The following is a 46,941-nucleotide window of genomic DNA, read 5'->3' as shown; positions in this document are numbered from 1 at the left end:
GCTACAGGCCGTGGGACCAGCGGCTCTGCCTGGTGCCAGACGCGGATTTCTTCCGCGCCATCCGCGCCGGCAAGGTCTCGATTGTCACCGATCATATCGAGACCTTCACCGAGACCGGCCTGAAGCTGAGATCCGGCGCAGAGCTCGCGGCCGACCTGATCGTGACGGCGACCGGGTTGGTGCTGATCCCGCTGGGTGGCGTCAGGCTCACAATCGACGATCACGCCGTCGATCCGGCGCGGACCTTTCTCTACAAGGGCATGATGTACAGCGACGTGCCCAATCTCGCCTCGGTGTTCGGCTACACCAACGCCTCATGGACGCTGAAGGCCGACCTGGTGTGCGAATATGTCTGCCGGCTGCTGAACCACATGGATCGCCACGGCTTTCGCCAGTGTACGCCGCGCAATGCCGATCCGACGCTCGAGGCCGAGCCGTGGGTCGACTTCTCCTCCGGCTACATCCAGCGCGCGCTGGCGCAGGCGCCCAAACAGGGCTCGCGCCGGCCGTGGAAGCTCCACCAGAACTACGTGCTCGATCTCCTGAGCCTGCGCTTCGGCTCGCTGCACGACGAGGCGATGGTGTTCTCCAATCCGGGAAGATGAGGCAGCACAGGAAGTCGGTGCATCGACCGAAGCCGGCGTTCGCGCCTACGACAAGGGTGATACTGCAACGGCATACCGCCTATTGAAGGCGGCCTCGGATGCCGGTGATTCAGATGCGCAGGTCAATCTCGGCTACCTGTACGCGTGTGGGCACGGCGTACCGATCAATCAGGAGGAAGCCCTGCGGCTCTATCTGCTGTCGGCACGGTAGGGCAACGCCGAAGGCATGAACGCAGTCGGCTACAAATACCGGTTCGGCACGGGCGTGAAGGCGAATGTCGGCGAGGCGGTACATTAGTTCTGTCGGGCTGCCATGTCGGGTGATCCGCGCGGCCTCAACAACCTCGGCATCCTGCATTTCGAAGGCAAAGGCGTGCCGCGCGACGTCGAGTAATTCCGCAGCCTGTGGCGGCAGGCGGCCGAACGCGGCAATCCCAACGCGATGTTCAATCCTGGCCCCTCATTGCTCGTCGGACCCGACGAGCCGCTCCGATCGGCAGGACCGGCTTGCCTGGCCATTGGGCCATGGCCTGTCGCGATGTCAGTCACTGGATCGCGACGCGCCGGGAGGCGAGGACGGCGGCACGCCCCTGATCGGGGGATACTTCCGCGATCTCGCAACCCGGCATCCACAAGCCGACTTTAACCGAGACCTCGACATAGCGCGTCTGACCGTCGGTGATCTGGACCTGGCCGCCACTCGTCTTGTCACCATATCGACAATCGATCCCGATTGCACCGGGCGGCCCCTCGAGACGCAGGTAGGTATTAGTCGCGAGCTCGGCCGTGGCGCCGCCGACGATAGCCACATCGATCGCGCGGGCGGATCCCATCCAGCCGGACCGGTATATATAGAGGGCACCTTTGTCCGGCGCCGGCCGATCGAAGCGCTTCGCCTCCTGATCCTCTTGCGTGCTTGCCATCGGCACCGTTGCACAGGCGCCCAACGTGACGAGCAGCAACAGCGCCAAACCCGCACTCCGAAGCAATTTCGCATGCCTATCAGGTTCGGCCATCGGCAACTCCCAGGGGCGGAGACAGGCGATCTTTGCACGCCAGGACCTTTCAGCTTGCCTAACCAGCCAAGTGGACGGAATTGCGGCATTCCGCGTGTCCCACAGGAGGAGCGCCGGAACTCGGGAAGGTGTTCAGGAAGGCGGGCGGATCGAGGGCTTGAAGGCGGCGCTTCGGGCGCGTTCCACGAGGTCCGACGCTCAGCAAGGAGCCTGGGGAGGCCGGGAGACTGCAGCCCTGTGCTCCCATACCTCGGCGCTATCCGGACCGGTAGGAAAGACTTGAAAGAGCGGGAATCGGATCGGCGCCGATCTGGCGCAGGAGCGACGCCAGGTCGTAGTGGAAGCGCTCGGCCGACATCAGCCCGTCCTTGAACGCGAGAATCACCAGAAAGGGCTGCACGATCGGCCGACCGGTCGGCTCGAGGCCGAGGAAGGGGCCGACGTGGCGGCCGTGCCAGGTCGCCGTGGCGACGTAGAGACCGTCGGTCGTCCAGTGCGCGCCTTGCCCTGGCCCCCGCTTTACCTCGACATCGAAGGTGGTCCACCATTGCCGGTAGTGGGCGGTTGCGCCCTCGTGGCCGTGCCAGGTCTGCCCGGTGGCGAAATCGTCGAAGCGGCAGTCCGGGTGCAGCGTGGCGAGCGTGGCCGGCAGGTCCTGGGCATTCTCGGCCTGCAGATGGCGGCGGATCAGGTTGGCGAGGGTTTCGTCCATGGCAAGACCTTTGATATTCGAATTCTGATATCATATAAGAAGGCTGATATGAGTCGCAAGACGGGAGCCGCCATTCCGCAACCGGGCGAGGGCAGGCGCGGGCCGGAAGGGCATCTCGCCTACCTGGTGCGCCAAGCCAACGTCGCGGTGCGTGCGGCGATGGAGAAGGCGCTGGCCGACCTCGACGTGACGGTGCCGCAGTTCGCCGTGCTCACGATGATCGCGGCCTATCCCGGCGTCTCGGGTGCGGACCTGGCGCGGCTCACCTTCCTAACGCCGCAGACCATCAACGTCATCGTGCGCAACCTCGAGAAGGCGGGCGCCATCGAGAAGTCGGCGCACGCCGTGCACGGCCGCATTCTCCAGCTCGCGGTGACGGCCAGCGGCCGGGCCCTGCTCAAACGCTGCCGCGCTCGCGTGCACGCGATCGAGGACCGCATCGCCGACCTGGTCGGTCGCGACGACGAGCGCGTGATCCGCCGCTGGCTCAGCGCCGTTGCCGAGACGCTGGGCAAGGAGCGCTCCTCCTAGCGCCGGATGGCTCATCCCAACGGACGCAGCCACTAAATCCAGGATTCAGAACGGTGCTCCTGACGAACGGCGCGCATGACGGCAGGCTGCTCGAGGACGCGCCGCGCATGTGCTCCGAAATGCGGCCAGCTCGCTTCCGGACGCGGCATCCCGTCCGTCCAGCGACAAAGCGTCAGAGCGTACGCGTCGATGGCCGAATGGGATTCTCCGAGGAGCCAGGGACCGCAATTGGCTTCCAGCGTGCCGTCGAGGATGTCAAGCATGTCGGCCACCTTCGCCTCGGCGGACGATCTCGGCTCGGCGAGCGTTTCCGGGCTGCTTCCCCATTTGCCGGGGTGAAGGTACATCGAGACAGCCGGATGCAACGTCGTCGCGAGCCACATCAGCCACTTGTAGAAGTGCGGCCGCTGCACGTTTCCCTGTGTTGGCGCCAGGTCTTTTTCCGGATGACTGTCCACCAGATGGAGACAGATCGCGGCGCTCTCGTAGCTCAGGCGGACCGCGGACGTCCCGCCCGCTCATGTCGAAGAGCGGGCGAGACGCCCGCGGTCCGGAAGATTCATGACCTCCGTCGCTGTAGGAACGGCAACACCTTCCCAACGAAGCACCAGCGAAGCTGGGGAGGAAGGCCTACACAAGGATCTTCTTCCGTTCCGGATCGACCGCCGCGCCGGGGATGCGGCGGGCGGTGTGGCGGCGGGTGAAGGCTTCAACTTCGTAGTCGGCGTGACTGGACTCTTCGGCCGGGACGTAGCCGAAAGCGATGGCCTTGCCGATCGTGTGGCCCCAGCCGGCCGACGTGGTGACGCCCAGCACCTTGCCGTCGCGGCGGATGGCTTCGCCGCCGTAGAGCTGGATTTCGGCATCGACCAGCAGCGTGATCAGGCGGCGGCGCGGGCCGATGGCGCGCGCCTTCTCGAGCGCAGCGCGGCCGATGAAGTCGGTACGCTTCTTCAGCGCAACGGTGAAGCCGAGGCCGGCCTCGTAGGGCGTGTAGTCGGGAGTGATGTCGGCGCCCCAGTAGAGGTAGCGCTTTTCCAGACGTAGCGAATCGATGGCGCGGTAGCCGGCGTTGGCGATGCCGAAATCCTGGCCGCTAGCCCACAGAAGCTCGTAGACGTGGGCGGCGTACTCGGTGGGCAGGTGCAGCTCGTATCCCAGCTCCCCCAGGTAGGTGACGCGCAGCGCCAGAACCGGCGCGTAACCGATCCGCAAGCTCCGCGCGCTCATGTAGGGGAAGGCCGCGTTGTCGACGTCGCCGTCGGCGACCGTCGCCAGGATGTCTCGGGCGCGCGGGCCGGCGAGATTGATGGTGGCGCGGGCCGATGTCAGCTCCTGCACCGTCACCGAGCCGTCGGCCGGCAGGTGCTTCCTGATCCAGCCCATGTCGCGCACGCCGAAGGCGCTGCCGGTCACCATGTAGAAGCGCCTGTCGTCCACGCGGGCAAAGGTGAGGTCGGCCTCGATGCCGCCGCGCTCGTTGCAGAGCTGGGTGTAGACCAGGCTGCCCGGAGGCTTGTCGAGATCGTTGGCGGCCAGCCGCTGCAAGGCGGCGAGCGCGCCGGGGCCGGTGATCTCGTACTTCGAGAACGAGCTCTGGTCGATCAGCACGGCACGTTCGCGGGCGGCGCGGCATTCGCCGCCGACGGCGGCGAACCAGTTGGGCCGGCTCTCGAAGGAGGGACGGTCGACCGCCTCGCTGCCGACGGCAGCGAACCAGTTGGGGCGCTCCCAGCCGAAGCGCGAGCCGAACACGGCATTCCTGGCCGCAAGCAGCGGATAGAGCGGCGAGCGCCGGCCGCCGCGCGCCGTGTGCAGCTCCTCGATCGGATAGTGGATCTGGTAGTAGCGCCAGTAGCTGTCGACGCTGCGCTCGGCGAGATACTTGGCGCTCATGTGGTGGCAGCCGAAGCGGCGCACGTCGAAGGCCCACAGATCGAGGCCAGGCTCGCCCTCGACGATCCATTCGGCCATTGCCTTGCCGGCACCGCCCGACGCGGCGATGCCCGAGGTGAAGGCGCAGGCCACGTAGAAATTGTCGCGTTCCGGGGCGAGACCCATGATCGGCTCGCCGTCGGGCGAGATCGGGATTGGCCCATTGATCACCGTGCGGATGCCGAGCTCGTTCAGAATCGGCAGGCGCTCGGCCGCCGGTAGCATGAACTGCTCCAGCCGGTCCTGGTTGGGCTGCAGCAGCTCGCGGCCGAAGGCGAACGGCACGCCCTTGGCGCCGAAGGTCGGCGTGCCCTGTTCCCAGCCGCCGATCGCCAGGGCGCCTGGCTCGGGCTTGAGATAGAAGATGCGGTCGGGATCGCGCAGCGTGGGCAGGCCCTGCGGGATCGCATCGCTCTTCTCGGTGATCAGGTACTGGTGCTCTACGGCGCCGGCCGGCACCTGCACGCCCGCCATGCGCGCGACGTCGCGCGCCCAGATGCCCGCGGCGTTGACCACGATCTCGCAGGCGATCGCGCCCTGATCGGTCAGCACGCGGGTGATGCGTCGCCCGGCTGCCTCGAAGCCCGTCACCAGCACGTTCTCGACGATACGCACGCCGCCGGTGCGCGCGCCCTTGGCATAGGCCATGGTCAGGCTGGAGGGCTCGACCGAGCCGTCGGTCGGCACGAATACCGCGCCGACGATGCCGTCGGGCGCGATCAGCGGGAACTTTTCCTGTGCTTCCCTGGCGCCGAGCGTGTGCAGCTCGAAGTCGAAGCTCCTTGCCGTCGTCGCCATGCGCTTGAGCTCGCTCCAGCGCTCGGGCGAGGAGGCGAGCCGCAGGCTGCCGACCGGCTTCCACTCCGTCGCCTGGCCGGTCTCGGCCTCCAGTCTGCCGTAGAGCTGGGCGCTGTACTGCATCAGGCGCGTCAGGTTGCGCTTGCTGCGCAGCTGCCCGACCAGGCCGGCGGCGTGCCAGGTCGAGCCGTGCGTCAGGCCGCTCTTCTCCAGCACCAGGACATCGCGTTGGCCGAGCTTCGCCAGGTGATAGGCAATCGAACAGCCCACCGCACCGCCGCCGATCACGACGATGTGGGCTTGCGTCGGCAGGCTCATGCCCCTGGCTCACACACCTGCAGTTCGCCCAGATACCAGTCGAGGAAGTGTGCGACGTTGCGTTCGCGGACAAGGGAGAAGGGACCGGGCACGTACGCGTGCGAACCGACGCCCTGCTGCTGGTCCTCGCAGATCGTCCAGTCCTGCCGGTTCGTGATGTCCCAGATCGGTATCAGGCGGTCGATCGTGTAGTCGCGGCCCTCGACCGCCTTCTCGTCGACCAGCCAGTAGCCGCGCACATGCGTCTCGTTGGGCCCGATCGGCGTCAGGCGCGATGCGGCGGCGTAGTCGCAATTGGTGTGCTGCCAGAAGTTCGGGAACACCGTGGTCCGCAGGGTGCCGGAATCCCATTCCTTTATGTCGCCCATCAGGCAGGACAGCGGCTTGCCGTCCAGGCTCTGGGTGACGAAGCCTTCCATGACCGGTGTGCGATGGCAGCGCCACGACGCCCCGGTCATGGTCGACATGGCATCGCCCTCGTCGAGCCCGAGGGAGCGGAAGCGGGCATTGGCGCGCGCCACGATCGCATCCATCGCCGGCTGCTGGCTGGGGTCGAGCATGGCGAGGTCGCGCTGCACGTCGTAGGCGGCCGTATTGTACTCCTTGTGGTTGGGCGGGCAGTGATAACACTCGCGATTGTTTTCGAAGACGATCTTCCAGTTCGCTTTCACGATGTAGTCGACCTGGTGGGCGATCCTGGCGCGTTCGATCGCGTGCGGCTTCATCTTGTGGCGGATGGTGGCGAGCGCGGCGGAGAAGTCGGGCGGCGAGTCGGCCAGCGAGACGAACAGCAGGCCGGCGGCGTTCTCGATTGCCACCGGGCGCAGCGACAGCGAGGCCCGATCGACGCCGAACTCGCGTTGGCTGTCGAGGACGAGGCTTCCGTCGAGCTCGTAGGTCCAGCGGTGATAGGGGCAGACAAAGCGATTGGTGTTGCCGTGCCCAGTCTTGCAGATGATCGAGCCGCGGTGCCGGCAGACATTGTGGAAGGCGCGGATCTCGCCGCCGCGATCGCGCACGACAACGATCGGCTCGCTGCCGATCCGCCAGGTGAAGAAGTCGCCCGGCCTGGCAACCTGGAAGGCGTACCCGGCAAAGACCCAATGGCGATGAAAAATCCGTGCCAGGTCGGCGTCGAAAACATCGGGCGCCACGTAGAATTCGCGCGCCAGCGGGCCGCCGGACCGGTGCTCGGCGACCAGGCGGGCCAGCTCGGGCGCCAGGGGCGACCGCGCCTTGAGCGGCGTGCCATCCATTTTCGTCTCCTTTTATCCTCAAACTATCATGCCGCGCTTGCCGGACCCCAGCCCCATGTTAAGGTTTTGTGAATCGCTGCAACGAAACCATCATAGTGTGCGTGTAGCGATGACGATCGAGGGTGATCGAAGCAGGGGGACAAGCATGAGGATTATTGCAACTACGCGGCGGGCCGTCCTGTTGGGCGGCGCGGCGCTGGCCGCCATGGCGTTCGGCACGGGGACCGCGCTCGCACAGAAGACCAAGCTCACCGTCTATACGGCGATCGAGAACGAGCAGCTCGAGCCGTTCAAGAAGGCCTTCGAGGCCGACAATCCCACCATCGAGATCGCCTGGGTGCGCGATTCGACCGGCATCATGACGGCCAAGCTTATTGCCGAGAAAGCCAATCCGCGAGCCGATGTCGTGTGGGGGCTGGCGGCCTCCAGCCTCGGCCTGATGGCGAGCATGGGAATGGTCGAGCCCTACACGCCGGCCGGAGCTGACAAGCTGAAGCCGATCTTCCGCAGCGGCAAGACCCCGGACACCTGGGTCGGCATGGACGCCTATCTTGCCGTGGTATGCTTCAACACCGCCGAGGGCGAGAAGAACAAGAAGCCGAAGCCGGCGAGTTGGGCCGACCTGATCAAGCCCGAGTACAAGAACTCGATCGTGATGCCCAACCCGGCGTCGTCCGGTACCGGCTATCTCACCGTCGCCGGCTGGCTCACCATCATGGGCGAAGAGGCGGGCTGGAAGTTCATGGACGCGCTGCACCAGAACGTGGCGCAGTATCTCCATTCCGGCTCGGCACCGTGCGTGCAGGCTGCCAAAGGCGAGCGCCTGATCGGCATCGGCTTCGACATGCGCGGTGCCTCGGAAAAGACCAAGGGCGCGCCGATCGATCTCGTCGTCCCGAAGGAGGGCCTGGGCTGGGAGATGGAGGCCACCTCCATCATGAAGGGCACCAAGAATCTGGATGCCGCCAAGAAGCTCGCCGACTGGGCGGTCACGCGCAAGGCCAACGAGCTCTACGGCAAGTACTATGCGATCGTCGCCGATCCCGCGGTCAAGTCGATGCCGAAGAATTACCCGGCGGATGGCGAGAAGCTGATGGCCAAGGTCGACGTCGACTGGATGGCGAAGAACCGTGATCGCATCCTGGCGGAGTGGTCCAAGCGCTACGACGGCAAGTCGGCGCCCAAGGCGAAGTGACGGGCAGGTTGCGAACCTCCCCCGTAGTCGGGGGAGGTGCCCCCGCAGGGGGCGGAGGGGGAATGCCTCAGTCGAGGTCTCTGACATTCCGACGTCGGGCTCGGAGGAGGCTCGACTGCGGCCCTTCCCCTCCGGCCCTTCGGGCCACCTCCCCCGATGACGGGGGAAGCGACGTACAGGGCTCTCCGTGGCCTTCGGCCTCGGGACGAAGACGATGGCCTATCTAGAAGTCCGCAATCTCTTCAAGCGCTACGGCGACTTCACGGCGCTGAACGACATCTCGCTCGACGTCACCGAGGGCGAGTTCGTGTGCTTCCTGGGACCGTCGGGCTGTGGCAAGACCACCTTGCTGCGGGCCATCGCCGGGCTCGATCCGCAGAGCTCGGGCACGATCCACCAGAAGGGGCGGGACATTTCCGCCCTGCCGCCGGCGCAGCGCGACTTCGGCATTGTCTTCCAGTCCTATGCGCTGTTCCCCAACCTCTCGGTCGTCGACAATGTCGGCTACGGGCTGGTGAGCCGGCGGCTGGGGCGCGCGGAGATCGCCAAGCGGGTCGACGAGCTCCTGACGCTGGTCGGGTTGCCCGACGCCGGCCCCAGGTATCCGGCGCAGCTTTCGGGCGGCCAACAGCAGCGCATCGCGCTCGCCCGGGCGCTCGCGACCTCGCCCGGCCTGCTTCTGCTCGACGAGCCCTTGTCGGCGCTCGACGCGCGCGTCCGCCTGCGCCTGCGCCACGAGATCAAGGCGCTGCAGCGCACCCTCGGCGTCACCACCGTCATGGTCACGCATGACCAGGAGGAGGCGCTCACCATGGCCGACCGTATCGTAGTGATGAACGCCGGCTGCATCGAGCAGGTCGGCACGCCGCAGGAAATCTACCGCCGACCGGCGACCGCGTTCGTCGCCGACTTTGTTGGCTCGATGAACTTCCTTTCGGGCACCCTGTCGGCGCCCGGCAAGGTCAGGGTGGACGGTCACGAGTTCACCTGCGCGGCCGAGGATGGATTGGCACCGGGAACGGCGGTGCAGCTCTGCATCCGGCCGGAGGATGTCCGCGTCCGCGACCTGCCGGCCGATGTGGTCAACCGTGTCGCCGTCGAGGTTGGCGAGCTCGATTTCGTCGGCTCGTTCTGCCGCGCAACTCTTTCCGTTCGCGCCGCCGAGAAGGTGAACCTGATGGCCGATTTCTCGAGCAACCTGATCCGCGACCTCGGCGTCGAGCGCGGCACCCGGCTCGATGTCGCCTTGCCGCCCGACCGGTTACGGGTGTTCGCGGCGTGACAAAGCGCGAAGGCTGCTTCGCGCCTGTTGCCGCTTCTGCCAAGGTGCCGGCCGCGCGCCTGCGGTCGCGCGTTGCCCTGTCGCGCGACGACGTGGTGATGCGCGCCGGCGTCGTTGCGCTGGCGGGCGTGCTGCTGCTGATCGTCGGCCTGCCGTTGTGGTCGCTGCTCGCCAAGGGGTTCGAGGACAAGACCGGCGCCTATGTCGGCCTGGCCAACTACGTGACCTATTTCTCGACGCCGGCCCTGTTCGATTCGGCGCTCAACTCGCTACATGTCGCGGCGGCAGCGACCCTGATCGTGGTGCCGCTCGCCTTCCTGTACGCCTATGCCCTGACCCGCGCTGTGCTGCCGCTTCGCTGGTTGTTCCAGGGCATCTCGCTGATCCCGATCTTCGCGCCATCGCTGCTGCCGGGCCTGGCGCTGATCTACCTGTTCGGCAACCAGGGCTTCTTCAAGGGCGTGCTGGGCGGGCCGATCTACGGCTTCGACGGCATCCTGATCGCCCAGGTCTTCTACTGCTTCCCGCACGCCACCCTGATCCTGGTGACGGCGCTCGCCACCGCCGATGCCCGGCTCTACGAGGCGGCCGACGTGCTGGGCGCGTCCAGAGTCAGGGTGTTCTTCACCGTCACCTTGCCGGGCGCCAAATACGGCCTGATCAGCGCTGCGCTGGTCGTGTTCACGCTGGTGATCACCGACTTCGGCATCGCCAAGGTGATCGGCGGCAACTTCAATGTGCTGGCGACCGACGTCTACAAGCAGGTGATCGGCCAGCAGAACTTCTCCATGGGCGCGGTGGTGGGCATGGTGCTGCTGGCCCCGGCCGCATTGGCCTTCGTCGTCGACCGCGTCGTCCAGCGCAAGCAGGTAGCGTTGCTGACCGCGCGCGCCGTGCCGCTAGTGCCGAGGCCCAAGACCGGCCGCGACATGCTCTTCACCGCCTACTGCACCGTCGTCTCGATCGGCATCCTGGCGATTCTCGGCATGGCGGCGTGGGGCTCCCTGATCAAGTACTGGCCGTACAATCTCAGCCTGACCTTGGACAATTACGAGTTCTCCAACTTCGACGCCAACGGCTGGATGTCGTACTTCAACTCGCTGGAGATGGCCGTCCTGGCGGCGGTCGGCGGGACGACGCTGATGTTCGTCGGCGCCTGGCTGAACGAGCGAACGCGCGACTTCTTCATCATGCGCGGCATCGTCCAGTTTCTCGCTTTCCTGCCGATGGCGGTGCCCGGCCTGGTGCTGGGGCTGGGCTACATCTTTTTCTTCAACGCCCCCGGCAATCCGCTCAACTTCCTCTATGCCACGATGGGCATCCTGGCGATCAATTGCGTGGCGCACTTCTACACGGTGGGCCATCTCACGGCGACGACGGCGCTTAAGCAGATCGACCCCGAGTTCGAATCGGTCTCGGCCTCGCTCAAGGTGCCGGTGTGGCGCACTTTCAGCCGCGTGACCGCGCCGATCTGCCTGCCCGCCATCCTCGACATCGCGATCTACCTGTTCGTCAACGCCATGACGACGGTGTCGTCGGTGATCTTCCTCTACGCCCCCGACACCAAGCTCGCCTCGGTGGCGGCAGTCAACATCGAGGAGACCGGAGCGACGGCGGCGGCCGCGGCGCTGTGCATCGTGATCGTCGTCACCTCGGCCGCCGTGAAGGCCCTGCACCTGCTCGCCGACCGCTACCTGCTCGGCCGGCTGCAGGCCTGGCGCAGGCGCTGACGCGTCGCGCCGCTGGAACAATCAGGGGAACGACGTGACACTGGTCCTTGCGCTGATCGTCGTGCTGGCGCTGGCTCTCGCGCTCTGGCTCGTGTCGCTGCCCCGAAACATGCCGGCCTACACGCGGGTAACCTTCTACATAGCACTGGTCGTGGTGGCCGCGCTCGTCATCCTTTTGAACCTGCCCGCTTCGGGCTATTCGCCGTAACCAATGTGCCACAGTGGGCTTCACCCACCGGCGGTGGAATTCAAAGCACCGGCCGTTTGTCGCGCCACGGCGTCGCCCGCTCGTAAGCGGCGCCGACGCGCAGTACCGTTGCCTCGTCGAACGCCCGACCGGCAAGCTGGAAGGCGAGCGGCGCGCCGCCGGCCGAGAAGCCGCAGCAGACCGTGAGGGCGGGCTGGCCCGTGACGTTGAACGGATTGGGCAGGGACGGCTTGCCGAAGAACAGGAACATGGGCGGATTGTCGAACCCTTCCGGCGGCCCCCAATGATTGGCCGTCATGACGAGATCGTAGCCGCGCATCGCCGTCTCGGTGTCGAGCATCAGCTTGCGCCGGAAGCGCGTGGCGTTGACGTACTGCTCGGCGGTGATAAAGGCGCCGAGCTGTACCCGCCGTCGCGTCGTGTAGCCGAACTTCAGGGGTTCGCGGTCGACGTCGCGGCGATAGATCGAATGGGTCTCGGAGGAGATGATGAAGCGTGCGCAAGCCTGGTAATCGAGCAGCGCCGGCAGCGTGATCTCCTCGACCACGCAGCCCAGCCCGTGCAGCACCCGAGCCGCCTCGTCGATGCCCTGCACCATGTCGGCACTGGCGCCGTTCTCGTGCGCGTACCAGTGCTTGACCAGGCCGATGCGCGTGCCGGTGATCGGCCGCGCCAGGCTCTGGCTGTAGACCATCGGTTCGCTCCGCGCCGAAGCGGGATCGAGCGGATCGTGGCCCGCCAGCACGTCGAGCATCAGGGCGCAGTCCTCGGCCGTCCACGCCATTGGCCCCACCGTGTCGAAGCTCGGCGCCAGAGGAAACACGCCGCGCCGGCTCAGCAGCCCGTAGGTCGGCTTGAGCCCGGAGACGGCACACCAGCCGGCCGGATTGCGAATCGAGCCGCTGGTATCTGAGCCCATCGCCCCCGCGCAGAAGCCGGCGGCGATGGCTGCACCCGAGCCGCTCGACGAGCCGCCGGGCTGGCGATCCGGCATCCATGGATTGCGCGCCGGCGGAAACGGCTGGTCGGGTGTCGCCGCGCCGGTGGCGAACTCGTGCGTCGCGAGCTTGCCCATGATCACCGCGCCCGCCGCGCGCAGGCGCGCCACGGTCTCGGCATCGACCGAGGGTACGTGATCGATACGCAGATGCGATCCACCAACGGTGCGCACGCCCGCCGTCTCGTAGATGTCCTTGATGCCCACAGGAATGCCATGCAACGTCCCGCGTCGATGTCCGCGCCCGATCTCGCGATCGGCCTGCAGCGCGGCCGCCCGCGCCTGGTCGGCGGTCAACGTGACGAACGCGTTGAGCTTGCCGTCGTGCTTCGCGATTCGTGCGAGGCAGGCTTCGACCAGGTCGGCCGACTTCAGCGCCCCTCGCGCCAGCCGCGCACTCGCCTCAGCAATGGTGAGAAACGCCAGCTCGCTCATTGCCGGCCTCCGGGGAGGGGGGCGAACACATGCGCCGCTTCCGCCTCCCACGCCCGGTCCTGAGGGATGCGCGCTGCGAGCTGCATCATCCCGAGATAGCCCTTGTGCAGCTCGACGATGTCCTCCTCGGTGAGTGCGATGCCGACCAGGCGGGCCCACGCACGGAACTCGTCGAGGGTGATATCGGCTTTCGGTGAAGGCATTCGGTTTGTCCTTTCCTGTTCCTTCCGAGCGAAGCCGCTTCGGAGTGGATCCCTCATTTTATGTTCCTCCCCCGACTACCCCCCGACTACGGGGAGGAAATGAGATGTGTCGTCTCCGAAGCGGCGAAGCTGGGGAGGAGGATTCTACGCCGCCTTCTTCACCATGGTTTCGATTTCGCCCAACCGGGTATCGACGCGTTCGGGGCGCTGGCTGCCGAGGTTGACCAGCAGGCGGTCGACGCCGAGGTCGGCATAGGCGGGGACGGCGTCGGCGGCCATGGCGAGCGGCGGGGTAACGATGATCTGGAAGTCCTTGCCGCGCTTGCGGCCGGCCTTGGCGAAGGCGGCGTCGAGGCGGCCCAGCATTTCCTTGGTCCGCGCCGGGTCGAGATTGAATCCGTACCAGCCGGCGCCGAACTTGACGGCGCGCTGGAAGGCCGCCTCGGCATAGCCGCCGACGATGATCGGCACGTGCGGCTTCTGGATCGGCTTGGGGTCGAGCCGCATGGTCTCGAACTTGACCCACTTGCCGGTGAAGTCGACGACCGGCTCGGTCCACAGCCGGCGCATGACCTCGAGGAACTCGTCGCAGCGCTTGCCGCGGTCCTCCCAGCGATAGCCGCAGGACTCGACCTCCTCCTTGTTCCAGCCGACGCCGATGCCGAAATCGATGCGGCCGTCGCTCAGCCAGTCGAGCGTGCACATCTCCTTGGCGGTGTAGATCGGGTTGCGCTGCGGCACGAGCGCGACACCGGTGCCGAGCCGCACCTTGGTCGTCGCGGCGGCGAGGAAGCCGAAGGTCGCCGTGACGTCGAGCATGCCGCCGCCGTCGGGCACGGGAATGCGGCCATCCTTCGAGCCGGGATAGCCGTAGGTGTTCTTGTCGAACAGGGCGACGTGCTCGCCCATCCAGATGGACTCCAGCCCCATGCTCTCGGCGCGGCGGCCGAAATCACGGATCATGCCGGGTGTCGCCAGCGGCGACATGAAGGTAGAGAAGACGCCGATCTTCACTATGTGGGTTCCTTTCGTGGAGAGGACCGCATCCTGCGCGATGCAAGCAAGCCAGGGCAATACGGGGTGTCATGGCTCGCGGGCGTGCCAGTTGGCGTGCCACCCCAGTCGCGCTCATGCTTTTCTGGACCGCGGGCGTCTCGCCCGCTTATGAGCGCCACTTGCGGCGGAGTAAGTTCCATCGCTGGTGGCGCGGTCCCGTCTCTCGATCGATTGGGCGGCGGGCGGCGGCCCGCCCGAGCGCTACGCCGCGTCGGCCGAATCGGCCTTCATCAGGTATCCGGCGCCGCGGATCGTGTGGATCTGGACAGTGGCGCCGGCATCGGCCAGCAGGCGGCGCAGCCGATGGATATAAACCTCGATGGCGTTGGACGACACGCCCGACGCGGCGCCAAAGACCTGACCACGGAGCAGCCCGTGTGAAACCAGCCGGCCGTTGCGCTTCATCAGAACCTCCAGCAGGTCGGCTTCCCGCGCCGGCACCAGGACCGGCTTGCCGGCGATGCTGGCCTGCCTGCCAGCGGTTTCCAGCGCGACGTTGCCGAGCGTCAGGACATGGCCGTCGGACGCCGGCGCGCGGCGCAGCAGCGCCTGCAGGCGGGCGATCAGCTCCTCCGTGGCGAATGGCTTGACCAGGTAGTCGCTGGCACCCCTGTCGAGACCCCTGACGCGGTCCCCGATGCCGCTGCGTGCAGTCAGGATGAGGACAGGCGTCGTGTCGCGCCGCCGCCGCATGAGGTCGAGCAGGCTGAGGCCGTCGGCGTCGGGCAGGCCGAGATCGAGCACCACGGCGGCATAGCTCATGGTGCGGAGCGACGCTTCGGCGTCGGCGACCGTGCGCGCGTCGTCGACATCCAGCCCCGCGCGCTCCAGCGCCCGGGCGATCAAGGCGACCAGCTCGCCATTGTCCTCGACCACGAGCACCCGCATCCGTCGCATCCCCAATCATTGCGCGAGGATAGGGGTTATACTGCGCCGAAACTGACATCATCCTGTCGAGGCGCCTATGAAGCAGCTCCGGATTCCCGCCGTCTACATGCGCGGCGGCACCAGCAAGGGAGTCTTCTTTCTCGCCGAGGACCTGCCGGCGGACCCCTTCGAGCGCGACCGCCTGCTGATGCGGGTGATCGGCAGCCCCGACCGCTACGGCAAGCAGACCGACGGCATGGGCGGCGCCACCTCGAGCACCAGCAAGGTCGTCATCCTGGCGAGATCGACGCGACCGGATTGCGATGTCGATTACCTTTTCGGCCAGGTGGCGATCGACCGACCCCTGGTAGATTGGTCGGGCAACTGCGGCAACCTCAGCGCCGCCGTCGGCCCGTTCGCGCTGAGCATGGGCCTGCTCGACGGCCCGGCCGACGGCGAGGCCGTCGTGCGCATCTGGCAGGCCAATATCGCCAAGAGGATCATCGCCCACGTGCCGATGCAGGGGGGCGAGGTGCAGGAGCTGGGGGACTTCGAGCTCGATGGCGTGGCCTTTCCGGCGGCCGAGGTGAAGCTGGAATTCCTCGATCCGGCCGACGACGGCGAGGGTGGCGGGGGCGGTGGCAACGGCGCCACGTTCCCGACCGGCAACCACATCGACGTGCTCGACGTTCCCGGCGTCGGCAAGGTCGAAGCGACGCTGATCAATGCCGGCAACCCCACCGTGTTCGTCGACGCCGCAAGCCTCGGGCTCAAGGGCACCGAGCTGCAGGGTGACGTCAACGGCGACAAGATGCTGCTTGCCCGCGCCGAGGCGGTGCGTGCGCTCGCCACCGTGATGATGGGCGACGCGCAGACGCCGGAGGAGGCGACGGCCAGGCGCCCGCACACGCCCAAGCTCTCCTTTGTCGCCAAACCGGCCCGCTACACTGCCTCAGATGGCCGCGCGGTGAAGGCGGAGTCCATCGATCTGCTGGCCCGCATCTTCTCGATGGGCGTGCTGCACCACGCCATGACCGGGACGGGGGCGGTGGCCATTGCCGCCGCGGCGGCGATCCCGGGCACTGTCGTGCATCGCGTCGCACCGGCGGGAGCGGACGGCCGCGTGCGTTTCGGCCACCCTTCCGGCACGCTGAAGGTCGGCGCCGAGGTGCGCCGCCATGGCGAGCACTGGCAGGTCGGCAAGGTCATGATGAGCCGCTCGGCGCGGCGCCTGATGGAAGGCTGGGTGAGGGTGCCGGGGTGAGAAGGAGAAAGACATGAAGATCAGACTGCCAAACGTCCTCGTATTGGTGCTCGCGCTGCTCGCGGCACCACTTGCCGCGTCGGCGGCTGACTATCCAGCGCCGCGTACCGGCGAGTGGATCGCGCGGGACTTCAAGTTCCACACCGGCGAGGTCATGCCGGAGCTGCGGCTTTCCTACACGACGGTGGGCGAACGCACCGGCCAGCCCGTCCTCGTGCTGCACGGCACGACCGGCTCGGCCAGGAGCATGCTGACGCCGGCCTTTGCCGGCGAGCTGTTCGGGGCCGGCCAGCCGCTCGATGCGACGAAATACTTCATCATCCTCCCCGACGGCATCGGCCACGGGAAATCCTCCAAGCCGTCGGACGGGCTCAAGGCCAAGTTCCCGAAGTACAACTACGCCGACATGGTCGACGCGCAGCATCGCCTGCTCACCGAAGGCCTCGGAATCATGCATGTCCGCCTGGTGATCGGCAACTCGATGGGCGGCATGCACACCTGGCTATGGGGCGTGAAGTATCCCGACTTCATGGATGCGCTCGCCCCGATGGCGGCGCAGCCCACCGCCATGTCGAGCCGCAACTGGATGATGCGGCGGTTGATCATCGATTCGATCCGCAACGACCCGGAGTGGAAGGACGGCAACTACACCACGCAGCCGCGCTCGGCCAAGTTCGCGTCGGTGTTCTTCGCCATCGGCACCAACGGCGGCAACCTCGCCCTGCAAAAGGCGGCGCCGACGCGCGAGACCGCCGACAACCTTCTGAACCAGCGCCTCGCCGCGCCCTTCACCGCCGATGCCAACGACGTGCTTTACCAGTGGGAATCGTCGGGCGACTACGATCCCTCGCCCGGGCTCGCGCGCATCAGGGCGCGCTTGCTTGCCATCAACGCCGCGGACGACGAGCGTAATCCGCCCGAGACCGGCCTCATGGCGGCGGCGATGAAGCAGGTCGCCAACGGCCGCCTCCATCTCATCCCCGCCAGTGCCGACACCCGCGGTCATGGCACCACTGCCATGGCCAAGTTCTACAAGGAGCCTCTGGCCGAGCTGCTGCAAAGCGCACCGGCGATTCGGTAAGCGCGGCGGTACTCCTCAGTCGTCGTGCCCTCCCTCATGTCATCCTGAGCGCCGCGGAGGATCTCATCACCGTTGGCTAAGGAGCACTCTGCTGCCGCTGGCGATGAGATCCTTTCCTTCGGCTTCGCCCAGGACAGGCGCCGCGCCCAGGATGACGGCGAGGGCGCTTCGCTGCAGGATGACAGAGGTGTTCATCGTGACATAAGAGGAGCGCACGCAATCACGAGCCACGAGGACGGTCTGTTGAGTTCAGCATCTCCGGTAGTGATCATCGGCGGCGGCGTCATGGGCTCATCGACCGCCTGGCATCTGGCAACCGATCCCAATTTCGACGGCAAGGTGGTGGTGATCGAGCGGGATCCGACCTACGCGCGCGCCTCGTCGGCGCTGTCGGCGAGCTCGATACGTCAGCAATTCTCGACGCCGCTCAACATTCACCTGTCGCGCTACGGCCTCTCGGTGCTGCGGCGTGCCCCCGAGCTGCTGGGTGTCGATCTCGGGCTGAAGGAGCCGGGCTACCTGTTCCTCGGCACCACGGCGGGCGAGGCGGTGCTGCGCGCCAATCATGCGATCCAGAAGGGCGAGGGTTGCGCCGTCGAGCTTCTGGACGCGGATGCCCTCCGACGGCGCTTTCCCTGGATGTCGACGGACGGCGTGACGCTCGCGTCGCATGGCGTCGCCAATGAAGGCTGGTTCGACGGGCCGGCGCTGATGCAGGCGTTTCGCCGCAAGGCACGTGAGGCTGGGGTGACGTACGTGGCTGACGAGGTCGTGGGACTGGCCCAAGATTTCGTCGTGCTGCGTGACGGCGGCCGGCTTGCCGCGCGCACCATCGTGCTGGCGGCCGGGCCCTGGTCGGGCGCGGTGGCGGCGCTTGCCGGCATCGCCTTGCCGGTCGAGCCGCGGCGGCGATCCGTCTTCGTGTTCGACGTGCGCGAGCCGCCCGGTGTGACGCCGCTCACCATCGATCCGTCGGGCACCTGGTTCCGGCCCGAGGGCCGCTTCTATATCGGCGGCACGACGCCGGCCGACGGCAACGATCCCGGCGGCGCGCCGCTGGAAGTCCAGCACCAGGAATGGGACGAGATGGTGTGGCCGGTGCTGGCCGCGCGCGTTCCGGCCTTCGAGGCGGCCAAGGTGGTGAATTCGTGGGCGGGGTATTACGAGTACAATACCTTCGATCAAAACGGCATCGTCGGGCGCCATCCGGCGATGGAAAACCTGGTCTTCGCCACCGGCTTTTCCGGGCACGGCATCCAGCAGTCGCCGGCGATCGGCCGTGCGGTTGCCGAGCTGATTGTGCATGGCAGCTATCGCACGCTCGACCTCACGCCGTTCGGATATGAACGTCTTTCCGCAGGCCGGCCTATCCGGGAGCTGAACGTGGTGTGATACTGTCCTCACACAGAGGAGAGAGAACCGTGCCCGATCAAGCTCTGGTCAATTCGGACCTGCACTCCGCGCTCGCCGAGGCCCGCCAGGCCTACACCACCCGCAACCAGAAGAGCCTGGCACGCCACCACGACGCCTGCGAGGCGATGCCGGGTGGCAATACGCGCACGACGCTGCACAACGCGCCGTTCCCGCTCACCGTGGCGCGCGGCGAGGGCTGCCGGCTGTGGGACGTCGACGGGCACGAGTACATCGACGTGTTGGGCGAGTACACGGCCGGCATCTACGGCCATTCCCATCCGGTGATCCGCGCCGCCATCGATCGCGCGCTCGATCACGGCTGGAACTACGGCGGGCGCAACGCCAACGAGGCGCGGCTCGCCAAGCTGATCGCTGACCGCATGCCGTCGATCGACCTGGTGCGCTTCACCAACTCGGGCACCGAGGGCAACGTGATGGCGCTCGCCGGCGCCCGAGTGTTCGCCCAGCGCAACGGCCGCAAGGGTGCAACCAAGGTCATGGTGTTCCACGGCGGCTACCACGGCGGCGTGCTCTACTTCGTGAGCGGCGGCAGCCCGGTGAACATGCCCTACGAGTACGTCGTCGCTCCCTACAACGACGTCGAGGGCACGCGCGCGTTGCTGGCAAAGCACGGCGAAGAGCTGTTCGCCGTCCTGCTCGAGCCGATGCAGGGCAGCCACGGCTGCCTGCCGGGCGATCTCGCCTTCCTGCAGATGGTGCGCCAGGAAACCAGGGATCGCGGCATCACCATGATCTTCGACGAGGTGATGACCTCGCGCCTGTCGCCGGGCGGCCTGCAGGAGAAGACCGGCGTGATCCCCGACATGACGACGCTCGGCAAGTACATCGGGGGCGGCATGTCGTTCGGCGCCTTTGGCGGGCGGCGCGACATCATGGAGCTGTTCGATCCGGCCAGGCCGGACGCGTTGCCGCACGCCGGAACCTTCAACAACAACGCGCTCACCATGGCGGCCGGCGCGACCGGCTACGGCGAGGTCTACACGCCCGCCGCCGCCAGGGAGCTGAACGAGCGCGGCGAACGTATCCGGGAACGCCTGAACGCGATCTGCGCGCGCGAGAAGGTGGCCTTCCAGTTCTCCGGCATCGGCTCGATGATGACGGCGCACGCCACGACGCGACCGATTCGCACCGCCGCCGACATTGCGTCAGGCAACCAGGACGCCAAGGAGCTGTTCTTCTTTGACATGCTGGCGGCCGGCATCTGGATCGCGCGGCGCGGCTTCGTCGCTCTCAACATCATGATCGGCGAGCCCGAGGCCGATCGCTTTGTTGCCGCCGTCGAGGAGTTCGTCGTTGCCCGCAAGGCGCTCTTGAAGCCATGACCGATTTTCCCCAGCCGGTGGCCGGCACGGTGGTGCCACGCTTCGGCGACGTCGCCACCTTCATGCGCCTGCCGCTGTTCCGCGACCCGGCCGAGGTCGAGATCGGCATCGTCGGCGTGCCGTGGGACGGCGGCACCACCAACCGGCCGGGCGCCCGCCACGGCCCGCGCCAGATGCGCGACCTTTCGACCATGATGCGCCGCGTCCATCACGTGACACGCGTGGCGCCCTACGAGCTGGCGCGCTGCGGCGATCTCGGCGACGCCCCGGTCAACCCGGCAAGCGTTGACGATTCGCTCGAGCGCATCGACAAGTTCTTCGCCAAAATCCACGCCGCCGGCGCGGTGCCGCTCTCCGCCGGCGGCGATCACCTGATCACCCTGCCGATCATGCGCGGCATCGCCTCCGGTCAGGCGCCGCTCGGCATGGTGCATTTCGACGCCCACAGCGACACCTGGGACACCTATTTCGGCGGCTACAAGTACACCCATGGCACGCCCTTCCGCCGCGCCGTCGAGGAAGGGCTGCTCGACCCCAGGCGCACGGTGCAGATCGGCATCCGCGGCTCGCTCTACAAGCGCGACGACAACGACTGGGCGGTCGAGCAGGGCATGCGCGTCATCACCATCGAGGAATATTTCGACCTCGGCGTCGAGAAGGTGATCGCCGAGGCGCGCCGCGTGGTCGGCGGCGGCCCGACCTACGTGAGCTTCGACGTCGACGGCCTCGATCCGGCCTATGCGCCGGGCACTGGCACCCCCGAGATCGGCGGCTACACCCCGCACGAGGCGCAGCGCCTGCTGCGCGGCCTGCGCGGCCTCAACCTGGTCGGCGGCGACGTGGTCGAGGTCTCGCCGCCGTTCGACATGAGCGGCAACACGGCCTTGGTCGGCGTGACGATGATGTGGGAGATCCTCTGCCTGCTCGCCGAGGCGGTGGCGAAGCGGAAGGGGCGGGTGTAACGGCGGAGTTCAGGGAAGGTGCGCCGGCCCCAGCCTGCCGTTGCTTGGACCTGCGCGTCGATGAGCTTCGGCTTGGTCGGCAGTAGGCTCTCCGACGCCTACTGCAAGTGCAGGTGCTTCAGCTTGTCGGGGTTGCGCACCACGTAGATGGCCGCGATTTTTTCGTCCTCGATGTCGAGTGCGGTCGTCTGCAGTTCGCCATCGGCTTCCAGAGTGATGAATCCCGGCAATCCACTGACGAAACCGGTATGGACGAGCTTCGAGCCGTTCCTCCGGAAGAAGGTCGCCAGACCGTCGTGGAACTTCAGGACGGCATCGAAGCCGAGGATCGGCTGGGTGGCCGCCGGACGCTTGCCGCCGCCATCGGCGTGCAGGCCGACATCGGCCGACAGCATCGCAGCGAGCGCCTTCATGTCGCCATTGCGCGAGGCGGCGTAGAAGGCTTTGGCGAGCGCGAGGCCTCGTTGCTTTTCCACCTGAAACCGGGGTCTTGCCTCGCGGACGTGGGTGCGGGCACGGGCTGCGAGCTGGCGGCAGGTGGCGGGGCCGCGCTGGATGGTCGCCGCGACCTCCTCGAATTCCAGGCCGAACACGTCGTGCAGCAGAAAGGCTGCCCGCTCGAGTGGAGAAAGACGCTCCAGCGCGAGCATCAGCGGCAAGGTGACGTCTTCTTCGTCCTTCTCCTCAACGATGGGATCGGGAAGCCAGGGACCAATATAGGTCTCACGCCGGTGTCGCGCAGACTTGAGCTGGTCGAGACACAGGCGCGTGACCGTGCGGCGCAGGAATGCCTCGGGCTCGCGCACGTCGGCGCGGTCGGCCTTCATCCAGCGGATGAAGGCCTCCTGCACCATGTCCTCGGCGTCGGCCACGGAGCCGAGCATGCGGTAGGCGACGCGAAGAAGCTTCGGACGCAGCGGGTTGAAACTCGCCGCTGCGTCCCCGGTCATTGCGTTCGACATCAAGCGGCGGCCTTGGCCATGGCCTTTACGGCCGCCGGCTCGACCCAGTAGCCGAAGCCGACCGCGATGCGGTTCCATCCGTTGATGACGTTGATCATCAACGTGAGCTTGACCTGCTCCTCGCCCGTGAATTGACCCTTCAGGTCCTCGTAGGCGCTCTCGTGCACATGTCCTTCGGAGAGCCGCGTCATGGCCTCGGTCCAGGCGAGCGCGGCGCGCTCTCGGTCGGTATAGCAGGGGGCTTCGCGCCACGCCGGCAGCAAGTAGAGGCGCTGCTCCGTTTCGCCGTTTTCGCGCGCGAACGCCGTATGCATGTTGAGGCAGTTGGCGCAGCCGTTGATCTGGGAGGCCCGAATCTCGACGAGTGCCACGAGGCTCGGCTCGAGGCTGGCGGCAATCGCGAGCGAGGTGCGGTGCCATTGCTTCATCAGCGACGGGGCGGCGGCAAGGGGATCGAGTCTGGCAGTCATGGCAGTTTCCCTTCGGTTGGTTCCGATACCATGACGAGGCTGGGTAGGCCCGCGTGACATGCGTCCAGAAATTCTTCGATGACTTTCGCCAGCCCCGAGAGGCAACGCCACCAGGTGGCCTGCTCGACGCGGAAATAATGTATCAGCGTCTATGCCACCTCCAGTCCTGTCAGACGTGGACCTGGCTGGCGATGCCGACCAGCGTCACCACCAGCTCGGCGGTGTCGGCCGTCGCGGCTGCGGTGGCGTAGGTGTCGGTCAATTGATTGGCGGCGATGACACTGGCCGCCGTGCCGTCGGTGAGAGCGGCCACGGCGTGCGCCTGCACGATGTCGTTCAGGCCCTGCTCGAGCGCGAAGTAGGCGCCGACGGCGACATGGTTGGCGACGAATGCCGCATCGGCGCTGCCGCCGCCGGAGGCCAGCGCGCCCAGCACCATGGCTAAAGGCAACTTGTCCTCGGGCATGCGGCCGGCTGAAACCTCCGCCACCCAGTAGGCGAGGCCGCCGGCGTCCGGCGCACGGCCCAGCGCGTCCTGATAGGCGGCGATGACCAGCTCGCTTGGGCTGTGCATCACTGGCCGCAGGGCGACGGCCTCGGCCGAGGTGTAAAAGCTCTTCGCGATGTCGGCGAGGTCCATACCCTCGCCGAACCGGGCCAGCCAGTAGTGCAGGCCCGTCGCATCGGGCGCGCGGTCGAGATAGGCGCCGTAGAGCTCGATCACCGGCGCGAACCTGTCTGCCGGCAGGTTGGCGGCCTCGACCAGCGAGGCGAGGTCGATAGTCTGGTCGGCGTATTGCAGAAACTGGATGTTGAAGATGCTGTCGGTGCCGTGGGCGCCGCTATTGTCGTGGACCGTCAGCGCCTTCTGGCCGGCCGCGATCGACACCGCGAAGCTCTGCGCCTCGTCCCAGAAGATCAGCCGGTTGTTGGTGCCGGCGCTGGCGACGACGACGTCGTTGCCGGCGCCCGCCAGGAAGCTCGCGTCGGGCGCGGCCGAGTACATCACGTCGTTGCCGCTGCCGGCCATCTGCGTGTCGATCGGCGTCGCCGACCACGCGGGCAGCGCGAGACCCGGCTTCAGGCCCGACGGCTGGTACGTGGCGCTCTGCGAGAAAATGCCGTACTGGCCCTCCCAGTTGGTGATCGCCGGCTGGTCGAACGCGTCGAACAGGAACAGCGGCACGGTCATGTGGTTCGAGGTCGTGTACTGGCCGTCGAGCCAGCTCACGATCTGCTGGTAGACGTTCACTTGGTTGGCTTGCCCATAAAAGGTCGAGTAGCCGGTCTCGCCGATCGCCACCTCGGCGGTGCCCGGCAGGCTGGTGCTCACCCCGGTGAAGTAGTTGATGTCGTACTGGTAGTCCGTCGACTTTGCCGGCTCTCCGCTCACCGCCTGGGTATACTGGTTGAAGAACACCATCGGCGTGTTCGCGTTCCAGCCCGCGCTCCAGTTGCTGATGATGTGCTGCGTCGTGTTGAAGGCGATCGGGTTGGCCGAGGGCGTGGCAGGATAGTTGGCGATCGTCGTCGACACCGGGATCGAGCCCAGCCCGGCACTGGCCAGCGACGTCTGGAGGTTTGTGAAGGCCGCGTTGATCCAGCCCTGGTAGCTCGGGAAGGCCGGATCGTTGGGCGGCGGCCCGTTGACATCGAGCTCGTTGCCGATCTGGATCAGCGCCAGCGACGCCTCGACGTTGGCGACGCTGCCGAAGGCGCCGATGATCATCTGCACCCACTGGTCGGTGTAGGTCGAGCTGGTCATCAGGCCGGCCGACCACGCCGTGCCGAAGCCGCCGCTCGCCACCGCATTGTTGTTGGTGCCCATGACCAGCTGCATGCCGGGATGGCCGACGACGTAGGTGATCGCCGCGGCCTGCGTCGGATCGATGACCGGCGCGCTGCCGGGCGCCACACCGACCGCCGCATCGTGATAGGTCCGCACCAGCTTGAAGTACTGGCCGATCTGGTCGAGGTCGGCGCTGATGCTGCGCCCGGTGCGTCCGTTCTCCCAGGTCTCGTAGTCGACGCCGAGGTTGTAGTTGAACGGCGTGCTGGTGGGCACGATGCTGGTGGTCATCAATCGGTCTTTCTCTCCGGTCTCAGGCAGCGAGGGTCAGGATCTCCTGCACCTCAGCCGGCCCGTAGATGGGGCGGGGATTGCGCGGCACCCACGGCGTGCCCATCGCCTGCTTGGCGATGCGCTCGAAATGCTCGCGGCCGATCTTCACCGCGCCGAGCGTGCGCGGCATGCCGAGGCCGGCGATGAACTGGTCCAAGACGTCGCCGGCGTCCTTGCCGGGATGGCCCATTGCCGCGGCGACGGCGGCCTGCTTGTCGGCATTGGCCGGCTTGTTCCAGCGCATCACCCACGGCAGCATGATGCAGGAGGTGTGGCCGTGCGGCACGTCGAACACCGCGCCCAGCACGTAGCCGATGCCGTGGCTCGCGCCCATCGGCACGCCGGCCGCCAGCCCGCCCATCGACAGCCACGAGCCGATCTGGCAATCGAGCCGCGCCTTCATGTCCTTCGGATCGGCCAGTACGCGCGGCAGGCCGCGCGCCAGCATCGCGAGGCCGTGCAGGGCCGAGGCGTTGGTGAACTCGGTCGATTCGTTGGAGCACACGCCTTCGACGCAGTGATCGACGGCGCGGATGCCGGTCGACAGGAACAGCCACATCGGCGTGTGCCGCGTCACCTCGGGGTCGAGGACGACCGCGCGTGGGATCGTGAGCGGGTGCCGGAACAGCTCCTTGACCTTGGTTGCTTCGTTGGTGACGCCGGCGATGCCGGAGAACTCGCCGGCCGACAGCGTGGTCGGGATCGAGATCTGGCGCACTGTCGGCGCCTTGATCTCGCTCGGCGGGCGCAGGCGATCCATCTCCTCGACGCTTCCGATGTCGTTGGCGAGGCAGAGCTGGACGGCCTTGGCGCCGTCGGTGATCGAGCCGCCGCCCAGGGTGACGATCAGGTCGGCCCTGGCCTCGCGCGCCTGCCGGGTGGCGGCGATCACCGCCGAGCGCGGCGAGTGCGCCGGCATGCTGGCGAAGGTGCCGACGCACTTGTTGCCCAGCGCGCGGCGCACCTTCTCGACCTCGTCGGTCTCGCGGTTGAGCGTGCCGCTCGCCATCACCAGCACGCGCTCGGCGCCATAGCCCTCGACCAGCTCCGCCACCGAGCGGTCGGCCGGCTTGCCGTAGTGGACCTCTTCCATGTCGGTGAAAACCACGCGTCCCGATGTCAGCATTCTGCCCTCCCGGAAAGCGCCATCTTGCCTACAGTTTGCCCTCTCACGCCAGCCGGCCAACAACCCCTATGCCGCGGCTGCGATGGACGCTAAACAACCCACGGCATGGCGGGCAGGCTTGGGTGGTGGTGACGGCAATGGCATGGAGATCAACGGGGCGTGGGCAACGCTACGGCGTGAACATGTTCCAGTCCTCTCCCGTCATCGGGGGAGGTGCTTCGTCATACGGGGCGGAGGGGGAAGGCCGCACACAAGATGCTTCTGATTCCGACGTCGTAGTCGGAGAAGGCCGGACTGAGGCTGTCCCCCTCCGGCCCAATGGGCCACCTCCCCCGATGACGGGGGAGGGACATGAGATGTGTCCGCCACTTGGGGGATCCGGGCTGTGAGCGCTGGACTGGCGTTCCTGCTGCTGAGCTCGGGCGGGTTCATGGCGTTCATCACCGCGGCGGCGTTGCAGACCGAGGAGACTGAGGGACCGCAGCGCCAGCCCATCGTGCTGTGGCCGATGCTGCTGCCGGCCGCGGCGGTGCTTGCCGTCATCGTCGTCGCCACGGCGTTCTCGCGCTGGGCCGCCTATCGGCACGACTGGAGCGTGGCGCTGAACCACGTCTCCTACGCCGTCCTGATCGGCTGCGTGGCCGGCCTGCTGACGGCGGTGTGGATCAACGGCAAGCCCGCCTGGTGCCAGTCGATCGTGCGCCTGTCGGCGCGCGCCGCCGCCCACCCAGGCCGGGCCTGGCTGGGCGCCTTGGCCCTCGCGGCGGCCTTCGTGGCGGGAGCCCTGTCGCGGTCGTAACGGTGCTAATCTGCTAGTCTGTGGCGTGAACAGGACAGGAATGATGACGAACGGAACCCGGGACGGCGCCATTTCGCGCGCGGAAAGATACTTCGACGAAGGCGGCTTTCTGGCCGAGCTGCAGCGGCGGGTGGCGATCCCGACCACCAGCCAGGAGAAGGACTCCATGCCGGCGCTGCAGCAGTACGTCTCGGGCGAGATGACCGAGTCGCTGCAGAAGCTCGGCTACGACTGCACCGTGCTGCCCAATCCCCGCGCCGAGTACGGGCCATTCCTGATCGCCCGTCGCATCGAGGATCCGGCCAAGCCCACCGTGCTGACCTACGGCCACGGCGACGTGATCCGCGGCCAGGACGACCAGTGGCGCACCGGCCTGTCGCCGTGGAAGATCGTGATCGAGGGCGACCGGCTCTACGGCCGCGGCACGGCCGACAACAAGGGCCAGCACACCATCAACATCGCCGCCCTCGCCTGCGTGCTGCAGGAGCGCGGCGCGCTCGGCTTCAACTCGACCGTGCTGATCGAGACCGGCGAGGAGACCGGCTCGCCGGGCCTGGCCGATTTCTGCACGGCCAACAAGGCCGCGCTCAAGGCCGACGCGCTGATCGGCTCGGACGGCCCGCGCCTCGATCATCGCCGGCCGACCATCTTCGGTGGCACGCGTGGCACCATGAACTTCAACCTCAAGCTCACCTATCGCGAGGGCGGCCATCACTCGGGCAATTGGGGCGGGCTGCTCTCCAATCCCGGCATCGTGCTGGCACACGCGCTCGCCACCATTACGGACCGGCGCGGCCAGATAAAGGTGCCGGAGTGGCGGCCGACCACGCTCACCAACTCGGTGCGCGCCGCACTCGCCGACGCGCATATCGACGCGGGCGAGGGCGCGCCCGCCATCGATCCCAACTGGGGGGAGGAGTCGCTGACGCCGGTCGAGCGCGTGTTCGGCTGGAACAGCTTCGAGGTGCTGGCTTTCAAAACCGGCAATCCCGACCGGCCGGTCAATGCCATCCCGCCCTCGGCCATCGCCTATTGCCAGCTCCGCTTCGTCGTCGGCACCGATCCGCACGACATCCTGCCGGCGCTGCGCCGCCATCTCGACCGCCACGGCTACCAGGACATCGAGCTCGAGGCGGCGCGCGACGTGATCATGCACGCAACGCGCCTCGACCCGGAAAATCCGTGGGCCAGGTTCGCCGCCAGCTCGATCGAGAAGACAGCGGGCCAGAAGCCCAACATGCTGCCCAATCTCGGCGGCTCGCTGCCCAACGAGGTCTTCACCGACATCCTCGGCCTGCCCACCGTGTGGGTGCCGCATTCCTACGCCGCCTGCTCGCAGCATGCTCCGAACGAGCACCTGCTGGCGCCGGTCGCGCGCGAGGGGCTCAGGTTGATGACCGGGCTGTTCTGGGACCTCGGCGCGAATCCCCCGGCCCTCGCCCGGGCCTGACCCTTAGGTTCGGCGGCTTCCCTGGCGTAAAGTCGCGGCAATGCTGTCGCCCGAGGAAGCTGCCGACCTGATCGAGGCCATTGCGACCCACCAGGATCGCGCGGCCTTCGCCGGGCTATTCCGCTACTTCGCACCCAGGGTGAAGGCCTTCCTGATGCGCGGCGGCGCCGATTCCGACATCGCGCAGGAAGTGGCGCAGGAGGCGCTGATCGTGGTGTGGCGCAAGGCCGCCAGCTTCGACCGCAGCCGGGCCTCCGCCGCCACCTGGATCTACACCATTGCCCGCAACAAGCGGATCGACCTGTTGCGCCGCGCCGGCAAGCCGGCCATAGAGACCGAGGATTGGCTGACGGTCTTCGCCCCCGGGGACGACGACGCCGACAAATCCGTTCTCGCCGGCCAGACGTATAGCCGTATGCAGGAGCTGCTGCGCACGCTCTCGGCGGATCAGCTGGTGGTCGTCCAGAAGGCCTTCTTCGAGGACAAGTCGCACACCGCGATCGCCGACGAGCTGAAGCTGCCGCTCGGCACCGTGAAGTCGCGCATTCGCATGGCCCTCGGGCGATTGCGCCAGGCACTGGAGAAGGACGCGTTATGAGTAGCCGCCACCCGGCCCCCGACGAGCTGCTGCTGGACTACGCGGCCGGCACGCTGGCGGCCGGCCCCGAGCTCGCGGTGGCGCTGCACGTCGCGCTCGACCAGGATGCGCGGCGGACGGTCGGCCGGCTGGGCGCGCTCGCCGGCGCGATGCTGGAGAGCGAGCCGGCGGCGGATCTGGAGCCCGGCGACGCGGCGCTGCAGCGCGCGCTTGCCGCCATCGATGCGGTGCCGGTCGAGGCGCGTCTGCCCTCCGGCCAATCGAGCGGACAGGCGGCGCGACGTCCCGGCTTCGAATGGGCGCCGTCACCGTTGCTGCGGCATCTCGATTCCGCTGCGACCTGGCGGCGCGCGATGGGCGGCTTCGAGGAAATCCGTCTCGGCCTGCCGGGCGACACGCACCGCGTCTCGCTGCTGCGGCTGGCTCCGGGCCGCGGCCTGCCGGTGCATCGCCATGTCGGCACCGAGTACACGGTGGTCCTGCAGGGCGGGTACACCGATTCGACAGGCAACTATGCTGTCGGCGACTTTGCCGTCGGCCCCGGCCCCGAGCAGCACGAGCCGATCGCCGATCCGGGTGACCCGTGCATCGCCCTGATCGTTCTCGAGAAGCCGATCGTGCTGACGGGCCCTTGGGGCCGCTGGCTCAATCCTCTGGTTAGGCGCGGACTGATCTGACAAGTTTGCGTTCAGTCGCCTCCCCAGCTTTGCTGGGGAGGTGTCACGTCTTACGCGACGGAGGGGCCATGAATCTTCCGGACCGCGGGCGTCTCGCCCGCTCGTGATTCATGAGATGAGCATGAGCGGGCGGGACGCCCGCGGTCCGCCTGAGCCATGATCCCTCCGTCGCCGCAGACGGCGACACCTCCCCAAGCTTCGCTTGGGAGGAGAAGAAGGGGAGACCATGTCGCGCATTCCGTACTACGACGTCGAGAAGGCCGAGGGCCGGCACGCCGAGTTCCTGCAGAAGCTCGGCCCGCACCTCAACATCTACCGTATGCTGGCCAACTCCGAGAGCGGCATCAAAGGCTTCACGCGCATGGGCAATGCGCTGCTGCATCGTTGCGAGCTCGACGCGCAATTGCGCGAGCTCGCGATCCTGCGCGTCGGCCGCGTGAGTCGCGCCGCTTACGAGGTGTTCCAGCACGAGCGCATCGCTCGCGAGGTCGGCGTGCCGGAGGAAAAGATCGCCGCCCTGCGCGAGGCCACCGTCGAGTCGCCGGCCTTCAGCGACAACGACAAGGCCGTGCTGCGCTACACCGACGACGTGGTGCGCAACGTGCGCGCCTCAGACCGCACCCTGAAGGCCGTCGCCGCCTTCCTGTCGCCCGGCGCGCTGGTCGAGCTCACGCTCACCATCGGCTACTACATGATGGTCTGCCGCTTCCTCGAATCGATGGGTGTCGACGGCGAGGAAGGCCAGGCCGAGTGGCTCAAGACGGCGAAGCTGTAAACCAGGGAAAGGGCCATGGCGTACCGTGTTCTGATCGCGCAGTTCATGCACGAGACCAACACCTTCTCGATGCTGCCGACCACGCTCGACGACTACCGCAAGCGCTGGCTGATCGAGGGCGAGGCGATGGTCCCGCACTTCACCGGCACGCGAAACGAGGTCGGCGGCTACATCGATGCGGCGAAGCAGTATGGCTGGCAGCCGGTGTGGGGCGGGGCGGCCAATGCGACGCCGTCGGGCAAGCTGACGCGCGACTGCTGGGAGACGATTCGCGATCGCATCGTCGGCGTGGCGCGCGGGGCCGGCAAGCTCGACGGCGTCTGCCTGTCGCTGCACGGCGCCATGGTGAGCGAGACCGAGGACGATGCCGAGGGCGCGCTGCTCGAGCTTCTGCGCGGCGTGGTCGGCCCCGACGTGCCGATCGCCACGACGCTCGACCTGCACGCCAATGCGACCGAGCGCATGGCCAGGAACGCCAATGCGCTGGTGAGCTATCGCACCTATCCGCACATCGACGGCTACGAGCGCGCCACGCAGGCGGCGGCGCTGGTGCAGCAGGCGATGGAAGGCAAGAAGCAGCCGCGCTGCCTCCTGGTGCAGCCCGCCATGCTGGAAGGCGCGGAGCACGGCCGCACCACGAAGCCCGGCCTGATGCTCGACCTGCTGGCCAAGGCCGACCGGTTCGAGCAGGAGCCGGGCATCGACGTCGTCGGCATCCAGGCCGGCTTCACCTGGGCCGACATTCCCTATACCGGCCCGTCGATTGCCGTCAGCCACGAGCCCGGCAGCGAGACGCGCGCCCGCGCCATCGCGCTCGAGCTGATCGACGACATGTGGCGCCGCCGCGAGGAGGGCGCGGTGAAAGATTTCCAGTCGATCGCCGACGGCATCGCCGCCGCGCGCGCCGGCGTTGGAAAGAAGGGTCCGCTGGTGATCGCCGACGGCACCGACAATCCCGGGGGCGGCGGCTACAACGACACCACGCCGGTGCTGCAGGCGCTTCTGGACGCCGGGATCGAGAACGTCGCGTTCGGTACCATCTACGATCCGGCGACGGTGCAGCAGGCGATGCAGGCGGGCGTCGGCGCCAATATCGACGTCAGCCTGGGCGGGCACACCGACCCGACGATGGGCGCGCCGGTGAAGGCCAAGGCCGTGGTGAAGATGCTGTCCGACGGCGTCTTCAGGAACGACGGGCCGATGAATGCCGGTGTCGAGACCACCATGGGCCCGACGGCGGTGCTGCGCCTGGGCAGCATCGATGTCGTCACCATCTCGCGGCGCGTCCAGACCATCGACCTGCAGGTCTTCCTCAGCCAGGGCATCGATCCGACGACGAAGAGCGTGCTGGTCGTGAAGAGCGTCCAGCACTTCCGGGCCGCCTACGGCCCGATCGCCCGCGAGGTCGTGGTGGTCGATTCTGGCGGCATCTGCTCGCCCGACTTGGGCCGCCTGAAGTTCACCCGCCTGCGCCGCCCCATCTGGCCGCTCGACGGGGTGAACGATCCGCTGCCGCGGACCTAGTCCGCCCCGGCACATCTTCAATCCCTCCCCCGTCATCGGGTCGTCATCGGGGGAGGTGGTCCGGAGGGCCGGAGGGGGAAGGCCACAGTCTGGATTGCTCCGACTCCGACGTCGAAATCAGAAGCATCGTGTCTGCGGCCTTCCCCTCCGCCCCGTATGACGGGGCACCTCCCCCGATGACCCCCGATGACGGGGGAGGGACATGATAGATGTATCCACACCCCGGCAGCTTCGCTGGGGAGAAGCGAGTCACTTCTGCCGGAAGAACGTCGTCAGCACGAAGCGGCGGCCGCGGGTCACGGGCAGGACCTGATGCAGCAGCGAGCAGGAGAAGACGGCGGCGGCGCCCGGCGGCGGGCTGACGCGCACGGCGGCGTATTCGGGAAACACCAGCTCGCCGCCCTCGAAATCGTCGTTGAGGTTCAGCGATACGGCGAAGGCACGGTCGGCGGTCGTCGGCGCGCCGTTGTCGCGATGGGCCCCGAAGAAGTGCTTGCCCTCGGCCGAGTAGGACAGCACGACATGCGAATCGAAGGTGAACTGCCGGTCGAAGGCGAACACCTTGGTGAGCTCGGGGCCGATGCGGTAGGCCAGCCGATCGGAGATCGCCTTCTGCATCATCGGCTCGACGACGGTGTAGTCTTCGGTGCGTTTGAGATGCGCGACGTTGACGTTGCCGTAGCGGCTCGACACGCCGCTGTCGGCGTGATCCCCCTTGCTCCACAGGCGGATCACCTGGGCGCAGAACTCCAGCTCGAAGACGCGCGGCAGCACCAGCACCGGAGCCATCGGCGTCCTGAGAAGCTGGTCGGCGCCACCGTCGGCGCGTACCGAGCAGGCGATCGCCGCCATCGCCTCGGACACCGCTGGCAGCACGCGGCTGTCGAAGCTCGCGGCCACCCGCTGGTTGGGATCGAGCACGATCGCCCGAATGCGCAGGAGGCCGCCACCGGCACCGAAGCCCAGCCCGCCCGTTCCCTGCGCGAGCAGGGCGGGGAGGAACTTGCGCTCGGCGTCGCAGAGCAGCAGCGGCGTCTCCGGGCTGCCGCCAAGCTTCGCCCAGGGCGCGGCCGCATCGGCCACGCGATCGCCCGCGACCACCACCGGCACGACCGCGGCGTCGGCGCAGGCCGCGAGCCAGGCGGCGAACGGCGCCGCCTCCAGCGTCGCCAGGGTGTCGACCGCGAGCAGACAGACCGGCGTGCCGGTGAACGACCAGATGAACTTGCGCAGCTTGCCGTCGAGCCCGGGCAGGGCGAAATCCGGAACGCGATCACCGGGACGAAGGCTGAGCGCGCTGGTCATCCCGTCCGTGTGCAGTCTGGCCGAATCGCTGTCAAGGCGGCCAACCGTCCCCGATTTATCCTTCCAGTCGATTGGCCGCTAATGGCATCGGCCTTGGATCGTCCTTGTCCTGGCGATGTTCCCTCCTCCGAGGAGCCACGACGCGATCGGCGGCGCGCTGTCGCCATGTGGTCAAACCAATCGACGAAGCCCGGCAAATAATCGACGAAAGAGCTGGCATCACGGTGGAGCGATTGTCGCCGGGTCTTTTAGCTTGCTGCGCGCGTCCTGCCTGGACGACACTTCCTCCGCCCATGCGCCATCGTCGCCACAACCATCGAGAATAACCGCGACGAGCGGGCCGCTTCCCGAACCGCCAGAGAGACCCGGAGACTTCCGTCATGACCACCACGCTGACCTTCCACATGTCGCCTGCCTTCCTTGAGCAGGTGACGGGTTCCTCGACGGGGACCGGCGGCACCGGCACGCAGGGAGGTGTGTGGGCCTACCTGTGGAATAATGCACCGCCCTCCGACTACGTCTCGCCGATCGCCGGCGCATCGCCCAACTGGACGCCGCTGATCGCCAACGGCAGCATCACCTCGAACGTCACCCTGGGCGCGGACGGCAACTACAACGTCACCATCGACCTCACCGATGCGGCAACTCCCACCGTCTCGAGCGGCGCGATCTACCTGCTGCTGCAAAGCGAGAACCCGGCGACGCATAACAATCTGGTCAGCCTGATCGGTAGCACCGAGGGCAATATCCAGCCCAACGTGCAGAACTGGAACTACGGCTACTCGCAGTTCGAGTTCACCTTGGAGAACACGGCGTCCGACCAGGGCGACCTGACGGCGATCCCGGGCTACGGCCAGCATCTCGCGGTGAACATCTCATCGCTCACCGGCGCCTCGCGCGGCTACGCCATCACCGGCACGGCCATGACGAATGCGCTTACCACCGCAGAGTCGGCGGCGGCGCTCGAGTACCCGAAAGCGCCGACGGGCACCACGCCCTACAGCCCGCTCGACGGCTCGACCTCGATGGTGATCTCGCCGTCCAACGGCAATTTCGGCACCCAGTTCTATCCGTCGAGCAACTGGTCGGATTACCTCAACGCCTTTGTCACGCTCACTGCGACGGCGGGCCAGGTCAACATCTCCGGCATGACCAACGGCGAGCCCGATTCCAACGGCATCTGGCACAATTCGCAGTACTACTCGTACAACGTCCAGTCGGTGAACTTTGCCACCGCCGGCGGCTGGGGAGACGCCGGCACCTACTTCGTGTTCAGCCCGAATGCCGGCAGCCAGACCCAAGGCTACTTCGCGATCAGCCAGTCGACTCTGCAGGACAACCTCTATGCCGCCGGACAGGGTTACGCGACCTTGTGGCAGTCGTTTCAGGGCGGCGTACTCTCGCAGCCCTACGACATTCCCGGCAGCGGCATGTCCGCAAACCAGTTCAACCCCTCGGCCAACAACGAGTGGGGCAACATCTTCACGCCGTTCTTCACCGGCTTCACCGCCGGTTACTGGAACTCCCAGGCCCAGTCGTCGAATCCGATGGATCGCGCGGCGGCCAGCGCCAGCAATCTCGGTGGCGGCCCTGTCGATCTCAACAACACGATTTACCAATCGTCGTCCTACGCCTTCGACCTCAACCGCATCGGCACGCCCCCGACCTATCAGCACAACGACGCCTACAGCGAGGAATTCTTCAACCGGTCGAACGTCTACGGCTCGGCCTTCTCGGACAACCTGTCGAACGGCCTGACGCCGGGTCCGCTGGTGCCGCTGTCGTCGTCCTCGGGCCCCAACGTCAGCAACATCGATCTCTACGTCTACGGCCCGGGCGAGACCGACCCGTATTACATCCAGCCGGTCGGCGCCAACTACATCGCCGTGCCGACAAGCCAGACGGACTACCTGATTCCGACCCAGACCTCGAGCCTGCAGCTCATCGTGAGCGGCATCGCGGCGGGCACGGTGATCGCGCCCGACGTGACGCTGCAGCTCGGCATCTACACCGGCAACGGCACCTTCACCTACGTGCCGCTCACCTACACCACCGGCGGCAGCATCTGGCAGAACTACAACATCGCGGGATCGTCGACGACCGGCTGGACCGGTGCCTCGGGCGGCACCAACCTGACCGGCACCTTCATCATCAACAACCTGCCGACTCCCGCGACTCCCGCCAACAACGGCGTCTACTGGTACCAGCTCGTGCTGTCCGAGAGCGGCGGCGACCAGAAGGTGATCGACTTCTACGCCACCTCGAACGGCACGGCGGGGCAAATCCAGGGTGCGCTGACCTCGATGGCCGCCGACGGCCAAGCCTCCGTGCAGTACAACAACAATCCGAGCCAGCTCCAGCTCAACGTCAATCCGCAGCTCTCGCTGCCGTCCGGGCTGCTGGCGTTCCAGTACAACAGCCAGTTCGCGCCGATGCCTGCGGCGCCGGTCGCCGGCCAGATCGTCAGCGGCGCCTTCCAGGCGAACGGAGCGTTTGCGGGCCAGAACGGCGACGGCCTGCCGACGGTGGGTTCCGGCAGCTCTGCGGTGGAAGGGACGCCGAACCCCACCCTCACCCTGACGCAAGCCTTCGACCTGCAGTTCGGCTGGACAGGCCTGAACAATGGCAACACCAACACCGGCACCGCAAATGGTGGCTTGCCGACAACCGCCCAGTGGATTTCGCAATACACCAACAAGATCGTGGCCGGCGACACCGCGCTGATCCAGTTCTTCGATACGGCGACTCAGCAGATGCTGCCGATCCTTGTGTCGGCGGTGGCCGACCTCGACGGCCAGTGGCAGACCACCACCGGAGTCCAGATCGGCACCGGCGGTGCCCAGCTCGGAAACGGCACCTACAACGTGACGATGCAGGAGCAGCTTCCCGACGGCACCGATTTCGGACCGGCCAGCGCGCCGCTCATCCTGACCGTCAATGTCGCAACCCTGGCGATCGCCGCCACCAACGCCGGCAACGGCGTGCAGTTCGACTCGCTCGGCGCCGGCGCGCCGTCCGGCAACTTCCTGCATGTCGATCCCGTCCAGGTCGATCTCGCGACCCTGTCGCAGGGCGCCGACGTTCTGTTCTACGCCACCAACACGGCCGGCCAGTTGCTCGACCGCGACGGCAACACGGGCTCGGCGCTGACGATCGCCGACGCGACCCTGGCGCGCCTCGGCCTGATGAACAGCGACTCGGGCCAGGTGCTGCTGAATTTCGGCAACTCGGTGTTCCTCGAGACCGACGAGCAGCTCCACTTCGCCATCCTGAACAAGGACGGCTCGATCGACAGCAACCCCTCGGTCAGCATCACGCCGCAGGCCGACGGCTCGCTCCTCACCAATGTCGGCGGCTTCCAGTTCGTGACCCGGGCCGACAACACGTTGAGCAACAGCGACTACCTGGCCGACCCCCAGCACGACAGCAACCTGCCGCTATTCTATCTCGAGCATGGCGCGAGGATGGCAGTCGACGTGGCGGGCAGCGCGGCCAACGTCAACGTGCTGGGCTTCGTCGAAGTCGATATCGACGCCAACGGGGCGATGAGCATCGCCGGCGTGGCCTACGGCGACACCGACGCTTTCCGCGAGGCCGCAGCCGACAACATCGACGCCGGCTTCTCCGTGATCGACGGCGGGCGCACCTTCGACACCGACAAGGTGTGGGTGGTGGCGGGCGATTCCGGCTACTACGCACCGGTCCTGGTGACGCCTTACGGCGAGATCCTGGTCATCGGCGCTGCCGCCAACATCGACGGCATGGAGCACATCCGCCTGATGGGCGAGAACGCCTTCGGTGTCGAGGACCTGGTGGCCAGCCGCAACTCGGACTTCGACTACAACGACATGCTGATCGGCATCAGCAAGCTCGCCGACCCGGTGTAGGTACATCTACAGCTCTCCCCCGTCTCCATCTCCAACCTTCCCCCGTCTTACGGGGAGGTGCCCCCGAAGGGGGCGGAGGGGGAGGGCTGCAGCCGAGTTCCATGACTTTCCGACGTCGGAATCAGGGACATCTCGAGCGCCGCATTCCCCCTCCGCCCCGTATGACGGGGCACCTGGCCCCGATTGCGGCGGAGGAGCGGATGGGGGCGATCATGAGGGCTCGCCTCTCAGCGGTAGATGCGCCAGCCGACGTGGTAGGTGGGCTCGCCGCTTAGCGGGCCGGCGGGATAGAGGCCGCCGCGATCGTCGGTCTGATACACGGTGACGTGCCGGTCCACTCTCGCGCAGCTGGAGAGCACGGCGACGAGCAGCGCCGCAGGCGCGACGCCAAGCATTTCCGCCCAGCCGGCACGCGCCATTCGGACAAGGCTTACGGGCCTCATGGGGCGCCTCCTCCTTTGCCGCCTTAATGCGCCGCGAGCGCTTCGCGTTGCGCCTCCGGCCCTGCTTTCCGCCATTTTTCATGACGGCTATAGTCGCGACTGGAGGAATATCGGCATGACCTGGGAAATCACCGGGATTGCCTGCCACTTTCTCGCGATAGCTCAAGCCGATACCATTCTACGGACATTTGAGGGGCGGTATGAGGCGGCGGCTACTCATTGCGGGTTTGGCGAGTGCGGTGCAGCAAGCGCCGCTGGCGTGGGCACAGCAAGCGCAGAGGGTCCCCCTCATAGGTTTTCTCCATCCTGGAATCCCCACATCCGCAGCACCGACATTCCGTGCCTTGGCCGATGGCTTGCGTGATTTCGGCTTTGTCGAGGGGAAAAACGTCAAGGTCGAAGCGCGTTGGGCGCTGGGAAAGCCCGAGGCGCTTCCCCAACTCGCTCGCGAACTCGTTCAACTGGGTGTAGCTGTTCTTGTCGCGACTGCTCGTCCGTCAATAGAGGCAGCGAGGGCGGCGACGACTGACCTGCCAATCATCGCAACTGATCTTGAAAGTGATCCGGTCGCGAGCGGCTACGTTGCCAGTCTGGCTCGTCCGGGAGGTAATCTCACAGGTTTCTTTTCGGATGCGCCCACATTGTGCGGCAAGTGGCTACAGCAAATTGGTGAGATCATTCCTGATGTGAAAACAATTGCCGTGCTGTGGGATTCCACGACAGGTCCATATCAGCTCGATACGATGACGGTAGCAGCAGGGGTGAACTCAATTCGCATTTCGGTCATGGAGTTTCGCGACAGCGCGGGATTGGGAAAGGCGCTTGATCTTGGTCTCAGGGGAGGACCTCAAGCTGTCATCCAGCTAGGCTCTCCTTTGATCCGTCAAGCCAGTCCTCGGATTGCGGAAACCCTGTTACGTCACCGCATGCCCGGAATGTCGCAGTTTCGAATCTTTCCCGACAGCGGTGGCCTGATCTCCTATGGACCAAACCTGCCGGACCTCTATCGCCGTCTTGGCGGATATGTTTCCAGAGTTCTTCACGGTGCACGACCCGGCGATCTGCCGATTGAACGTCCCAACAAATTCGAACTGGTCATAAATCTCAAAACCGCCAAAGCACTACAACTGACAATTCCGGGCACGCTACTGGCCACTGCGGACGACGTCATCGAATAGAGATGGAGTCTGCGATTGCCATGCCGTCCTCGGGCTGCAAGCGGTGATCGGAGGCAGACGAGGTCATCGAATAGATTTGGCGCTGCCCCGTCGTTGGAGCCACCATCGGCGGGTCCCCCAGCAACTGGGCAGCAACTGGGGGCTCGATGGAGTTGGCGATTGGGCCGGTTGACGCTGGACGCCCTTCCTCTCGGCGCATGTGGTTCGGCGACAACGCCCCGACCATACGCACGCCCAGACGCACGCGGGGCGAGCTTCCCCGGCACGTCCCGGCGCGCCGCGGAAGGCTCCCGTCCGATACTCGACGAAACAGGTGAATTGCTCGTTGAACGGTGCGCCTGCCGCCTCGTTTGCGCCCCGAGTGCAACCTATTTTCGGAGCCTCGGTGCGTGGGTGGTGGCAGCCGATGAGGCTCCGCCGAGGTGTGGGAAGCGGAAGCGGCGAGGCCGGCGTGGGAACCGGCCTCCCGCCTTCCGTCAATCAGGGTGCGCTCGCCGTGTACGTGGCGGGTGTGCACGGGAGCACCGGCTGCGCCGGACTCGTCGCGCTGCGGTCGCGACCGCCGGCAGAGCGGCGCTTCTGCCAGAACTGCCCGAGTTGGATGACCACGGAGGGTTGACCCGTCCGCAGGCCCGGCGGGACATCATGGAGGAAAGCCAGCAGGGACGGTCAGAACCGCCGGGCCGATCGGCTGCTTGCACCGCGGGCATTGCTGCTATTTCTGCCGCTTCCAGGTGTTGGTCGCGGCGACGGCGACGCCGTTGCGATCTTCGGTGTAGAAGATGTCGATCGTGTCGGGATCGACGATCGTGCCGTCGATGATGCCCCGGCCTTTCAGGACCAGACGAAGCTGCTTCCCATCCGGAGAGATGACACCGATGACCGGATCGACGGCGGCGGCCGACGAAAGAGTGCCCCAGACGCGGTTGCCGTCCTGTCCCTCGATCCTGGTCGTGAATGGCAGCTCGGTGAGACGATTGCCTCCGGCCGGCTTGGCGGCGACGGTTCCCGGATGGTACCCGGCCAAGCCGCTGACGATGGACTTGCTCGTGCCGGTCCAGGTGCCCTTCATGTCGAAGGTTTGAGCGCTTGCCGCTCCCGTCCAGACGAAGAGGGTGGCGAGGCAAGCGAGTGGCAGACGATTGAACAAGCGATGCTTCTTGGTGAGGGAAGCAGCCTGCCACGTCCGGCCAAACCCGAGCAACGACTCCCGGTTACCGATTGGTCACGGCTAATTCATCCGGTTCCGAAGCGCTTGTTTCGTGACAGGCCCTACTCCGTTCAGACCAAACGCGCGCTATCATCCCGAGCGCAGCGAGGGACCTTTGAAGCAGCAATAAAGACTCCTCGCAGCGCCCGGGATGACGGAAGCGTTGTCACAACTGGAGCACGTGTTTCGTGACAGGCCCTGGGGCCGGGCCATGTCGCCGGGCGGAGGCATGTCCAGGTCTCGGGTTCGACAGCTGTCCGAACGCAAATTCACGCCCAGCTCAGCGTGACGCCGATGTCGCCCAGCATGCCGCCGGGATAGTCGATGATCTCGTAGCGGATGTGGTAGCCGCGCGGCTGGAGCTGGCGCTTCCAGAACTCGTAGATCTCCTTGGGGATGCCGGTCAGCGTCTTCTCCCAGCCCGGCTCGGCCTGGTTGATGGCGCGGCCGTTATCGGTGCAGAGCGTGTGGGGGAAGCGGAAGACCTGGACCGAGGTCAGCCCGTTCTCGACCGCGCGATTGACGATGACGGAGGCCTTCTCGACGATCTCGTCGTCGCTCAGGCCCGACGGCCTGCTGAGCCGGTCCAGCAGCTCGCGCTTCTCGTGCTCGGCGGCCTCGTGCGCCTTCAACGCCGCCGACGCCTTGGCCCCCTCGGCGAGCGCGATCTTCTCCTGCAGCTCCTTGACGGTGAGAATCTTGGTCATGCTAGCTCTCCTCTTGCAACACGGCCGCACTGGTGTAGCGGGCGATCATTCGTTCCTCGTCGGTCGGCACGACCAGCACCGGTCGCGCGTCCGCGGCATTGATGCGGCGCTGGCCGCCGCCTCCGTCATCGTTCCGCGCCGGGTCGAGCGCGAAGCCCAGCCAGGCGCAGCCCTGCACCACCTCGGCGCGGGTTGCGGCGTCGTTCTCGCCGATGCCGGCGGTGAAGACGAGGGCGTCGAGGCCGCCCAGCGCCGCCGCCAGCGAGCCGATCTCGCGCACGATCCTGTACACGAACAGGGCGATCGCGTGCGCCGCCGCGGGCTCGCCGGACTGGCGCAGGGTGCGCATGTCCGAGGCGATGCCGGACACGCCCAAGAGGCCCGACTGGCGATAGAGCAGGTCCTCGAGGCGACTGGCGTCGTAACCGTGCTCCTCCATCAGGTAGAGCAGCACGCCGGGATCGAGCGTGCCGGTGCGCGTGCCCATCATCAAGCCGTCGACCGCGGTGAAGCCCATGGTGCTGGCGACGCTCCGGCCGTCGTGCACCGCGCACAGGCTGGCGCCGTTGCCGAGATGGGCGATGATCAGCCGCCGCCCGGCCACGTCGGGCTCGCTCTCCCTGAGTCGGGTCACGATGTAATCGTAGGAGAGGCCGTGGAAGCCGTAGCGCCGCACGCCTTCGTCGGTGAGGGCGCGCGGCAGGGCGAATTCCTGGGCGAGCGCGGGCTGGCTGCGATGGAAGGCGGTGTCGAAGCAGGCGATCTGCGGCAGGTGCGGGGCCGCCTGGGCGATCACCCCGATCGGCGCCAGGTTGTGCGGCTGGTGCAGCGGGGCCAGCGGCACAAGCCGCTCGAGCTCGGCAAGCACGCCGGCATCGAGGCGGGTCGGCCGGATGAGCTTGACGCCGCCATGCACCACGCGATGGCCGAACGCCGCGATCCTGCGGCCGGCCAGCAGGCTGCGGCCGAGCTTCAGGATCTCGGCGGTGGCGCCGTGATGGTCGAGCGCCCCCCGGGGCCAGCTGCATTCGGCGACCGACTTGCCTGACTGGTCGGACACTTTCAGCTGTGCCGCGCCGCCCAGCCGTTCGACCTGGCCGTCGAACAGCAGCGCGCCCTCGGTCCCCAGCTCGTAGAGCGCGAACTTGATGCTCGACGAGCCGGCGTTGAGGACGGCGACGCAGCCGGGGTCTGACTCGGAGCGCGGCATGTCAGGCCACGATGTTGGCGCCGCCGTCGACATAGACGGTGCCGCCGGTGATGCGATGGGCGAGCGGCGTCGCGAGATAGGCGCAGGTCCAGCCGACATCCATGATGTCGACCAGCTCGCCTAGCGGGGCCTTGTGCGCGGCCTCGTTCAACAGCAGCTCGAAATCCTTCAGTCCGGAGGCGGCGCGCGTCTTCAGCGGACCGGGCGAGATGGCGTGCACGCGAATGCCGCGCGGCCCCAGCTCGTAGGCGAGGTAGCGGCACGACGCCTCCAGCGCGGCCTTGACCGGACCCATGACGTTGTAGTTCGGCACCACGCGGTTGGCGCCGTAGTAGCTCATGGCGAACATCGTGCCGCCGTCCTTCATCAGCGGCGCGGCAAGCCGCGCCATGCGCACGAAGGAATGGCAGGAGACGTCCATCGCCCTGGCGAAGCCCTCGGCCGAGCAGTCGAGAAGGCCGCCACGCAGGTCGTCGAGCGGCGCGAAGGCGATGGAGTGCACCAGGATGTCGAGCCGGCCCCAACGTCGCTCGATCTCGGCGAACACCGCTTCGAGCTGGCCGGACTCGGCGACGTCGAGCGCCAGCGCGATCGGCGCTTCGAGCGCGTGCGCCAGCGGCTCCACATGGGGACGCGCCTTGGCGTTGAGCCAGGTGACGGCCAGCTCGGCGCCGGCCTCGCGGAAGGCGCGGGCGCAGCCATAGGCGATCGACTGGTCGTTGGCGCTGCCGCCGACGTGGGCCTGGTGGCGGGCGCGCAGGGGGGGGTGGGGGGGGGCGGTCTGGGGTCTTCCGGCCGGCGGGCGTCCCGCCCGCTCATGATTCGGTGGGGGCGGGACGCCCGCGGTCCGCATGATTCCATGACTCCCGTCCCGTGCTCACGCGACGGCCGCGCTGGCGCTGGCGCGCCTGGCGGCGGCGACGAGGACGCTCACGGCGCACGAGGCCAGCCGCGTCGTGAGCGAATCGGCGCGGCTGGTCAGGATGATGGGGACGCGGGCGCCCAGCACCACGCCGGCGGCGTCGGCGCCGGCCAGGAAGGACAGGCTCTTGGCCAGCATGTTGCCGGCCTCCAGGTCGGGCACGACCAGCACGTTGGCGCGGCCGGCCACCGGGGAGGCGATGTTCTTGATCGCGGCGGCCTCCGGGCTGATGGCGTTGTCGAGCGCCAGCGGGCCGTCGAGCACGGCGCCGGTGATCTGGCCGCGGTCGGCCATCTTGCACAGCGCCGCTGCCTCGATGGTCGACGGCACGCGCGGATTGACCGTCTCCATGGCGGACAGGATCGCCACGCGCACCTCGGCCACGCCCAGCGCATGCGCCAGATCGATGGCGTTCTGCACGATGTCGATCTTGTCCTCGAGCGTCGGCGCGATGTTCACCGCGGCGTCGGTGATGATCAGCGCCTCGGGATGGCTCGGCACGTCCATGACGAAGCAATGGCTGATGCGGCGGGCGGTGCGGATGCCGTCCTCGCGCGCCACCACGGCGCCCATCAGCTCGTCGGTGTGGAGGCTGCCCTTCATCAGCGCCTGGGCCTGGCCGGTGCGCACCAGCTCGACCGCCTTGGCCGCCGAATCGTGGCTGTGCGCCGAGGCGACCAGCTCGAACGGGCTGATGTCGAAGTCGTTGCGCGCGGCGACGTCAATGATGCGCGCCGGCGGGCCCACCAGGATGGGCTTCAGCAGGCCCAGCCGCGCGCCCTCGACGGCGCTGTCGAGCGAGACGGCGTCGCAGGGATGGCAGACCGCGGTCGGCATCGGCTCGTGCTTCAGCGCGACCTCGATCAGGCGGTCGTACTTGGCGTGTGAGCGGGAGGGCGGAGTGGTGATGGTGTCGGGCATGGGAACAACCGTGTCAGGCATCGCCGGCCTTCTCGCCGAACAGCTCGGCGAGGTGCCGCAGGCGCCGCTCCCCTTCCTCCGGCAGCGGCCCGCTGGCATGCAGCACGTCGTGGATCGCCTGCCAGCCCTTGCGGCGCAGGTTGGCGTCGTCAGGCAGCAGGCGCGGGATCGCCGCGACGGCGCGCGCCTGGTCGAGGCGCAGCAGCAGGAACTGGTCGCGGAACAGGGCCTTGGCCTCGCCGGCGCCCAACCGGCGGTTGGCCGGCTGCAGCTTGCGCAACGCCTGCAGCACCGCGAAGCCGCGCTCGTCGACGCTGCCCTGCGGCAGGCGGACATGGATGATGGCGCGCGCCACCGCCGCCGGCAGCCCGCCGACCTCGAAGCGGGTCGCGAGCTCGGCCTCGGCGTGGGCCGCCATCGCCTCGCGCGCGAGATCGCGCTCGATGCGGCGCTGCGGCGGCGTCGCATCAGAATGCGACGGTGTGGCGCCATTGGGCGCGGCGAGCCCGACCATCGCCTGAAGCCAGGGCGAGCCGTAGGTGCCGACGAACGCCGCCTCGGTCAGGGCGTCGCGCGCCAGGCGATAGCCCTCCCACCAGGTGGTGATCAGGCCCGAGGCCATCTGCTCCATCGCGAGCAGCGGGTTGTCGGCCGCGACCGGCTTGCGGTCGGCGCGCACGCTCTCGGCCAGGTCCTTGATCGGCGCCATCGCCGGGTTCCTGTCGGAGAACATCGCGAAGCGCAGCCGGTTGGGATGCATCTGGCGTGCCATGTCGGCCGATTGCGTGCCCGCCATCGCCTGCACCGCCGGCCGCGCGAAGGCTGCGTAGAGGCCGTGGTTGATCTCCGACACGCGCGCCACGGTGGCGAAGCGCTGGTTGTCCTCGGCATCGTTGTTGCCGAGCGCGCGGATGTCGTCGAGCGAGCGCGCCTCCAACCGGAACAGGTACCTGCCGTGGATCAGCTCGGGATGGACGGTCGCGTCGTCGACCTCGCTGATGACCGCCTCGTAGAGGCCGGGCGGCAGCAGATCGATCATCTCCATGCACGAGGCGAGCTCGGCGTGCTCGCGCGTCGCCACCTTGCCCGAGACGAAGATGCCGAGATGCCCGATCGACTCGTGGAGCGTGTAGACGATTGTCTGGCCGTTGGTGACGATCTCCTCGTCTTCCTCGTAGAGGTCGGTGATCCAGCCCAGCGCCTGCTGCGGCGGCGTGATGTTGTCGCCCTGCGAGCACAGCACGATGATCGGCGAGCGGATGTTGCGCAGGTCGACGCGCCGCCCGGTCGAGGTACGGATCTCGCCGGAGGTGAGCTTGTTGCCGACGAACAGGTTGTCGGCGATCCACTGCATCTCATGGGCGTTCAGCAGCACCGGGCTGCCCCACCAGGTCTCGAACTCGAGAAAGCGCGCCGCCTCGGTGTCGACCTTGGAATAGAGGTTGTAGGGCTTCTGCCAGTACGTGTTGGCCGGGTTCAGCGCCTCGAAGTTGGCGACCAGGTTGGCGCCGTCGAACAGGCCGTGGCCGAGATCGCCCGACAGGGCGGTGAGCCACGTGCCGCCGAGCGTCCCGCCGAGATAGCGCATGGGGTTGCTGCCGCGCACCCCCGCCCAGTAGGAGAGCGGCGAGCCCGCCAGCAGGATCGGCCCGAACAGCTCCGGCCGCATCGCCGCGGTCATCATGATCTGCCAGCCGGCCTGGCAGTTGCCCACCGTGACCGGCTTGCCGTCGGCATCGGGATGCAGGCGGGCGATGACCTCCAGGAAATGTGCCTCCGCCGTGCACACATCCTCGATGGTCTGCTCGGCCACCGGCTCGGGCAGGAAGCCGACGAAGTAGCAGGGATGGCCGGCGGCGAGCGCCACGCCGATCTCGCTGTCGTGCTTCATGCCGCCGATGCCGGGCCCGTGCCCGGCGCGCGGATCGACGACCACGAAGGGCGGCTTGCCGGGATCGGTCTTAGTGCCCTCGGGCGGCACGATGCGCACCAGCATGTAGTTGACCGGGTGCGGCAGAGTGCGCCCGTCGACCACCAGCTCGAAGGAGAAGCCCAGCACGTGCGGGGCATCCGACTGGGCGCGCTCGAGCCAAGTGTTGCCGCGCTGGCGCAGCGTGTCGAGGGTCAGGATCGCGCGCTGCCACGCATCGATCCAGTAGTCCTGGGCGAAGCCGAGACCCCAGCTGGCAGACGGCTGGCTGGCAGACGCCTGGTTCGCGGACGTCGGGGTGGCGGACGTCGGGTTCGCGGGCGTGTGGCTGTGCGTAGCCGCTGACATGGTGCACTCCGGGGTCGAGGAGGAAGAACCTGGGGCAAGCGGATAGGGGATTCGTAGCCGCCTGCCTTGCGCTTGGTCAAACGCTTCCGCCACGCCCCGGTTACAGTTCTCCGGGGAGCCTCGTTACGATTGCGTGATGTTTCATGGGCGATCAGGCTCCCCGGTGCGCAGGCGTGGACACACTTCTTTTTCCTCCCCCGTAGTGGGAGATGTGCGCTGACTTTGATGGAAGAGGGCGTCAAGCGCTGGGAGCGCGCCACTCCGATGGCGCTCTTCTTCGTGATTGCACATCCCATGAGCGCCGTCGGAGTACCGCGCTCCCAGCAAAGAGGCGAGGTCGACGGCAAATTGGGCTCCTATGCGTGACCCCCCCCCGTCGTGGACCCGATTGGGGATCGGGATGCTTTCCAGACAGGAATTGCAGCCTATAGTGATCACGGCCCAGGGAGGGGCAGCCCATGCCGATGACCATCATCTGGCGCGAACCCATCACGCCCGATCGGCCCGCAATATTCTGGGGCTCCGAGATCAAGCGACTTCGTCAGGCGCAGAATCTGTCGCAGCGGCGGCTCGCCGATCTGGCCGGGGTCGATCGGGCGTCGCTGGCGCGCTTCGAGTGCGGGCGGTCGCGCGGGAACCTCGACATGGTCGAGAAGCTGGTCGCCGTGCTGGGCTACGAGCTCGACCTGATGTGGCATGGCTTCGTTGGCGGCAGGTTGCCGCCACCGTCGCCCGTTGGCCTGTTAACGCATACCGCCTGACGTTCTAATGGCGCCCGTCATGGACCAGACCTACACCTTCACCCAGGCACAGCTCCATTCGCTGATGGAGGAGGCCTCGCAGCGCGGCGCTCGGCAGGCGCTCGCCGCCATCGGCCTCGGCGACGAGCACGCACTGCGCGACCTGACCGAGTTGCGCTCCCTGATCGACGCTTATCGCGCCATCAAACGCAGCATGCTGGTGACCTTCGGCAAGGCGATGGCGTTCGCCGTGGTGTCCGCCCTGGTCGCCTACTTCTGGTTTCGGCACTAGGAGCGGCTGTGCAATCAATTGCACAAGATGGCAGCTCAGGTGGCGTGGTCCACGTGGCGCCGCATGTCTTCACGGTCGAGGCCATGCTGTCTGCGGCATTCGATACTCTTCACGACTCCTTGCGGCGATGTCGATTCG

The 46,941-nt window shown here is 67.2% G+C and carries 42 protein-coding genes and 1 pseudogene; 22 read left to right on the top strand and 21 right to left on the bottom strand.

Annotation, left to right across the window (positions count from 1 at the left end; translation table 11 throughout):
- Both AB7O82_RS13350 and AB7O82_RS13345 read left to right on the top strand, forming a co-directional pair.
- Positions 1–605, top strand: a pseudogene (locus tag AB7O82_RS13350) (FAD-containing monooxygenase EthA); the annotation flags it as partial.
- Positions 606–687: 82 nt separating this feature from the next.
- Positions 688–816 carry a hypothetical protein gene (locus AB7O82_RS13345; RefSeq protein ID WP_428619554.1) on the top strand — a complete coding sequence of 43 codons (129 nt, stop codon included), beginning with the start codon at positions 688–690 and terminating at the stop codon, positions 814–816.
- Positions 817–1,150: 334 nt separating this feature from the next.
- Here AB7O82_RS13345 and AB7O82_RS13340 read toward each other — a convergent pair whose 3' ends face one another.
- Together AB7O82_RS13340 and AB7O82_RS13335 are read right to left on the bottom strand one after the other, a co-directional pair.
- Entirely contained in the window at positions 1,151–1,576 is a 426-nt protein-coding gene (locus tag AB7O82_RS13340) for a hypothetical protein (protein WP_428619551.1), read from the bottom strand.
- A gap of 301 nt (positions 1,577–1,877) precedes the next feature.
- Positions 1,878–2,333 carry an ester cyclase gene (locus tag AB7O82_RS13335; RefSeq protein ID WP_428619549.1) on the bottom strand — a complete coding sequence of 152 codons (456 nt, stop codon included), beginning with the start codon at positions 2,331–2,333 and terminating at the stop codon, positions 1,878–1,880.
- A 48-nt stretch (positions 2,334–2,381) separates the two neighbouring features.
- On the opposite strand from AB7O82_RS13335, the gene AB7O82_RS13330 reads away from it, so the two are divergent.
- On the top strand, positions 2,382–2,864 hold the full coding sequence (locus AB7O82_RS13330; RefSeq protein WP_428544870.1) for a MarR family winged helix-turn-helix transcriptional regulator: 483 nt from the start codon (positions 2,382–2,384) through the stop codon (positions 2,862–2,864).
- 32 nt (positions 2,865–2,896) lie between these two features.
- Here AB7O82_RS13330 and AB7O82_RS13325 read toward each other — a convergent pair whose 3' ends face one another.
- The 3 genes from AB7O82_RS13325 to AB7O82_RS13315 all read right to left on the bottom strand — a co-directional run bounded on the left by AB7O82_RS13325 (position 2,897) and on the right by AB7O82_RS13315 (position 7,171).
- Complete coding sequence (locus AB7O82_RS13325) at positions 2,897–3,322, bottom strand: hypothetical protein (RefSeq protein ID WP_428544873.1); 426 nt, start codon at positions 3,320–3,322, stop codon at positions 2,897–2,899.
- A gap of 172 nt (positions 3,323–3,494) precedes the next feature.
- Positions 3,495–5,915, bottom strand: coding sequence for a GcvT family protein (locus AB7O82_RS13320; protein ID WP_428619546.1), 2,421 nt, complete (start codon positions 5,913–5,915; stop codon positions 3,495–3,497).
- The gene (locus tag AB7O82_RS13315; RefSeq protein ID WP_428544879.1) at positions 5,912–7,171 is read right to left on the bottom strand and encodes an aromatic ring-hydroxylating oxygenase subunit alpha; all 1,260 of its coding nucleotides are present in this window, start codon (positions 7,169–7,171) and stop codon (positions 5,912–5,914) included. Before AB7O82_RS13315 ends, AB7O82_RS13320 begins: the two co-directional genes overlap by 4 nt.
- A gap of 205 nt (positions 7,172–7,376) precedes the next feature.
- On the opposite strand from AB7O82_RS13315, the gene AB7O82_RS13310 reads away from it, so the two are divergent.
- From AB7O82_RS13310 to AB7O82_RS13295, 4 genes are all read left to right on the top strand, one after another.
- Complete coding sequence (locus AB7O82_RS13310; protein ID WP_428544932.1) at positions 7,377–8,366, top strand: putative 2-aminoethylphosphonate ABC transporter substrate-binding protein; 990 nt, start codon at positions 7,377–7,379, stop codon at positions 8,364–8,366.
- A 214-nt stretch (positions 8,367–8,580) separates the two neighbouring features.
- Entirely contained in the window at positions 8,581–9,648 is a 1,068-nt protein-coding gene (locus tag AB7O82_RS13305) for a putative 2-aminoethylphosphonate ABC transporter ATP-binding protein (protein ID WP_428619545.1), read from the top strand.
- Positions 9,645–11,378, top strand: a complete 1,734-nt coding sequence (locus AB7O82_RS13300; protein WP_428544885.1) for a putative 2-aminoethylphosphonate ABC transporter permease subunit — start codon at positions 9,645–9,647, stop codon at positions 11,376–11,378. Before AB7O82_RS13305 ends, AB7O82_RS13300 begins: the two co-directional genes overlap by 4 nt.
- 34 nt (positions 11,379–11,412) lie before the next feature.
- Positions 11,413–11,586, top strand: coding sequence for a hypothetical protein (locus AB7O82_RS13295; protein ID WP_428544888.1), 174 nt, complete (start codon positions 11,413–11,415; stop codon positions 11,584–11,586).
- A gap of 40 nt (positions 11,587–11,626) precedes the next feature.
- Here AB7O82_RS13295 and AB7O82_RS13290 read toward each other — a convergent pair whose 3' ends face one another.
- From AB7O82_RS13290 to AB7O82_RS13275, 4 genes are all read right to left on the bottom strand, one after another.
- Positions 11,627–13,018: an amidase gene (locus AB7O82_RS13290; RefSeq protein ID WP_428544891.1), complete on the bottom strand. Its 1,392-nt coding sequence runs from the start codon at positions 13,016–13,018 to the stop codon at positions 11,627–11,629.
- Entirely contained in the window at positions 13,015–13,221 is a 207-nt protein-coding gene (locus AB7O82_RS13285; RefSeq protein ID WP_428544894.1) for a hypothetical protein, read from the bottom strand. Before AB7O82_RS13285 ends, AB7O82_RS13290 begins: the two co-directional genes overlap by 4 nt.
- Positions 13,222–13,365: 144 nt before the next feature.
- Positions 13,366–14,235, bottom strand: a complete 870-nt coding sequence (locus AB7O82_RS13280; protein ID WP_428544897.1) for an LLM class F420-dependent oxidoreductase — start codon at positions 14,233–14,235, stop codon at positions 13,366–13,368.
- A gap of 243 nt (positions 14,236–14,478) precedes the next feature.
- Positions 14,479–15,165 carry a response regulator gene (locus tag AB7O82_RS13275; RefSeq protein ID WP_428544900.1) on the bottom strand — a complete coding sequence of 229 codons (687 nt, stop codon included), beginning with the start codon at positions 15,163–15,165 and terminating at the stop codon, positions 14,479–14,481.
- A 76-nt stretch (positions 15,166–15,241) separates the two neighbouring features.
- Between AB7O82_RS13275 and prpF the strand changes: the two genes are divergently transcribed.
- The 5 genes from prpF (at position 15,242) to speB (ending at position 21,207) form a co-directional block, all read left to right on the top strand.
- Positions 15,242–16,408 (top strand): 2-methylaconitate cis-trans isomerase PrpF, encoded by a 1,167-nt coding sequence (prpF, locus tag AB7O82_RS13270; RefSeq protein ID WP_428544903.1) that lies wholly within the window; start codon positions 15,242–15,244, stop codon positions 16,406–16,408.
- 13 nt (positions 16,409–16,421) lie between these two features.
- A complete protein-coding gene (locus tag AB7O82_RS13265) occupies positions 16,422–17,489 on the top strand; it encodes an alpha/beta fold hydrolase (protein WP_428544906.1) in 1,068 nt (355 codons plus the stop codon).
- A gap of 243 nt (positions 17,490–17,732) precedes the next feature.
- Positions 17,733–18,881 (top strand): NAD(P)/FAD-dependent oxidoreductase, encoded by a 1,149-nt coding sequence (locus AB7O82_RS13260; protein ID WP_428544908.1) that lies wholly within the window; start codon positions 17,733–17,735, stop codon positions 18,879–18,881.
- A 29-nt stretch (positions 18,882–18,910) separates the two neighbouring features.
- A complete protein-coding gene (locus AB7O82_RS13255) occupies positions 18,911–20,245 on the top strand; it encodes an aspartate aminotransferase family protein (protein ID WP_428544911.1) in 1,335 nt (444 codons plus the stop codon).
- Positions 20,242–21,207: an agmatinase gene (gene speB, locus AB7O82_RS13250; protein WP_428544914.1), complete on the top strand. Its 966-nt coding sequence runs from the start codon at positions 20,242–20,244 to the stop codon at positions 21,205–21,207. The genes AB7O82_RS13255 and speB overlap by 4 nt, the downstream gene beginning before the upstream one ends.
- Positions 21,208–21,305: 98 nt before the next feature.
- Here speB and AB7O82_RS13245 read toward each other — a convergent pair whose 3' ends face one another.
- The 4 genes from AB7O82_RS13245 to AB7O82_RS13230 all read right to left on the bottom strand — a co-directional run bounded on the left by AB7O82_RS13245 (position 21,306) and on the right by AB7O82_RS13230 (position 25,884).
- Positions 21,306–22,169: a sigma-70 family RNA polymerase sigma factor gene (locus tag AB7O82_RS13245; protein WP_428544935.1), complete on the bottom strand. Its 864-nt coding sequence runs from the start codon at positions 22,167–22,169 to the stop codon at positions 21,306–21,308.
- Positions 22,169–22,639, bottom strand: coding sequence for a carboxymuconolactone decarboxylase family protein (locus tag AB7O82_RS13240; protein ID WP_428544917.1), 471 nt, complete (start codon positions 22,637–22,639; stop codon positions 22,169–22,171). The genes AB7O82_RS13245 and AB7O82_RS13240 overlap by 1 nt, the downstream gene beginning before the upstream one ends.
- 169 nt (positions 22,640–22,808) lie before the next feature.
- The gene (locus AB7O82_RS13235) at positions 22,809–24,719 is read right to left on the bottom strand and encodes a DUF4214 domain-containing protein (RefSeq protein ID WP_428544920.1); all 1,911 of its coding nucleotides are present in this window, start codon (positions 24,717–24,719) and stop codon (positions 22,809–22,811) included.
- Positions 24,720–24,741: 22 nt separating this feature from the next.
- Positions 24,742–25,884 (bottom strand): iron-containing alcohol dehydrogenase, encoded by a 1,143-nt coding sequence (locus AB7O82_RS13230; protein WP_428544938.1) that lies wholly within the window; start codon positions 25,882–25,884, stop codon positions 24,742–24,744.
- Positions 25,885–26,272: 388 nt separating this feature from the next.
- Here AB7O82_RS13230 and AB7O82_RS13225 point away from each other — a divergent pair, with 388 nt between their 5' ends.
- The 6 genes from AB7O82_RS13225 to AB7O82_RS13200 all read left to right on the top strand — a co-directional run bounded on the left by AB7O82_RS13225 (position 26,273) and on the right by AB7O82_RS13200 (position 31,710).
- Entirely contained in the window at positions 26,273–26,686 is a 414-nt protein-coding gene (locus AB7O82_RS13225) for a hypothetical protein (protein ID WP_428544923.1), read from the top strand.
- Between the two features lie 43 nt (positions 26,687–26,729).
- Entirely contained in the window at positions 26,730–28,136 is a 1,407-nt protein-coding gene (locus AB7O82_RS13220) for a M20 family metallopeptidase (RefSeq protein WP_428544926.1), read from the top strand.
- 40 nt (positions 28,137–28,176) lie between these two features.
- Positions 28,177–28,734 (top strand): sigma-70 family RNA polymerase sigma factor, encoded by a 558-nt coding sequence (locus AB7O82_RS13215; RefSeq protein ID WP_428544929.1) that lies wholly within the window; start codon positions 28,177–28,179, stop codon positions 28,732–28,734.
- Positions 28,731–29,411: a ChrR family anti-sigma-E factor gene (locus AB7O82_RS13210; protein WP_428554116.1), complete on the top strand. Its 681-nt coding sequence runs from the start codon at positions 28,731–28,733 to the stop codon at positions 29,409–29,411. The genes AB7O82_RS13215 and AB7O82_RS13210 overlap by 4 nt, the downstream gene beginning before the upstream one ends.
- A 226-nt stretch (positions 29,412–29,637) precedes the next feature.
- Positions 29,638–30,186 (top strand): carboxymuconolactone decarboxylase family protein, encoded by a 549-nt coding sequence (locus tag AB7O82_RS13205; RefSeq protein ID WP_428554119.1) that lies wholly within the window; start codon positions 29,638–29,640, stop codon positions 30,184–30,186.
- Positions 30,187–30,201: 15 nt separating this feature from the next.
- Positions 30,202–31,710: a M81 family metallopeptidase gene (locus AB7O82_RS13200; protein ID WP_428554122.1), complete on the top strand. Its 1,509-nt coding sequence runs from the start codon at positions 30,202–30,204 to the stop codon at positions 31,708–31,710.
- 249 nt (positions 31,711–31,959) lie between these two features.
- Here the strand turns inward: AB7O82_RS13200 and AB7O82_RS13195 are convergent, their stop codons facing one another.
- Positions 31,960–33,015 (bottom strand): hypothetical protein, encoded by a 1,056-nt coding sequence (locus AB7O82_RS13195; RefSeq protein ID WP_428619543.1) that lies wholly within the window; start codon positions 33,013–33,015, stop codon positions 31,960–31,962.
- A 380-nt stretch (positions 33,016–33,395) separates the two neighbouring features.
- On the opposite strand from AB7O82_RS13195, the gene AB7O82_RS13190 reads away from it, so the two are divergent.
- Positions 33,396–36,902, top strand: coding sequence for a hypothetical protein (locus AB7O82_RS13190; protein ID WP_428619541.1), 3,507 nt, complete (start codon positions 33,396–33,398; stop codon positions 36,900–36,902).
- Between the two features lie 227 nt (positions 36,903–37,129).
- On the opposite strand, the gene AB7O82_RS13185 is transcribed toward AB7O82_RS13190, so the two are convergent.
- Positions 37,130–37,345: a hypothetical protein gene (locus AB7O82_RS13185; RefSeq protein WP_428552006.1), complete on the bottom strand. Its 216-nt coding sequence runs from the start codon at positions 37,343–37,345 to the stop codon at positions 37,130–37,132.
- Positions 37,346–37,689: 344 nt separating this feature from the next.
- On the opposite strand from AB7O82_RS13185, the gene AB7O82_RS13180 reads away from it, so the two are divergent.
- The gene (locus AB7O82_RS13180; RefSeq protein ID WP_428552009.1) at positions 37,690–38,523 is read left to right on the top strand and encodes an ABC transporter substrate-binding protein; all 834 of its coding nucleotides are present in this window, start codon (positions 37,690–37,692) and stop codon (positions 38,521–38,523) included.
- A 715-nt stretch (positions 38,524–39,238) separates the two neighbouring features.
- On the opposite strand, the gene AB7O82_RS13175 is transcribed toward AB7O82_RS13180, so the two are convergent.
- From AB7O82_RS13175 to AB7O82_RS13150, 6 genes are all read right to left on the bottom strand, one after another.
- Positions 39,239–39,673: a hypothetical protein gene (locus AB7O82_RS13175; RefSeq protein ID WP_428619539.1), complete on the bottom strand. Its 435-nt coding sequence runs from the start codon at positions 39,671–39,673 to the stop codon at positions 39,239–39,241.
- A gap of 329 nt (positions 39,674–40,002) precedes the next feature.
- Positions 40,003–40,440 carry a hypothetical protein gene (locus tag AB7O82_RS13170; RefSeq protein ID WP_428552015.1) on the bottom strand — a complete coding sequence of 146 codons (438 nt, stop codon included), beginning with the start codon at positions 40,438–40,440 and terminating at the stop codon, positions 40,003–40,005.
- Position 40,441: 1 nt separating this feature from the next.
- On the bottom strand, positions 40,442–41,650 hold the full coding sequence (locus tag AB7O82_RS13165; protein ID WP_428552018.1) for an acetate/propionate family kinase: 1,209 nt from the start codon (positions 41,648–41,650) through the stop codon (positions 40,442–40,444).
- Between the two features lies 1 nt (position 41,651).
- Positions 41,652–42,503 (bottom strand): enoyl-ACP reductase FabI, encoded by an 852-nt coding sequence (gene fabI, locus AB7O82_RS13160; protein WP_428619536.1) that lies wholly within the window; start codon positions 42,501–42,503, stop codon positions 41,652–41,654.
- Between the two features lie 24 nt (positions 42,504–42,527).
- Entirely contained in the window at positions 42,528–43,514 is a 987-nt protein-coding gene (locus AB7O82_RS13155; RefSeq protein ID WP_428552023.1) for a phosphate acetyltransferase, read from the bottom strand.
- Entirely contained in the window at positions 43,507–45,771 is a 2,265-nt protein-coding gene (locus AB7O82_RS13150; protein WP_428552026.1) for a DUF3141 domain-containing protein, read from the bottom strand. Before AB7O82_RS13150 ends, AB7O82_RS13155 begins: the two co-directional genes overlap by 8 nt.
- A gap of 458 nt (positions 45,772–46,229) precedes the next feature.
- On the opposite strand from AB7O82_RS13150, the gene AB7O82_RS13145 reads away from it, so the two are divergent.
- Positions 46,230–46,532, top strand: a complete 303-nt coding sequence (locus tag AB7O82_RS13145) for a helix-turn-helix domain-containing protein (protein ID WP_428552029.1) — start codon at positions 46,230–46,232, stop codon at positions 46,530–46,532.
- A gap of 19 nt (positions 46,533–46,551) precedes the next feature.
- Positions 46,552–46,803, top strand: a complete 252-nt coding sequence (locus tag AB7O82_RS13140) for a DUF6127 family protein (protein WP_428552032.1) — start codon at positions 46,552–46,554, stop codon at positions 46,801–46,803.
- The last annotated feature ends 138 nt before the right edge of the window (positions 46,804–46,941 follow it).

Source organism: Reyranella sp. (assembly GCF_050185545.1).
GTDB lineage: Bacteria > Pseudomonadota > Alphaproteobacteria > Reyranellales > Reyranellaceae > Reyranella.
This window is presented reverse-complemented; position numbering and strand designations above follow the sequence as displayed.

Bases quoted from the DNA above. Each gene is read 5' to 3' on its own strand.
- AB7O82_RS13335 (WP_428619549.1), bottom strand. From the start codon at position 2,333: ATGGACGAAACCCTCGCCAACCTGATCCGCCGCCATCTGCAGGCCGAG.
- AB7O82_RS13330 (WP_428544870.1), top strand. From the start codon at position 2,382: ATGAGTCGCAAGACGGGAGCCGCCATTCCGCAACCGGGCGAGGGCAGG.
- AB7O82_RS13320 (WP_428619546.1), bottom strand. From the start codon at position 5,915: ATGAGCCTGCCGACGCAAGCCCACATCGTCGTGATCGGCGGCGGTGCG.
- AB7O82_RS13315 (WP_428544879.1), bottom strand. From the start codon at position 7,171: ATGGATGGCACGCCGCTCAAGGCGCGGTCGCCCCTGGCGCCCGAGCTG.
- AB7O82_RS13310 (WP_428544932.1), top strand. From the start codon at position 7,377: ATGGCGTTCGGCACGGGGACCGCGCTCGCACAGAAGACCAAGCTCACC.
- AB7O82_RS13305 (WP_428619545.1), top strand. From the start codon at position 8,581: ATGGCCTATCTAGAAGTCCGCAATCTCTTCAAGCGCTACGGCGACTTC.
- AB7O82_RS13290 (WP_428544891.1), bottom strand. From the start codon at position 13,018: ATGAGCGAGCTGGCGTTTCTCACCATTGCTGAGGCGAGTGCGCGGCTG.
- AB7O82_RS13285 (WP_428544894.1), bottom strand. From the start codon at position 13,221: ATGCCTTCACCGAAAGCCGATATCACCCTCGACGAGTTCCGTGCGTGG.
- AB7O82_RS13275 (WP_428544900.1), bottom strand. From the start codon at position 15,165: ATGCGGGTGCTCGTGGTCGAGGACAATGGCGAGCTGGTCGCCTTGATC.
- prpF (WP_428544903.1), top strand. From the start codon at position 15,242: ATGAAGCAGCTCCGGATTCCCGCCGTCTACATGCGCGGCGGCACCAGC.
- AB7O82_RS13265 (WP_428544906.1), top strand. From the start codon at position 16,422: ATGAAGATCAGACTGCCAAACGTCCTCGTATTGGTGCTCGCGCTGCTC.
- speB (WP_428544914.1), top strand. From the start codon at position 20,242: ATGACCGATTTTCCCCAGCCGGTGGCCGGCACGGTGGTGCCACGCTTC.
- AB7O82_RS13245 (WP_428544935.1), bottom strand. From the start codon at position 22,169: ATGTCGAACGCAATGACCGGGGACGCAGCGGCGAGTTTCAACCCGCTG.
- AB7O82_RS13240 (WP_428544917.1), bottom strand. From the start codon at position 22,639: ATGACTGCCAGACTCGATCCCCTTGCCGCCGCCCCGTCGCTGATGAAG.
- AB7O82_RS13235 (WP_428544920.1), bottom strand. From the start codon at position 24,719: ATGACCACCAGCATCGTGCCCACCAGCACGCCGTTCAACTACAACCTC.
- AB7O82_RS13220 (WP_428544926.1), top strand. From the start codon at position 26,730: ATGACGAACGGAACCCGGGACGGCGCCATTTCGCGCGCGGAAAGATAC.
- AB7O82_RS13215 (WP_428544929.1), top strand. From the start codon at position 28,177: ATGCTGTCGCCCGAGGAAGCTGCCGACCTGATCGAGGCCATTGCGACC.
- AB7O82_RS13210 (WP_428554116.1), top strand. From the start codon at position 28,731: ATGAGTAGCCGCCACCCGGCCCCCGACGAGCTGCTGCTGGACTACGCG.
- AB7O82_RS13205 (WP_428554119.1), top strand. From the start codon at position 29,638: ATGTCGCGCATTCCGTACTACGACGTCGAGAAGGCCGAGGGCCGGCAC.
- AB7O82_RS13200 (WP_428554122.1), top strand. From the start codon at position 30,202: ATGGCGTACCGTGTTCTGATCGCGCAGTTCATGCACGAGACCAACACC.
- AB7O82_RS13195 (WP_428619543.1), bottom strand. From the start codon at position 33,015: ATGACCAGCGCGCTCAGCCTTCGTCCCGGTGATCGCGTTCCGGATTTC.
- AB7O82_RS13190 (WP_428619541.1), top strand. From the start codon at position 33,396: ATGACCACCACGCTGACCTTCCACATGTCGCCTGCCTTCCTTGAGCAG.
- AB7O82_RS13185 (WP_428552006.1), bottom strand. From the start codon at position 37,345: ATGAGGCCCGTAAGCCTTGTCCGAATGGCGCGTGCCGGCTGGGCGGAA.
- AB7O82_RS13170 (WP_428552015.1), bottom strand. From the start codon at position 40,440: ATGACCAAGATTCTCACCGTCAAGGAGCTGCAGGAGAAGATCGCGCTC.
- AB7O82_RS13165 (WP_428552018.1), bottom strand. From the start codon at position 41,650: ATGCCGCGCTCCGAGTCAGACCCCGGCTGCGTCGCCGTCCTCAACGCC.
- fabI (WP_428619536.1), bottom strand. From the start codon at position 42,503: ATGCGGACCGCGGGCGTCCCGCCCCCACCGAATCATGAGCGGGCGGGA.
- AB7O82_RS13155 (WP_428552023.1), bottom strand. From the start codon at position 43,514: ATGCCTGACACGGTTGTTCCCATGCCCGACACCATCACCACTCCGCCC.
- AB7O82_RS13150 (WP_428552026.1), bottom strand. From the start codon at position 45,771: ATGTCAGCGGCTACGCACAGCCACACGCCCGCGAACCCGACGTCCGCC.
- AB7O82_RS13145 (WP_428552029.1), top strand. From the start codon at position 46,230: ATGCCGATGACCATCATCTGGCGCGAACCCATCACGCCCGATCGGCCC.
- AB7O82_RS13140 (WP_428552032.1), top strand. From the start codon at position 46,552: ATGGACCAGACCTACACCTTCACCCAGGCACAGCTCCATTCGCTGATG.